This window comes from Streptomyces sp. JHA26 (assembly GCF_002005565.1).
Taxonomy (GTDB): Bacteria; Actinomycetota; Actinomycetes; order Streptomycetales; family Streptomycetaceae; genus Streptomyces.
Map to the genome: position 1 here is coordinate 1 of NZ_BDJC01000049.1, position 53397 is coordinate 53397.

The following is a 53397-nucleotide window of genomic DNA, read 5'->3' on the forward strand; positions in this document are numbered from 1 at the left end:
ATTTCAGGGTCTTTTTGTGAGGCATGAGAGCGGGGCCTTTCGGCCCCGCTCCGGTCACAGGCGGCCCGCGGCCTTCAGTTCCAGATAGGCGTCGGCCAGGGCGGGTGCCAGTTCGTCCGGCGTCGCGTCGACGACCGTCACGCCGTGCCGGCGGAGCTGGTCCGAGGTGCGACGGCGCTCCGCCTCGGCCTGCGCGGCGGCAGCAGCCTCGTACACGGCCTCGGGGTTACCACGGGCCTTCGCCATCCGGGAGATGTACGGGTCCGCCACCGACGCCACGAGGACCGTGTGGCGCTGAGTCAGTCGAGGCAGGACGGGGAGCAGCCCCTCTTCGACCGGTGCCGCGTCGAGTGTCGTGAACAGCACGATCAGGGAGCGCCGAGGGGACGAGCGGAGTGCGGCCGCGGTCAGGCCCCGCGCATCGGTCTCCACAAGCTCCGGCTCCAGGGTCGCCATCGCGTTCACCAGGGAAGGCAGTACGTCGCCTGCCGTCCTGCCCTGGACCAGGGCGCGTACCCGGCGGTCGTAGGCGAGGAGGTCGACGCGGTCGCCGGCGCGGGAGGCCAGGGCGGCCAGGAGCAGCGCGGCGTCCATGGAGGCGTCGAGGCGGGGGGCGTCACCCACGCGGCCGGCGGACGTGCGGCCCGTGTCGAGGACGAGCAGGACGTGCCGGTCGCGTTCGGGGCGCCAGGTGCGTACGGCGACAGCCGACTGGCGGGCTGTGGCGCGCCAGTCGATGGAACGGGTGTCGTCGCCGGGGACGTACTCGCGGAGACTGTCGAACTCCGTGCCCTCGCCACGGGTGAGCAGGCTGGTGCGGCCGTCGAGCTCACGCAGGCGCGACAGCTTGGACGGGAGGTGCTTGCGGCTGGTGAACGGTGGCAGGACGCGTACCGTCCAGGGGACCTGGTGGGTGCCCTGGCGGGAGAGGAGGCCCAAGGGGCCGTAGGAGCGGATCGTGACGCGGTCCGTCCGGCGGTCGCCGCGGCGGGTGGGCCGTAGGCGCGTGGTCACACGTCGGCGTTCACCCGGGGGAACCGTCAGGCGGTGGCGGGAGGCCGCCGTCTCCGTACCGGGTTGCCAACTGCTGGGCGGCCAGGCGTCGCGGAGGTGGGCGCGGAGCGGACGGCCGGACGGGTTGGCGACGGTCAGGGTGACGTCGGCGCTCTCGCCCAGGCGTGCGGAGGTGTCGCCGGAGCGGGCCAGGCGCAGGCGTCGTACCGGGGCGGCCAGGGCGAAGTCGCAGGCGCAGGCCAGTGCCAGCGGGGCGTTGACCGCGAGGATGCCCGTCCAGCCGGGGTCCCAGATGCCGACGGGGACGGAGCCGAGGGCCGCGAGGAGGGCGGCGCGTCCGGTGAGTGCCATCAGCGGGGGACGGGGACGTGGGCGAGGATCGCGTTGATGACGGAGTCGGCGGTCACGCCTTCCATCTCGGCCTCCGGGCGGAGCTGGACGCGGTGGCGGAGGGTGGGAAGGGCGAGGGCCTTCACGTCGTCGGGGGTGACGTAGTCGCGGCCCGTGAGCCAGGCCCATGCCCGGGACGTCGACAGCAGGGCCGTGGCCCCGCGGGGGGACACGCCGAGGGTGAGGGAGGGCGACTCGCGGGTGGCGCGGCAGATGTCGACGACGTAGGCCGTGATCTCCGGGTGGACCGTCGTCTTGGCGACCTCGACGCGGGCCGCTTCCAGGTCGGCGGCGTTCGCGACGGGGCGTACGCCGGCGGCGTGCAGGTCGCGCGGGTCGAAGCCGGCGGCGTGGCGGGTGAGGACGTCGATCTCGTCCTGGCGGGAGGGGAGCGGGACGGTCAGCTTGAGGAGGAAGCGGTCCAGCTGCGCCTCCGGCAGGGGGTAGGTGCCCTCGTACTCGACCGGGTTCTGGGTCGCGGCGACCAGGAACGGCTCGGGGAGCGGGCGGGGGGTGCCGTCGACGGTGACCTGGCGTTCCTCCATGGCCTCGAGGAGGGACGACTGGGTCTTCGGGGGCGTGCGGTTGATCTCGTCGGCGAGGAGCAGGTTGGTGAAGGCCGGGCCGGGCTGGAAGGAGAACTCGGCGGTGCGGGCGTCGTAGACCAGGGAGCCGGTGACGTCGCTGGGCATCAGGTCGGGGGTGAACTGGACGCGCTTGGTGTCGAGCTCCAGGGAGGCGGCCAGGGCGCGGACCAGGAGGGTCTTGGCGACGCCGGGGACGCCTTCGAGGAGGACGTGGCCGCGGCACAGGAGGGCGACGACGAGACCGGTCACGGCGGCGTCCTGGCCGACCACGGCCTTGGCGATCTCGGCGCGCAGGGCCTCGAGGGCGGTGCGGGCGGTGCCCGGGGCCCCGGTCTGCCCGGCGTTGTCAGTGGTCGGGTCCATCATGGACGGCGTACCTCTCTTTCGAGGGCGTCGAGGTGGTCGGCGAGGGCTGTGAGCGCCGCGTCGTCGCCGGGCGGCGGGCCGTAGAGGAGGGCGTGCAGGGACTGTCCGTCGCCGCGGAGGCGGGCGGACAGTGCGGGGAGCAGGGCCTCGGGCGCGTGCGCCTGGGCGACGGGGACGCCTACGAGGGGGGCGAGGCGGGTGCGGGTGGCGGAGCGAAGAGCGGTGGCGGCGCGGTCGCGGGCGTTGGCCTTGCGGTAGAGGCGGGCGTGGCCTTCGGTGGTTTCGGAGGCGCGGATCGCCACGGGGAGTTGTTCGGGTACCAGGGGGCCGAATCGGCGTGCCCGCCACAGGGCGGCGAGGACGGCGGCGACGAGGAGTTGCAGGGTGCCCCACAGCCAGCCGGAGGGGAGCAGCTCGAAGAAGCCGCGCTCCTCGTCCGGGGCGGGGGCGTCGGAGAGCGAGGGGAGGTACCAGACCAGATGGGGGCGGGAACCGAGGAGTTGGAGGGCGAGCGAGGCGTTGCCGTGCTCGTCGAGGCGGTTGTTGCGGAGGATGTCGTCCGCGCCGAGGACGATCGTGTCGCCCGGGGTCGCTTCGCCGGACGCTGCCGGTGTCTCGGGGAGGCGGAGCAGGGTGGCCAGGCGGTGGCTGGGGTAGCAGACGTCCGCCCGCGGGTGGGTGCTGGTGTAGCGGATGCCGCCCGTGTCGGCGGTGCCCGCGCGGCGGGCGGCGGGCAGGTCGCAGTCGGGGGACAGCGTCGAGTCGAAGCTGAGGACGGGGTCGGCGGTGACGCCGGGGGCGAGCCGTTCGACGGAGGAACCGCCGGGGGCCACGAGGACCGTGCGTCCGCCGGAGCCGGCGGTCGCGGAGCGCAGCGCGGTCTGCTGGTGTTCGGTCAGCAGGTCGGGGACGGCCACCAGCAGGGTGGTGTCCGGGCCGGTCGCGGCGCGGGCGTCGTCCAGGGTGGTGACCACCCGGGTGGACACGCCCCGGTCGGCGAGGAGTTCGGCGACGGCCCGGCTGCCGTAGGGGTCGGCGGAGCGCGGGTCGAGTTCGCCGTGCCGGGCGTCGGAGCGGACGACGGCGATCGCGACGGCGCCGGTGAGGAGCAGCACGAGCGCGAGCGTGAGGCCTCGCGCGCGGGTCCACAGCCGGCGGGCGGTGGGCGAGGCCGAGGTGGTGGGGAGCGTGGCCTCGTCGGTCATCCGGCGGCTCCCGGGCGGGTGTGCGGGCCGTTCGCGTCGCCGGGGGCGCTGCCGGCCGGGTGCGGTGTGCTGCGTTCCAGGTCGCGGTCGAGGTCGGCCAGGCGCCGGTACGACTGTTCGGTGCCGGGCCGGCCGCCGTAGGTGACGTCGTCGAAGTCCCGGGCCGCGGTGTGCAGCCGGTCGCCGTGGGCGGGCAGGGCGCGGCCGGCCTCGGTGGCCGCCTCGTCGGCGGTGCGGCCGGGGCGGATGTCGAGGAGGGCGCGTTCCTCCAGGGCGCGGACGACGGCCCGCATGCGTTCCTGGACGGCCCGGTTCCAGTGACCCTGGGCGGCGTGCGCCTCGGCGGCGGCGCGGTGGTCGGCGGCGCTGCGGGGGCGGTCGTCGAACAGGGCGGGAGCGGAGGCGGGCGTGCGGCGCGGGGTGCCCAGGCGCCACCAGAGGGCGCCCAGTACCGCCAGGACGGCCAGGATGACGACGATCAGGCCGAGTGTCCCTCCGGGCGTCGCGGTGGAGGCCCTGCCGAACAGCTCGTCGATCCAGTCCCAGAGGGCGTTCAGGGCCCGCTGGAACCAACTGGGGTCGTTCTCGTGGTACATGCGCTTGGACAGCTCGCGGCGCGCCGCCTCCCGTGCGGGGTCGCGTGGAGTCGTCACCGGCGGTTCGTCACTGGAGCGTGCCAGGGACAGCGCGGAGGTGTCGCCGGCGCGCAGCAACGTCCGTACGGCGGTGCGTGGCAGCACCTCTGTGAGAACTCCCCCCGTCGGTCTCACCGCATCAGCTTCCCGGGACGGGGCCGGGGCTGCCGGGGTCCTGGATGCCGGCGGCGCGGGCCAGTTCGAGATCGAGGGCCTCGCGGCGGATGCGCTGGTCGATGTAGAGGAGCACCGTGACGCCCGCCGTGATCGGGAAAGTGATCATGGAGCCGATCACCGAGCCGATGCCGCTGACGACGAGGAAGGTCCAGCCGAGGCCGCCGCCGCCCTCGAGGAATCCGCTGACCCCGTCGCCGCTGAGGGCGGCGGCGAGGAAGGTGAAGGGGATGACGATGATCGACGCGACGATGTTCGCGATGACCGTCGCGAGCAGCTGGATGCCGAAGATCCGCCACCAGGAGCCGCGCACCAGCCTGGTCGAGCGGCTCAGCGCCTTCTTGATGCCCTGCTTCTCCAGCATCAGTGCGGGGGAGGCCAGGGAGAAGCGGACCATGAGCCAGACGGCGACGAGGCCGCCCGCCATGAAGCCCAGGGCGGCCAGGGCCACGCCTGCTCCGCCGTCCGCCGTGGCGGTGACGAGGAGACCGGGCAGCATGCCGGTCAGGAGGAGGCCGGCGACCGTCAGCAGCAGCAGGACGATCAGGCCGAACAGTTTGATCACCTGAGGGCGGGCGTCCCGCCAGGCCTCGCGGGTGGTCACCGGCCTGCCGAGGACGGCGCGGCTGGTGACGGTGGTCAGCAGGGCCGTGGCGACGACGGTGCCGATCAGGGAGACCAGGAAGATGACGCCCGAGTGGATCGTGGTGGCGGTGAGCGCGTCGGCGAGTTCGCTCAGGGTGGCGTCGGGGTCGTTGAGGACGTCGGAGCCGGTGTCGTCCAGGACGAGGCCCTGGAGGAGTACGACGACGACCTCGGTGAAGATCGCGACGGTCAGCGAGATGCCGAGGACCGTGCGCCAGTGGGTGCGCATGGTGGAGACCGCGCCGTCGAGGATCTCGCCGACGCCGAGCGGACGGAGCGGGATCACGCCGGGCTTGGCCGCGGGCGGGGGGCCGCCCCAGCCTGCTCCCCAGCCGTAGCCGGGGCTGCCGTAGCCACCGCCCTGGCCGCCGTGTCCGCCCGGGGGCGGGGCGCCCCAGCCGGAGCGGGGCGGTGGGGGAGGCGGGGTCTGGCCGGGGCCGGCGGGTGCGGACCACCGGCCGGGGGGCGGCTGCTCCTTGGACCACTTCGTGCCGGGGCTCGCCGGTTCCGTGTTCGGCCGGTCCGTGGGCTCGCCGGTTCCCGGACGGTCGGCGGGGCCGGACGCGCCGGGCTCCTGCCCGTCGGACGGGGCGGATCCGGGCGAGGTCCAGCCCGGAGTGTCGTTCATCGTCGCTCCTTCACGGTGCCCTTCCGCGGTCGTGGCGGCAGGTTGGCAGCCATGGTGCCATGGGGTGGCCGGCTGCGGACCGGGCGAGGTGGGGGGCAGTGCACCTTCTATGGTCCACCGGAATGGGGGCAGACTGACCGCATGGCTGATCTGTACGCGCAAAGCGGCGAGGACAAGCGGCCGGCCGGGATACCTGCCCTCCGCTGGGAGGAACCCCCCGAGGGCCCGGTGCTGGTCCTGCTGGACCAGACGAGGCTGCCGGCCGAGGAGGTCGAGCTGGTCTGCACGGACCCGTCCGCGTTGGTGGAGGCGATCCGCTCGCTCGCCGTGCGCGGGGCACCGTTGCTGGGCATCGCGGGTGCCTACGGGGTCGCGCTCGCCGCCGTCCGGGGCTTCGAGGTGGAGGAGGCCGCCGCCGCGCTGGCGGGGGCACGCCCCACCGCGGTGAACCTCGCGGTGGGCGTGCGCCGGGCGAAGGCCGCCCACCAGGAGGCGCTCGCCAGGACCGGCGACGCCCGGCAGGCCGCCTCGGCGGCGCTGGCCGCGGCGCGGGCGCTCCACGAGGAGGACGCCGAGGCCAGTGCCCGGATGGCGGGGCACGGGCTGGCGTTGCTGGACGAGCTGCTGCCCGCCGGCGGGCACCGCGTCCTCACGCACTGCAACACCGGGGCGCTGGTGTCGGGCGGTGAGGGGACGGCGTTCGCGGTGGCGCTCGCCGCGCACCGGGCGGGGCGGTTGAGGCGCCTGTGGGTGGACGAGACGCGTCCGCTGTTGCAGGGCGCGCGCCTGACGGCCTACGAGGCGGCGCGCAACGGCATTCCGTACACCCTGCTCACCGACAGCGCGGCCGGTTCGCTGTTCGCGGCGGGTGAGGTGGACGCGGTGCTGATCGGGGCGGACCGGATCGCGGCCGACGGCTCGGTGGCGAACAAGGTGGGCAGCTATCCGCTCGCGGTGCTGGCGCGGTACCACCATGTGCCGTTCGTCGTGGTGGCGCCGGTGACGACGGTGGACGCGGGGACGCGGAACGGGGCGTCCATCGAGGTCGAGCAGCGCCCCGGCCACGAGGTGACCGAGGTGACGGTTCCCCAGGTCCCGGTGACGGGAGCGGGAGGCGGGATCCCGGTGGCCCCCCTGGGGACGCAGGCGTACAACCCGGCGTTCGACGTGACGCCGCCCGAGCTGGTGACGGCGATCGTCACCGAGCGGGGCGTGGTCTCGCCCGTGACGGCCGAGGCCCTCGCCGAGGTGGTTGCCGGGTCGCGGATGCCGTCCACCGGGTGACGGGGGCTCTACGGAGCGTTCGCGGGGCGGGTGAGCGGTGCCTGCGGTGCGTAGTGCGTCGCGGACGCGCGGTGAGACCGGGCCCGGTCCGGGGCGGTGGCGGTGGAGCGGGGCAGACAGTGACGGCCCCGTACGACTATCGTCACAGGCCAGTGACCTCGCTCACCAGCGCCTCTGTCGTCGTTACGAGAATGGGATGATGTCGTTTATGAAGGGACGAGTCCTTGTCGTCGACGACGACACCGCACTGGCCGAGATGCTCGGCATTGTGCTGCGTGGTGAGGGTTTTGAGCCGTCGTTCGTAGCCGACGGCGACAAGGCGCTGGCCGCCTTCCGTGAGGCCAAGCCCGATCTGGTGCTGCTCGACCTGATGCTGCCCGGTCGGGACGGCATCGAGGTCTGCCGTCTGATCAGGGCGGAGTCCGGCGTGCCGATCGTGATGCTGACGGCCAAGAGCGACACCGTCGACGTGGTGGTGGGGCTGGAGTCGGGCGCCGACGACTACATCGTGAAGCCGTTCAAGCCGAAGGAGCTGGTGGCCCGGATCCGGGCGCGGCTGCGGAGGTCGGAGGAGCCGGCGCCGGAGCAGCTCGCCATCGGCGACCTGGTGATCGACGTGGCGGGGCACTCCGTGAAGCGGGACGGGCAGTCGATCGCGCTGACGCCGCTGGAGTTCGACCTGCTGGTCGCGCTGGCCCGCAAGCCGTGGCAGGTGTTCACCCGTGAGGTGCTCCTCGAGCAGGTCTGGGGTTACCGGCACGCGGCGGACACCCGGCTGGTCAACGTGCATGTGCAGCGGCTGCGCTCCAAGGTCGAGAAGGACCCGGAGAAGCCGGAGATCGTGGTGACCGTCCGTGGTGTCGGTTACAAGGCCGGACCGAGCTGACGTGAGCGGGGACAGTGCCGCTTCGGCGCCCGGCCGGTCCGGGGACCGCGCCGGGCGGCCTGTCGGCCACGGGCCCGGGCGTTCGCGCTGGGCGCGTCTGCTCGAGGGCGGGCTGCTGCACGGCGGGGTCCAGGGCAGCCCGGTGCTCCGTCTGTTCATGCGCTGGGTACGCCGTCCGCTGCTGCCCGTGATGCGGCTGTGGCGGCGCAACATCCAGCTCAGGGTCGTCGCCACCACGTTGCTGATGTCGCTCGGCGTGGTGCTGCTGCTCGGCTTCGTCGTGATCGGGCAGGTCCGCAACGGTCTGCTGGACGCCAAGGTGAAGGCGTCGCAGAGCCAGGCCACCGGCGGCTTCGCGGTGGCGAAGCAGAAGGCCGAGGAGGCGGCGAGCACGACGGGCGACGAGGGCACCCCCGTGGGCGGTCGTCCGCCGCAGAACGTCATCCAGTGGATGAGCGACCTCGTGAAGTCGCTCTCCAGCGGCGGCCAGGGCGCCTTCGACGTGGTCACGCTCCCCATGGGCGGGGACAGCGGCAGCGGGCGCGGCCCGCGCGCCTCCGGCCTGGTCAACTGGTCGGCCAGTGTGCCCGAGGGACTGCGGGAGCGGATCGACGGCGACCCGGCGGCGGCGCAGAGCTACACGCGGATCGTCTACGACTCCGACGAGCCCTCGCAGCCGGGTCTGGTCATCGGCAAGCAGGTCAACGACCCGAACGGTGAGCCGTACCAGCTGTACTACCTCTTCCCGCTGACGCAGGAGGAGAAGTCGCTCAGCCTGGTCAAGGGCACGCTGGCGACGGCCGGGCTGTTCGTCGTCGTCCTCCTGGGAGCCATCGCCTGGCTGGTGGTGCGTCAGGTCGTCACGCCCGTGCGGATGGCGGCGAGCATCGCCGAGCGGCTGTCCGCCGGGCGGCTGCAGGAGCGGATGAAGGTCACCGGCGAGGACGACATCGCGCGCCTCGGCGAGGCCTTCAACAAGATGGCGCAGAACCTCCAGCTGAAGATCAGCCAGCTCGAGGACCTGTCGCGGATGCAGCGGCGGTTCGTCTCCGACGTGTCGCACGAGCTGCGGACGCCGCTGACGACCGTGCGGATGGCGGCCGACGTCATCCACGACGCGCGCGTGGACTTCGATCCGGTGACCGCGCGGTCGGCGGAGCTGCTCGCGGACCAGCTGGACCGGTTCGAGACGCTGCTGGCGGACCTTTTGGAGATCAGCCGCTTCGACGCGGGCGCGGCGGCGCTGGAGGCGGAGCCGATCGACCTGCGGGAGGTCGTGCGGCGGGTCGTCAGCGGGGCCGAGCCGCTCGCCGAGCGCAAGGGTTCGCGGATACGCGTCGTCGGCGACCAGCAGCCCGTGGTCGCCGAGGCGGACGCCCGGCGCGTGGAGCGGGTGCTGCGCAATCTCGTCGTCAACGCCGTGGAGCACGGTGAGGGCCGGGACGTCGTCGTACGGCTCGCCGCGGCCGGCGGTGCGGTCGCCGTCGCGGTGCGCGACTACGGCGTCGGGCTCAAGCCCGGTGAGGCCGCCCGGGTCTTCAGCCGTTTCTGGCGGGCCGACCCGGCACGCGCGCGTACCACCGGTGGTACGGGGCTGGGGCTGTCGATCGCGCTGGAGGACGCGCGGCTGCACGGCGGCTGGCTGCAGGCCTGGGGCGAGCCGGGCGGTGGTTCGCAGTTCCGGTTGACGCTGCCCAGGACCGCGGACGAGCCGCTGCGGGGGTCGCCGATACCGCTGGAGCCGGCGGACTCGCGGCGCAGTCGCGGGCTGGACGACGCCGGTGCCCACGCAGCGGACCGGGCGCGCGGCGCGGACAAGGCGGTCACCGTCCCGGCGCAGGCCGCGCTGGGCCAGGGGGCCTCGGCGTCCGTCCGGGGCCCGATACCGCCGCGGCCGACCGCCACCGCCACCGCGGATCCGACGGCACTGCCCGGCAGCGGGGCGCGCGTGGTGCCGCGGCCCGTCCCGGGCGCCCGTGAACAGGACGGCACGCCCGGGCCGCAGGCGGCGGGCCGCCCGGACGCCGGGCCGCAGGAGCCGAGCAGGCGAGGGGAGGCATCTCGTGGGCGCTGACCGCGAGGGGAGCGGCCGGCGGACGCCGATGCGCGCGGTGACGTATACGGTCTGCGGCGTCGTACTGCTGGGGGGGTGTGCCTCCATGCCCGACCACGGGGACCTGCGGGGCGTGGAGTCCACGCCCCGGCAGGACCCGCAGGTGCGGGTGTTCGCGATGCCGCCGGCGGAGGACGCGTCGCCGTCGGAGATCGTGCAGGGCTTCCTGGAGGCGCTGACCAGCAACGACCCGCACTACGAGACGGCCCGCAAGTATCTGACGGGCGACGCGGCGAAGAGTTGGCGGCCGGAGCGGTCCACGACGGTGCTCGCGGGCGGGGCCGGCACCGAGGCCGACCACTCGGCGAGCCGTGCGGACGCCGACGAGTTCTCGTACTCGGTCACGCTGACCGGCACCAGGGTCGCCACGGTGGACGCGCAGCAGTCGTACTCGCCGGCGGCCGGCCAGTACCGCGAGTCGGTGCACCTGTCCCGCGACCCGAAGAGCCGGCAGTGGCGCATCGACCGCCTGCCGCAGGGCGTCGTCATGGGCAAGTCCGACTTCCAGCGCACCTACATGTCCGTCAACAAGTACTACTTCGCCTCGAACACCGTCCCGAGCACCGCGGTCGGTGCGAGCGGGCGGCCGGCGGCCGTCGCCGATCCCGTCTACGTGCGCCGCCTCGTGGACCCGCTGACCCAGGCCGTGCGCTCGCTGATCAGCGGGCCGACGAGCCTGCTGGGACCCGTGGTCAGGTCGAGCTTCCCGACCGGCACGGCGCTGGCGGACGACGTCGACTCGCTGACACCCGACGACCGCAACACGCTGAAGGTGCCGCTGAACGACAAGGCCGCCGAGGCCGGTGCGGACCGGTGCGACGAGATGGCGGCCCAGCTCCTGTTCACCCTCCAGGGCCTCACCCCCGCCGTGGACGAGGTGGAGCTGACCTCGGGGGACAAGCGGCTGTGCTCGCTCGGGGAGGACCGGGCCGAGACGGTCGCGACGCGCGGTTCGGCCCAGCAGCCGGACTACCTGTACTTCGTGGACGCCAAGCACCGTCTGGTGCGGATCGCCGCGGGCAGCACCGCGACCCACCCCGAAACCGTGCCCGGGGCACTGGGCGAGGGCACGAAGGCCCTGCGGTCGGTGGCGGTCTCGCGGGACGAGCGCAGCGCGGCCGGCATCGGCTTCGACTACAAGTCGCTGTACGTCGCCTCGCTGGTGCCGGGCAGTTCGCTCGAGGACCCCCTGCTGGTCAGCGAGGGCAAGACGGAGGCGGACCGGCTGACGCCGCCCAGCTGGGACGCGCAGGGCGACCTGTGGGTCGCCGACCGGGACCCGGAGAATCCCCGGCTGCTGCTGTTCGAGAAGGGCACGGGCGAACCGGTGCAGGTGCGGATCCCCGGGCTGGACGGGCGTGTGCAGGCCGTGCGGGTGGCGGCCGACGGGGTGCGGATCGCGCTCGTCGTGGAGAAGGACGGCGAACGGTCGCTGCTCATCGGGCGGATCGAACGCGACGGGCGGGCCGGTGAGCAGTCCGCGGTCACCGTCGTCGGACTGCGCTCCGCCACGCCCGAGCTGGAGGAGGTCACGGCCATGTCCTGGGCCGGTGACAGCCGGCTCGTGGTGGTCGGGCGCGAGCGCGGGGGCGTCCAGCAGATCGGGTACGTCCAGGTCGACGGCTCCACGCCGGAGGCGTCGGTGCCGGCGGCGCTGACCGGGGTGAAGGAGATCGCCGCGACCGAGGACGAACGGCTGCCGCTGGTGGCGTACTCGGAGGACCTGATCGTCCGGCTGCCGTCCGGCATGCAGTGGCAGAAGGTGACGGAAGGGACGGCGCCGGTCTACCCGGGCTGAGGGGGCGGGCCGGTGCCGACGCGCGTTCACCCGGGCGGGTGACGCCGGTCGTCTCCGGCGCGGAGTTGTCCCCAGGGGGCGCCCGGGAGTTCTCCACAGGCCTGGCCGAACGGTGCGGGCGTCGGCACAGTGGTGGCCGTGCGCGGATGGTGGCGGGACCTCGGCGACCTGGTGCTGCCGGCCGAGTGCGGAGGCTGTGGCAGGGCCCGCACGGTGCTGTGCCCACGGTGCCGTACGGCGCTGGGCGGGGGAGCGCCGTGCCGGGTCCGTCCCGATCCGGAGCCGCCCGGGCTGCCGGTGGTGCACGCGGCGGCGCGGTACGCGGACGAGGTGCGGGCCGTGCTGCTGGCCCACAAGGAACGTGGAGCGCTGGCCCTCGCCGGGCCGCTGGGCACGGCTCTGGCGGGGGCGGTGCGGGCCGGGCTCCGGGAGGCGTGCGCGGGCGGCGGGGTGCGCTCCGCGGGTGTGCGGGAGCCGGTGCTGCTCGTACCCGTGCCGTCCGCGCGCCGGGCGGTGCGGGCGCGTGGTCACGACCCGGCGCGGCGGATCGCCCTCGCGGCCGCGGGTGAGCTGCGGCGGACCGGGACGCCCGCCCGGGTGTGCGCCGTGCTGCGGCAGCGGCACGCCGTGGCGGACCAGGCGGGGCTGGGCGCCCGGCAGCGGCGGGAGAATCTCGCCGGCGCGCTGGCGGTGGTCCCCGGCGGGGCCCGGCTGCTGGGCGGCCGTGGGCCGGTCGTTCTCGTCGACGACCTGATGACCACGGGGGCGTCCCTCGCGGAGGCCGCGCGTGCCGTGCGGGAGGCGGGGGCGGTCCCGGATGAGCGCGGGGCGGGGGCGGACACGTACAGGACGGCGAGAACGGCTGTGTATTCGTCGGCGGCATGGGAAGGCAGAGAGGAACGGAGAAACGGGCCCCGAAAGGCGGGTCCGGACGGAGGCGGTGGCGTGGGCCGGGACGTGATCCGTGCGGCCGTGGTCGCGGCCTCACCAGATGCTTTCGAAATAAACCGGAACTGATCGAATACTTGCCTCGTTGTAGGTAATGAGAGAGTCAATTCACCGGAACGGAGGTACGGCGCGGTAGAGGGTGACGACATCCGTCCGGGCGAGATATGTTCGGTTGTGAGGCAAAGCCGCAGGCCACACCTCTTCGATCCGAATGCCGTACTGCGGGTTCAGCCGTCATCACCCGCGTCGGTGGAGTGGATATCTCGCCCGCGGGGGAGGAGGTGGAAGTCACCGAGTCCGAGGTTCCGGGAAAACCGGAACCTGGTGCAAAAGGGAGATGCTCCGCCGCCGAAGCGGAGCGATCCGGGAACGGAGTTCTGCGTGGACATCGTCGTCAAGGGCCGCAAGACCGAGGTGCCCGAGCGGTTCCGGAAGCACGTGGCCGAGAAGCTGAAGCTGGAGAAGATCCAGAAGCTCGATGGCAAGGTGATCAGCCTCGACGTCGAGGTGTCCAAGGAGCCCAACCCCCGACAGGCCGACCGCTGTGACCGAGTGGAGATCACGCTCCGCTCCCGCGGCCCGGTGATCAGGGCGGAAGCAGCGGCGAGCGATCCGTACGCGGCGCTCGACCTGGCGGCGGAGAAGCTCGGTGCCCGGCTGCGCAAGCAGCACGACAAGCGCTTCTCGCGGCGCGGGGCGCGCAGGATCTCGGCCGCCGAGGTCGCCGACCACGTCCCCGGTGCCGCGACACTCAACGGGAATGGTGACATCGTCCCGGAGGAGACGCAGGACGGTGTCCCCACCAAGAAGATCGGCTCGCTCGAGGTCCAGGGCGAGGGCCCGCTCGTCGTCCGCGAGAAGACCCACGTGGCCGCGCCGATGACCCTCGACCAGGCGCTCTACGAGATGGAGCTGGTCGGGCACGACTTCTATCTGTTCGTCGACTCCGAGACCAAGGAGCCCAGCGTCGTCTACCGGCGGCACGCCTACGACTACGGCGTGATCCACCTCACGACGGACACGATGGTCACCCAGGCGCACGCTCCCGAGGCGGGCGATGCGCTCGGTGGCTGACCACGCCGGGTGACAGCCGGACCGGTGCCCCTGGAGCGCGCGTGCGCCCCCAGGGGCACCGGCGTGCGACGGTGCGCGAGGTGTGCGACCCCCGCGTCGTCCGCTCTGTCACCTCCGTGTCGGCGCGGCATGGAATCATGGCGGCAACCACCCAACCGGTGGGTCGTTGCCTTGCGTTGGCGATGGCTCAGGACCACAGGCCACAGCCTTCAGGGGGAGGAACGATGGCGGACAGTTTCGGACCGATGCGGGACGAGGGCGCCGACGATGGCGTCGTCGGCATGGGCCCGGACGCGGGCTCGTCACGCGAGGAGCCGATCAGGGTCCTGGTCGTGGACGACCACGCCCTGTTCCGCCGCGGCCTGGAGATCGTGCTCGCGGCCGAGGAGGACATCCAGGTCGTCGGGGAGGCCGGGGACGGCGCGGAGGCCGTGGAGAAGGCCGCCGACCTGCTGCCGGACATCATCCTGATGGACGTGCGGATGCCCAGGCGCGGCGGGATCGAGGCGTGCACCTCCATCAAGGAGGTGGCCCCCAGCGCCAAGATCATCATGTTGACGATCAGCGACGAGGAGGCCGACCTCTACGACGCGATCAAGGCGGGTGCGACGGGATATCTCCTCAAGGAGATCTCGACGGACGAGGTGGCGACCGCCATCCGCGCGGTGGCCGACGGACAGTCGCAGATCAGCCCGTCCATGGCGTCGAAACTCCTCACCGAGTTCAAGTCGATGATCCAGCGGACCGACGAGCGCCGGCTCGTGCCCGCACCGCGCCTCACGGACCGCGAGCTGGAGGTGCTCAAGCTCGTCGCCACGGGAATGAACAACCGGGACATCGCCAAGGAGCTGTTCATCTCCGAGAACACCGTGAAGAACCACGTGCGCAACATCCTGGAGAAACTGCAGCTGCATTCCCGGATGGAAGCCGTGGTGTACGCGATGCGGGAGAAGATCCTCGAGATCCGCTGAGCCGCCGGGCCCCCGGTCAGGCGAGCAGCTGGGCCAGTTCCCTGGTGAGCGGCTCGCGCAGGTCCGGTGCGTCGACTCGTTCCACGCGTACGTCCGTGCACTCCACCCAGCTCGCCGCCTCGACCAGGGCCCGGGCCACCGCCGGGGCCGCCTCGGGACCGTCCAGGGTGACCTGCCGGGCGACCAGCGTGCGGCCCTCACGCGCCGGGTCCACCCGGCCGACCAGCCGTCCGCCGGCCAGGACCGGCATCGCGAAGTAACCGTGCACCCGCTTCTGCTTGGGCACGTAGGCCTCCAGGCGGTGGGTGAAGCCGAAGATCCGCTCCGTGCGCGCGCGTTCCCAGATCAGGGAGTCGAAGGGCGAGAGCAGCGTCGTGCGGTGACGGCCGCGCGGGACGGTCTCCAGGGCCGCCGGGTCCGCCCAGGCCGGTCGGCCCCAGCCCTGCACCGCGACCGGCACCAGGCCGGAGTCGGCGATCACGGCGTCGACCTGCTCGGCCTTGAGCCGGTGGTAGTCCGCGATGTCCGCGCGGGTGCCGACGCCCAGGGACCGGCCGGCCAGGCGGACCAGGCGGCGCAGGCACTCGGTGTCGTCCAGGTCGTCGTGGAGCAGCGCGGCCGGGACCGCGCGCTCGGCCAGGTCGTACACGCGCTTCCAGCCGCGGCGCTCCACGCACACCACCTCGCCGTACATGAGCGCGCGCTCGACGGCGACCTTCGTGCCCGACCAGTCCCACCACTCGCTGGTCCTCTTCGCGCCGCCCAGGTCCGTCGCCGTGAGCGGGCCCTCGGTGCGGAGCTGCTTGACGACGCGGTCGTAGTCGCCGTCGGGCAGGGGGTGGTTCCAGTGCGGGCGGTTGCGGTAGGCGCGGCGGCGGAAGGCGAAGTGGGGCCACTCCTCGATGGGGAGGATGCAGGCGGCGTGGGACCAGTACTCGAAGGCGTGGGTGTCCGTCCAGTAGGCCTTCTCGACCGTCCTGCGGCCCACCGCGCCCAGGCGGGCGTACGGGATGAGCTCGTGGGAGCGGGCGAGGACGGAGATCGTGTCGAGCTGCACCGCGCCCAGGTGCCGGAGCACGCCGCGGACGCCGGCGCGGCGGTCGGGGGCGCCGAGGAGACCCTGTGCGCGGAGGGCGAGGCGGCGGGCCTCGTCTGCGGACAGTTCCGTGACGGGGGGCGGGAGGGTCGTCATGCGTCCGCACGATAGGGGGTGGGTCTGACAGCGGGGTGGCTACCGGGGAGCCGGCAGGTAGGGGGCGGTCGAGGGCAGGGAGAGGTCCGAGGGGAGGAGGGAGGCTATCCAGCAGTCGCGGCGGGTGCCGTTGTTGTCGATCGCGGAGCGCAGCGTGCCCTCCATGGTGAAGCCGGCGCGCCGGGCCACCGCGAGGGAGGCCGTGTTGCCGACCTCGGCGCGCCACTCCAGGCGGTCGATCGCCCGCTCGGTGAAGGCCCAGCGGGCCACGGCGGCGGCGGCCTCGGTGGTGTAGCCGCGCCCGCGGTGCTCCTTGGTGCCCCAGAAGCCGATCTCGCCGACGCCCGGGGAGCGCATGGTGACGCCGAGCATGCCCGCCAGGTCGCCGGAGGGCAGGAAGAGGCCGAAGGTGAACATGGAGTCGTTCGCCCAGCCGTCGGGGACCATCTGCTCCGTGAAGCCCCGCGCGTGTTCCGGGAGGTAGGGCGAGGGGATCGTCGTCCAGCGCTGGATGTCGGGATCCTGGCAGGCGGCGTACACGGCCTCGGTGTCCCGGGGGCCGACGGTGCGCAGGACGAGGCGGTCGGTGGTGAGCGTCAGGGGTTCCATCGGCCGATTCTGCGGGACGACCCGCGACGGTTGCCATCTTTTTGCCGGGCGTGGACGAGCGGGCGCTTTCCGTACCTCGGGTGGGTGGGCGCGGCACCATCCGCAGGCCTCGCACGTTGAACCCGGTGACGGCGATCGGAAGCAGGACGAAGGAGCACGCGGTCCCCGCTGCGGCAGACCTCCCGGGGCGGCGGGGTCCTCGCATACGATGGCCGTTGCTCAGTCAGTACGTGGAAACCGACCGTCCCAGGCCCGACCGGCAAGGAGACCAACCCCCGTGTCCGTCCTCTCGAAGATCATGCGTGCAGGCGAAGGCAAGATCCTGCGCAAGCTGCACCGCATCGCGGACCAGGTCAACTCCATCGAAGAGGACTTCGTCGACCTCTCCGACGCCGAGCTGCGGGCCCTCACCGATGAGTACAAGCAGCGCTACGCCGACGGTGAGAGCCTGGACGACCTGCTGCCGGAAGCCTTCGCCACCGTCCGCGAGGCCGCGAAGCGCGTCCTCGGCCAGCGCCACTACGACGTGCAGATCATGGGCGGCGCCGCCCTGCACCTGGGGTACGTGGCGGAGATGAAGACCGGCGAGGGCAAGACCCTGGTCGGCACGCTGCCCGCCTACCTGAACGCCCTCTCCGGCGAGGGCGTCCACATCGTCACGGTCAACGACTACCTGGCCGAGCGCGACTCCGAGATGATGGGCCGCGTCCACAAGTTCCTCGGGCTCGAGGTCGGCTGCATCCTCGCCAGCCAGACGCCGGCCCAGCGGCGCGAGATGTACGCCTGCGACATCACCTACGGCACGAACAACGAGTTCGGCTTCGACTACCTGCGCGACAACATGGCGTGGTCCAAGGACGAGCTCGTCCAGCGCGGTCACAACTTCGCGATCGTCGACGAGGTCGACTCCATCCTCGTCGACGAGGCCCGTACGCCGCTGATCATCTCCGGTCCGGCCGACCAGGCCACCAAGTGGTACGCGGACTTCGCCAAGCTGGTCACGCGCCTGAAGAAGGGTGAGCCGGGCAACCCGCTCAAGGGCATCGAGGAGACCGGCGACTACGAGGTCGACGAGAAGAAGCGCACGGTCGCCATCCACGAGTCCGGTGTCAGCAAGGTCGAGGACTGGCTGGGCATCGACAACCTCTACGAGTCGGTGAACACCCCGCTCGTGGGATACCTGAACAACGCCATCAAGGCCAAGGAACTCTTCAAGAAGGACAAGGACTACGTCGTCCTCGACGGCGAGGTCATGATCGTCGACGAGCACACCGGACGCATCCTCGCCGGCCGCCGCTACAACGAGGGCATGCACCAGGCGATCGAGGCGAAGGAAGGGGTGGACATCAAGGACGAGAACCAGACGCTCGCCACGATCACCCTGCAGAACTTCTTCCGCCTCTACAAGCGCCACGACCACGACGGCAAGGAGCTCCCCGGCCTGTCCGGCATGACCGGTACGGCGATGACGGAGGCCGCCGAGTTCCACCAGATCTACAAGCTCGGCGTGGTGCCCATCCCGACCAACCGGCCGATGATCCGCAAGGACCAGTCGGACCTGATCTACCGCACCGAGGTCGCCAAGTTCGAGGCGGTCGTCGACGACATCGCCGAGAAGCACGAGAAGGGTCAGCCGATCCTCGTCGGCACCACCTCGGTCGAGAAGTCCGAGTACCTCTCGCAGCAGCTCAGCAAGCGCGGCATCCAGCACGAGGTGCTCAACGCCAAGCACCACGAGCGCGAGGCGTCGATCGTCGCCCAGGCGGGCCGCAAGGGCGCCGTCACGGTGGCGACGAACATGGCCGGTCGCGGTACGGACATCAAGCTCGGCGGCAACCCCGAGGACCTCGCCGAGGCGGAGCTGCGCCAGCGGGGCCTCGACCCCGAGGAGCACATCGAGGAGTGGGCCGCGGCCCTGCCCGCCGCCCTGGAGCGGGCCGAGCAGGCGGTCAAGGCCGAGAAGGAAGAGGTCGAGAAGCTCGGCGGCCTCTACGTGCTGGGCACCGAGCGGCACGAGTCGCGGCGCATCGACAACCAGCTGCGCGGCCGCAGCGGCCGCCAGGGCGACCCGGGCGAGTCCCGGTTCTACCTCTCCCTGGGCGACGACCTGATGCGCCTGTTCAAGGCCCAGATGGTCGAGCGCGTCATGGCGATGGCCAACGTCCCGGACGACGTGCCGATCGAGAACAAGATGGTCACCCGCGCGATCGCGTCGGCCCAGTCGCAGGTCGAGACGCAGAACTTCGAGACCCGTAAGAACGTCCTGAAGTACGACGAGGTGCTCAACCGGCAGCGCGAGGTCATCTACGGCGAGCGGCGCCGCGTCCTGGAGGGCGAGGACCTGCAGGAGCAGATCCATCACTTCATGGACGACACGATCGACGCCTACGTCCAGGCCGAGACCGCCGAGGGCTTCCCCGAGGACTGGGACCTCGACCGCCTGTGGGGCGCCTTCAAGCAGCTCTACCCGGTGAAGGTCACCGTCGAGGAGCTGGAGGAGGCGGCCGGCGACCGGGCCGGACTGACCGCCGAGTTCATCGCCGAGTCCATCAAGGACGACATCCGGGAGCAGTACGAGGCGCGGGAGGCGCAGCTCGGCTCCGAGATCATGCGCGAGCTGGAGCGCCGGGTCGTGCTCTCGGTCCTGGACCGCAAGTGGCGCGAGCACCTCTACGAGATGGACTACCTCCAGGAGGGCATCGGCCTGCGCGCGATGGCGCAGAAGGACCCGCTGGTCGAGTACCAGCGCGAGGGCTTCGACATGTTCCAGGCCATGATGGAGGGCATCAAGGAGGAGTCCGTCGGCTACCTGTTCAACCTGGAGGTCCAGGTCGAGCAGCAGGTCGAGGAGGTCCCCGTCGAGGCCGCCGCTCCCTCGCTGGAGAAGGCCCCGCAGGACGCCGTGCCGGCCCAGGCCGGTGCGCGCCCGGAGATCCGCGCCAAGGGACTCGACGCACCGCAGCGCCGGGACCTCCACTTCTCCGCTCCGACCGTGGACGGCGAGGGCGGTGTCATCGAGGGCGACTTCACCACCGACGAGGAGCCCGTGCGGACCCCGTCCGACGGCCTCACGCGCGCGGAGCGCCGCAAGCAGGCCAAGGGCGGGCGGCGCCGCAAGAAGTGACGCCACGGCGCCGGGAGGCGCCGTGGCGGTGGGAAGGGCCGGGCACCCCTGGGGGAGCCCGGCCCTTCGGCCTGTCCGGTGCCCGTGCCCCGCGGTCAGTCGTCGTCCGTCTGCGGCCCGCGGCGACCGCCCAGCTCCACGGCGGTGCAGCGCCAGCGCAGGTCCTGGCCCTGCTCCAGACGGAAGGCCATGGCGCGCAGCTGGTCGCCCGCGCCGATGCGGGCGAAGACCTCCAGCGCGCCCGGCCGCGCCTCGTAGTAGCCGATGTCGCGGACGACGGGGAGGGTGCCGCGGGTGCGCAGCGGGCCGCGTTCGGCGAGCCGGGCCAGTTCGTCGTAGGCGCGGCCGACGGTGTGCCGGAGCATCGAGTGCACCGGACGCCGGCCGCTGAGCACGTCGAGGAGGAGCTCCGCGAAGTGGTCGGTGGGACGGAGCTGCGGGACGGGCCGGCGGGGGGCCCGGGCGGGGACGACCGGGACGAAGGATGCGCCGGAGGCCGTCGGGGCGGCCGTGGAGGACGGGGCCCCGGCGGGTGCGGCGATCCGGCGGGCGGCGGCCGAGGTGCGGTCCGGGGCGGGTGCGGTGGCGGCCGCGCGTGCGCTCGCCCTGGCCGTCCCGCCCGGGTGGGCTGTCACCGGGCGGTTGTCGGCCGGCCGCGTGCGGGCGCGCGCGGACCGGCCCGGAGAGCCCGGAGGCCGTCCGCCGGGCGCCGCGGTCCGCACGCCGCTTCCGCCGGGCCTACGGGGCGGTGCGCCGCCCGGTGCGCGGGGCGTGGCGCCGCGGGGAGCACCGGAGACCGTGCCGGTGCCGGTGCGCGCGCCGGGTGCGGAGTCCCCGGGGGTGAGCGAGGTGCCCTCGGCGGCGGCCGGGACACGGACGGGCACGCCGGCCGCGAGGGCGGGTACGGCGGGTACAGCAGGTACGGCGGGTGCGTGGAAGGCCGGGCGGATCCTGGTCATGACCTTGCGCAGGGGCGGCGCGGTCGGTGTGGGCTGCATGGGGTTCCCCGTTCGGTGACCCGGTGGTACCGGGCGGTAACTTCATGGTCGGGGATCTTGTACGGGGTGGCGGACGACGGCCGCAAGGAGGGGGAGGGCCGGGTCGGGGCGGCCGGGAGGTTCACCTATCCGAGTGGCCGGGGCCATGGGAACGGCCGGAACGGGGCGGGCGTACCGGGTGAGTTCCGGGGACGGAGGTGGACGCGTGCGGCACGCCCGGCGGGCGCCCGAAAGGGGACGCCGCACGTATCCTGAAGGTCCTCCGGCGGACTTCCGGCCGGTTCCCGGCCACCGGTTCCTGGTTTCCCGGTTCCCGACCACGAAAGCGGCCCGTCATGCGCGTCTATGTCCCCCTGACCCTCTCCGGTCTCGCCGAGGCGTACGGGACGGGGCACCTGGGGGCCGGTCCGCTCGTCGCCTACGCCGTCACGCCGGCGTTCCGCGAGTGGGTCCTCTCGGACGACGTCGAGGAGCTGGAGTACGCCGCCCTGAGCCGGGCCGCGCTGGCCTCGCTGCGGCTGCTGGCGACGGACGCCGGGGCCGCGCGGCGCCGGGTCGTGGTCGCGGCCGACGTGTCCGACGGCGCGGTGTCGCCCGGCCCGGACCGGGGAGCCGACCGGGCGACGCCGGGCGAGGTGCGGGTCGACGGGACCGTGCCGCTGGCCAGGGCGGCCGCGGTGCACGTGGACTCCGCCGACGCGGAGACGGACGTGGCCGCCGCGGCCGAGGCCCTCGCGGCGGCGGACGGCGGGGACGACGACGCCCGGTTCGTCGTGGACGGGGCCGAGGACCACGAGCTCCTCTGGTACGCGACGCAGGAGATCCCGAACCTGGTCGGGGCCGGCGACTGACCGGCGGCGGCCTTCGCCGGCCGTCTTGACCGTCGGTGGCGGCGGGTACGGTTTCGGACATGGGGACGCAGACAGGGGCGCACATCGTCTGGGACTGGAACGGCACGCTGTTCCACGACAACAACGCCATCATCGGGGCGACGAACGCGGCGTTCGCCGAGTTCGGGCTGGAGCCGATCACGCTCGAGCAGTACCGGACGCTGTACTGCGTGCCGGTGCCGAAGTTCTACGAGCGGCTGATGGGGCGGCTGCCCACGGACGCCGAGTGGGAGGTCATGGACGCGGCCTTCCACCGGTACTACACCGAGCACCGGGTGCGGTGCGGGCTCACCGAGGGGGCGGCGGAGCTGCTCGCCGGGTGGCGGGCGGCGGGGCGCAGCCAGTCGATCCTCAGCATGTACGGGCACGAGGAGCTCGTTCCGCTGGTCAGGGGACTCGGGATCGAGGCGCACTTCCTCCGCGTCGACGGGCGGACCGGGCCCTCCGGGGGCAGCAAGGCCGAGCACATGGTCCGGCACCTGGCGGCGCTGGGCCCGGTGGTGGACCCCGCTCGCACGGTGGTGATCGGGGACGCCGCGGACGACGCGCTGGCCGCACGGCACGTGGGGGCGCTGGCGGTGCTGTACACCGGCGGGTCGCACGGCCGGGCCAGCCTGGAGGGGGCAGGGGCGCCGGTGGTGGACACGCTGGGGGAGGCCGTGGCCGAGGCGGAGCGGCTGGCGGCGGCGGCCTGAGGCACCCCCGGCGGCGTGACCGGCCGCGGCCGTGCGGGACCACGGCCCGCGGCCGAAACGCGGCCGTACCAGCCGTCACGGCCGACAGGGCTGTGCAGAATGTCCAAGTTCTCGGCGTTGTTTTGTACACATGCGGCTCGTGACGGATGCCCTGCCGGGGGCGATAGCCTTGTGGCGTGATCAGCGCGATAGCTCGCGGGGGCACCGGCGCCCCTGCCCTGCGCCCGGCGAGCACGGACCACATCCGTGACCGGGCGGCGGTCGCTGGTCTTCGCGGGCGGGACGGGGCGTCGAAGGCCCCCGGTACGACACCGCGCACTCCCCGGACGGTGACCGCGAGAGCGACATCACACCCGGCGGGCGCGTCGACATCGGCCGATATGCCCCCGCTCCCCTCACCTTGCGGCATAGCGTCGGAACAGACCGGACACCCCGCGTCCCGACGCCGCACCGGAAGGCCGGGGACCGTACTTCCTTCTACGTCACGCAACGGCGCGCGACAGGAGTCAGAGGACAATGCAGACCAAGCTGGACGAAGCCAAGGCCGAGCTGCTCGAGAGGGCCGCCCGGGTAGCTGAGAACAGCCCGGTCGGGGGGCACCTACCGACTGGGACGACGGACGAGGGCACCCCGGACACCCCGGGGATCCAGGGCACCCCGGACCACGCGTCCGTGTTCGCGTTCCTTCGGCGCTACTACCGGCACACCGCTCCGGAGGACCTGACCGACCGCGACCCGGTCGACGTCTTCGGAGCCGCCGTCTCGCACTACCGGCTGGCCGAGAACCGCCCGCAGGGCACCGCGAACGTGCGGGTCCACACCCCGACGGTGGAGGAGAACGGCTGGACGTGCAGCCACTCCGTCGTGGAGGTGGTCACGGACGACATGCCCTTCCTCGTCGACTCCGTCACCAACGAGCTGACCCGCCAGGGCCGCGGCATCCACGTCGTCGTCCACCCGCAGTTCGTGGTCCGCCGCGACGTCACCGGCAAGCTCGTCGAGGTCCTCCCCGGCCCGCCCACCGGCGGCCTGCCGCACGACGCGCACGTCGAGTCCTGGATCCACGTGGAGATCGACCGCGAGACCGACCGCGGCGACCTGAAGCAGATCACCGCCGACCTGCTGCGCGTCCTCAACGACGTCCGCGAGACCGTCGAGGACTGGGGCAAGATGCGCGACGCGGCCGTCCGCCTCGCGGAGGGGCTGCCGGACGAGACCACCCCCGGCGACCTGCCCCCGCAGGAGGTGGAGGAGGCCCGCGAGCTGCTGCGCTGGCTGGCGGACGACCACTTCACCTTCCTGGGCTACCGCGAGTACCAGCTGCGCGGCGACGACTCCCTCGCGGCCGTGGCCGGCACCGGCCTCGGCATCCTGCGCTCCGACCCGCACCACGCGACCGACGAGAGCCACCCCGTCAGCCCGTCCTTCGAGCGGCTGCCCGCCGACGCCCGCGCCAAGGCGCGCGAGCACCGGCTGCTCGTGCTGACCAAGGCCAACAGCCGGTCCACCGTGCACCGGCCGTCCTACCTGGACTACATCGGCGTCAAGAAGTTCGACGAGCAGGGCAACGTCGTCGGCGAGCGGCGCTTCCTCGGCCTGTTCTCCTCCGCCGCCTACACCGAGTCCGTCCGCCGCGTCCCGGTCATCCGGCGCAAGGTGGAGGAGGTGCTGGAGCGGGCCGGCTTCTCGCCCAACAGCCACGACGGCCGGGACCTGCTCCAGATCCTGGAGACGTACCCGCGTGACGAGATGTTCCAGATGCCGGTCGAGGAGCTGGAGCCGATCGTCACCTCCGTGCTCTACCTCCAGGAGCGCCGCCGGCTGCGGCTCTACCTGCGCCAGGACGAGTACGGCCGCTACTACTCGGCCCTCGTCTACCTCCCCCGCGACCGCTACACCACCGGGGTCCGGCTGCGGATCATCGACATCCTCAAGGAGGAGCTCGGCGGCACCAGCGTCGACTTCACGGCCTGGAACACCGAGTCGATCCTGTCCCGGCTGCACTTCGTGGTCCGCGTGCCGCAGGGCACCGAGCTGCCGGAACTGTCCGACGCCGACAAGGAGCGCATCGAGGCCCGGCTCGTCGAGGCCGCCCGCTCCTGGTCCGACGGCTTCGCCGAGGCGCTGACCGCCGAGTTCGGCGAGGAGCGCTCCGCCGAGCTCATGCGCCGCTACGGGGCGGCCTTCCCCGAGGGCTACAAGGCCGACCACGGCCCGCGCTCCGCCGTCGCCGACCTCGGTCACCTGGAGCGGCTCGACCAGGACCAGAAGTTCGCGCTGAGCCTGTACGAGCCGGTGGGCGCCGCGCCCGAGGAACGCCGGTTCAAGATCTTCCAGAAGGGCGGCACGGTCTCCCTCTCGCACGTGCTGCCGGTGCTCAGCCGGCTCGGCGTCGAGGTCACCGACGAGCGCCCCTACGAACTGCGCTGCGCGGACCGCACGACGGCCTGGATCTACGACTTCGGCCTGCGCATGCCGAAGGCCGCCGCCGGCGAGTACCTCGGCGACGACGCCCGCGAGCGGTTCCAGGACGCCTTCGCCGCCACCTGGACCGGCCAGGCGGAGAACGACGGCTTCAACGCCCTCGTGCTCAGCGCCGGGCTGACCTGGCGGCAGGCCATGGTGCTGCGCGCCTACGCCAAGTACCTGCGGCAGGCGGGCTCCACCTTCAGCCAGGACTACATGGAGGACACCCTCCGCAACAACGTCCACACCACCCGCCTCCTCGTCTCCCTGTTCGAGGCGCGGATGTCCCCGGAGCGGCAGCGCGCCGGACACGAGATCGTGGACGCCCTGCTCGAGGAGCTCGACGCGGCCCTCGACCAGGTGGCGTCGCTCGATGAGGACCGGATCCTGCGGTCCTTCCTCACCGTCATCAAGGCGACGCTGCGGACGAACTTCTTCCAGAGGGCGAGCGACGGCAAGCCGCACGACTACGTCTCCATGAAGTTCGACCCGCAGGCCATTCCCGACCTGCCCGCGCCGCGCCCGGCGTTCGAGATCTGGGTGTACTCGCCGCGGGTCGAGGGCGTGCACCTGCGCTTCGGCAAGGTCGCGCGCGGCGGTCTGCGCTGGTCCGACCGCCGGGAGGACTTCCGCACCGAGATCCTCGGTCTGGTCAAGGCGCAGATGGTGAAGAACACCGTCATCGTGCCGGTCGGCGCCAAGGGCGGCTTCGTCGCCAAGCAGCTGCCCGACCCGAACGTGGACCGCGACGCCTGGATGGCCGAGGGCATCGCCAGCTACCGCACCTTCATCTCGGCGCTGCTCGACATCACCGACAACATGGTGGCCGGCGAGGTCGTGCACCCCGCGGACGTCGTCCGGCACGACGAGGACGACACCTACCTCGTCGTCGCGGCCGACAAGGGCACGGCGAAGTTCTCGGACATCGCCAACGAGGTCGCCGAGTCCTACAACTTCTGGCTCGGCGACGCCTTCGCCTCCGGCGGCTCGGCCGGCTACGACCACAAGGGCATGGGCATCACCGCCCGCGGCGCCTGGGAGTCCGTCAAGCGGCACTTCCGGGAGCTGGGCGTGGACACCCAGACCCAGGACTTCACGGTCGTCGGCATCGGCGACATGTCCGGTGACGTGTTCGGCAACGGCATGCTGCTCAGCGAGCACATCCGCCTGGTCGCCGCCTTCGACCACCGGCACATCTTCGTCGACCCGTCGCCGGACGCGGCCGTCTCGTACGCCGAGCGCCGCCGCCTGTTCGACCTGCCGCGCTCCTCGTGGGAGGACTACGACACCAAGCTGCTCTCGGCCGGCGGCGGGATCTTCCCGCGCACGGCCAAGTCGATCCCGGTCAACGCCCACATCCGCGAGGCCCTCGGCATCGAGGCCGGCATCACCAAGATGACCCCGGCCGAGCTGATGAAGGCGATCCTCAAGGCGCCGGTGGACCTGCTGTGGAACGGCGGCATCGGCACGTACGTCAAGGCGTCCACCGAGTCCAACGGCGACGTCGGCGACAAGGCCAACGACGCCATCCGCGTCGACGGCGGCGACCTGCGGGTCCAGGTCGTCGGCGAGGGCGGCAACCTGGGCCTGACCCAGCTGGGCCGGATCGAGTTCGCCCGTACCGGCGGCAAGATCAACACGGACGCCATCGACAACAGCGCGGGCGTGGACACCTCCGACCACGAGGTGAACATCAAGATCCTGCTCAACGGTCTCGTCAAGGACGGCGACATGACCGTCAAGCAGCGCAACAAGCTGCTCGCCGAGATGACCGACGAGGTCGGCGCGCTGGTCCTGCGCAACAACTACGCGCAGAACACGGCGATCGCCAACGCGCTCGCCCAGTCCAACGACATGCTCAACGCCCAGCAGCGCTTCATGCGCCACCTGGTGCGCGAGGGCAGCCTGGACCGGGCCCTGGAGTTCCTGCCCACCGACCGTCAGATCCGCGAACGCCTGAGCGCCGGACAGGGCCTGACCGGCCCGGAGACCGCCGTCCTGCTGGCGTACACGAAGATCACGGTCGCCGAGGAGCTGCTGCACACCTCGCTGCCCGACGACCCGTACCTGAAGGGCCTGCTGCACGCCTACTTCCCGACGGCGCTGCGCGAGCAGTTCCCCGACGAGATCGACAACCACCCGCTGCGCCGCGAGATCACCACCACGGTGCTGGTCAACGACACGGTCAACACGGGCGGTACGACGTATCTGCACCGGATGCGCGAGGAGACCGGCGCGTCGCTCGAGGAGATCGTGCGGGCGCAGACCGCGGCCCGGGCCATCTTCCGCGCCTCCCCGGTGTGGGACGCGGTGGAGGCCCTGGACACCAAGGTCGACGCCGCCGTCCAGACCCGGATCCGGCTGCACTCGCGCCGGCTGGTCGAGCGCGGCACCCGCTGGCTGCTCAACAACCGGCCGCAGCCGCTGCAGCTCGCCGAGACGGTGGACTTCTTCGCCGAGCGCGTCGAGCAGGTCTGGGCGCAGCTGCCCAAGCTGCTGCGGGGCGCGGACGCGGAGTGGTACCAGCACATCTACGACGAGCTGACCGCCGCCGGCGTCCCGGACGAGCCGGCCACCCGGGTGGCCGGGTTCTCCTCGGCCTTCCCGACGCTGGACATCGTCTCGGTGGCCGACCGCATGGGCAAGGAGCCGCTGGACGTCGCCGAGGTGTACTACGACGTCGCCGACCGGCTGGGCATCACCCAGCTGATGGACCGGATCAGCGACCTGCCCCGCGCCGACCGCTGGCAGTCCATGGCCCGTGCGGCGATCCGCGAGGACCTGTACGCGGCACACGCGGCGCTGACCGCGGACGTGCTGGCGGCCGGCAACGGCACGTCGACGCCCGAGCAGCGGTTCGAGCTGTGGGAGCGGAAGAACGCGGCGATCCTCGGCCGGGCGCGCACCACGCTGGAGGAGATCAAGGGCTCGGACGCCTTCGACCTCTCCAACCTGTCGGTGGCGATGCGGACGATGCGGACGCTGCTGCGGACGCACTCGTGACGTCGTAGGCGTAGGCGCGTCGGACGCCCCCGGGTCGGTGGACCCGGGGGCGTCCTCATGTCCCGGTCTGCGGCGGTATGCCGGATAAGGTGGCCGGGTGACTGGGTGCTCCGGGACGACGCGTGCCGCGCTGCCGCGAGCGAGGGCCGTCCCGGCGGCCGTCTCCTGGACGGCCACCGCGCTCGTCCTCCTCCTGCTCCTCCTCGTGATCCGCCGGCTGCCCTGGATCGGCGACCTCGGCATGCACGCGGCCACCGTCGAACGCCTGCGGCACAGCCTCCTCCACCCCGGTAACCCGCTGGTCGACGCGGACACGCCGAGCCCGTACTACTCGCCGTGGACGGTGGTGCTCGGCTGCGTCGCACGGGTGAGCGGGCTGTCGGTCTTCGTGGTGCTGCGGCTCGGCGCGCTGGTGGCGCTGGGGCTGCTGGTGACGGGCGTGTGGCGGTACGTCCGCACGCTGAGCGCGCGTCCGGCCGCGCCCGCGCTCGCGCTGCTGTGCCTGATGTTCCTGTGGGGGACCACCCTGTTCACCTGGAGCGGCTTCCTCGGCCTCGACTCCCTCGCGCTGACGGTGGCGTACCCGAGCGTCCTCTCCCTCGCCCTCGCCTTCCACTTCTGGGCCCGGCTGGCACGGGCGGTGCGCGGCGCGGGTGACGGCGGGCCGGCCGGGTGGGGGGTCTGGGCGGCGCTCGGCGTGCTGTGGGCGGTCGTCCTGCTCTGCCACCAGTTCTCCGGGGTCGTCGCCTCGCTGGGTGCCCTCGCCACGGTGGCGGCGGCGCGGTGCGGACGGCGGGTGTGGGTGCGACTGGGGGCCGGGCTCGCGGTGGGGGTGGCGGTGCTGTGGGTCTGGCCGTACTACGACTTCTTCGCGCTGCTCGGGGCCGGGGACGGGCTGGAGGCGGTGCACCGGCCGCTGTACCGGGACCTGGCCGGGCGGTACTGGCTGGTGCTGCTCGGGGTGGTCGCGCTGGGAGCGCGGTGGCGGCGCGACCGGCGGGACGCGCTGGTGCTGTTCTTCGCGCTGGGGACGGTGGTGTTCGCGGCGGGCGGGGCGAGCGGGCACTGGTCGTGGGGGCGGGTGCTGCCCGCCGCGCTGATCCCGGCGCAGGTGGCGGCGGGGCTGGAGGCGGTGGAGGCGGGGCGGCGGGCGGTACGGGTGGGGTGGGCGTGCGTGCTCGGGGCGGCGCTCGCGGTGGGGGCGTGGACGCAGGCGGGGACGCTCGGGTACGTGACCGGGCCGGGGGCGCTGCCGGAGGCGGTGGCGGGGAAGTACCGGGAGCCGTGGGCCGGGTACCACTGGATCACGCCGTGGGTGGGGTACGGGGACGTGGTGATGGCGCGGAGGTCCCCGTCCCGGCAGATCCCGGCGTACGGGGCGTACACCGTGGCTCCCGGGTATCCCGACTTCTTCCTGGGGGACGAGGGGGAGCGGGTGGCGGCGGTGCGGAGGTACTTCGCGCCGGGGACGGGGGAGGGCGCGCGGCGGGGGATCGTGCGGGAGTACGGGGTGCGGTGGGTGGTGGACCGGGGGAACGGGTTGAGGGGGACCGCGGGGCTGCGGGTCGTGGAGCGGGGGCCCGAGGGACAGGTGCTGTACGCGGTGGCGGCGGGGTGAGGGGGTGCGGGGGAGGCACGACTGCCCGCAGGCCGAGCGGCGTGGCCGGGCGGGTCAGTGGAGGACGGCGGTGGCGAGTTTCCGGGCCTGTCGCAGGCGGGGGCCCGCCAGGTGGCGGGCGGCCGGGGCGAGCACGACGGCCGTCGGGCCCACCGGCTGCCAGCGGACCTGGAGGCGGCCCGGGTCGTGGCCCTCGGGTTCCACGGTCACCCGGTGGGGGACCAGGCCGGCGCGGTAGGGGACGCGGGCGGTGAGGGACGGGAAGGACGGCGGGGCCAGGAGGATGCCCGTGTGGGTCTGGCCCTGGTGACGCAGCCGGAGCACGGGGTGGCGCACGCCCTCGAAGCCGTGCAGGGGGAGCCGCGCGGACGCCAGGTCCAGGCGGACCCGCCCCTCGAAGACGCCGGGGCGGACGGGGGAGAGCCGGAAGGCGACGGTGAGACGCCGGCGGCCGGGGGAGAGGTGGAGGGTGGCGCGCTGGGGGCCGACCGGCAGGCGCAGCGCCGGGTCGTAGGTGCGGACCGTCAGGTCGACTGAGGCTCCCGGGCCCCGTTCGATCCCCGTGATCTCGTGGCGGAGCAGGGCGGTGAAGAACGGGCGGGTGTCCAGCTCCAGGTCCGTCAGGTCCAGTTCGCGCCGGGCCCGCCCGGTGTCCGGGACGTGCTCGCCCCAATAGGTGCGGCCGTCGGCCGGGTCCGGTGTGATCCGGCGCGGTGCCACGGCCTGGCCGAGACCGCGGGCGGCGTGCCGCAGGTCGGACAGGCGGCGGTCGCGGACGAGCTGGAGCACGACCCGCTCGGCGCGCGGCAGCCGGGCGTACGCGCCCGGGGAGAGCGTGTCGAGGTACGGGACCACGATGTCGGCGAAGGACGACAGCCACCCCTCGTCCCGGTACGGCAGGTCGCCGGCGTACATCCGGAAGTCGTGCTTGAGGAACTTGAAGTCCTTGTCCTCGCGCAGCGCCTCGTGCCCGCTCTCGCTCAGGAAGGCGTCGATGAGCCGCTGGACGTGCACCCGGTCGCGGACGTTGTCCAGCCGGTGGCGCTGGTTGGAGATGGAGGCGGTGCGCGCGTCGGCGTACGGCTCCACGTACCAGAGGTAGACCGGGTCCGGGACGATGGTGAACCTCCTCGCCAGGCAGTAGGCCTGCGCCGAGAAGAGCTGGTCCTCGTAGTGGATGCCCTCGGGGAAGCGCAGGCCGTGCCGGTCCAGGAAGGCGCGGGCGTACATCTTGCTGGTGGCGAGGTGTTCGAAGAACAGCCGTGGGTCGGCCTCGATGCCGTCGAGCGTGCGGCGCTCGGCGACGAGGCGCGGCATCCACGTCGTGCGGTGGCCGTTGTCCACGCGCACCCGCTGCACGGCGCCCATCGCGAAGTCGAGGTCGCGTGCGCGGTGGGCGGCGAGCAGGACCTCGACGGCGCGCTCGGGCAGCTCGTCGTCGCTGTCCAGGAACATCAGGTACGGCGCCCGCGCGACGTCCAGGGCGCGGTTGCGCGGGGCGCTGCAGCCGCCGCTGTTCTCGCCCAGGCGGAGGTACACGATGCGGGGGTCGCGCGCCGCCAGTTCCCGGGCCACGTCCGGAGTCGCGTCGGTGGAGTGGTCGTCGCTGATGACGATCTCGATGGCGGAGTGGGTCTGGCGGCGCAGCGACTCCACGGCCCGCGGCAGGCGCGCGGCGTCGTTGTAGACGATGACCGTGACGCTGACGTCGGGTGTCCCGGCGCTCATGCGACCTCCTCGGGGCGGGGGGCCGGGGTCCGTTCGGGGAGCGGTACCACCGGTGGCAGCGTCCGCTCGTCCTCCCCGAGGAAGACCCGGCGTACGACGCGTTCGGCGGCGCGGCCGTCGTCGTACTCGCAGAAGCGGCGCCGGAAGGCGGCCCGTGCCTTCGCCGCGCGCTCGTCGCGCCAGGCGTCGGTGGCGAGGATCTCGGTGAGTTCCGCCTGGCTGCGGGCGACCGGGCCGGGCGCCTCGGCCATCAGGTCGAAGTAGACGCCGCGGGTGGTGCGGTACGTCTCCCAGTCGTCGGCGTGGATGACGGTCGGGCGGTCGAGGTTGGCGTAGTCGAACATGATCGACGAGTAGTCCGTGACGAGGACGTCGGCGGCCAGGCACAGGTCCTCGACCGGGTCGTAGGACGAGACGTCGATGATCCGGCCGGTGCGGCGCAGGCCGGTCAGCGGCGAGGTGAAGCCCTCGTAGAAGTAGTGGCCGCGCACCAGGAGAATCGTTTCCTCGCCCAGGTGGTCGGCGAGCGTGGCGAGATCGAGGCGCGGGGTCCAGCCGGCCTCGTAGTCGCGGTGCGTGGGCGCGTACAGGACCGCCCTGCGGCCCGGGGCCAGGCCGAGGCGCTCACGGACGGCGCGCACCTCGTCGGCGCCCGCGCGGTAGTAGACGTCGTTGCGCGGATAGCCGTGGTCCAGGGAGACGTGGCGGGACGGGTACGCCCGCTGCCACATGCGCGTGGAGTGGCTGTTCGCGCTGACGCTGTAGTCCCACTTGTCGACGCGGTCCAGCAGGGCCCGGAAGTCGAGGCCCCGGGAGGCGGCGGGGTAGGGCATCTGGTCCAGGCCCATGTGCTTGAGCGGGGTGCCGTGGTGGGTCTGGAGGTGGACGCTGTCCGGGCGTTTGACGACGGCGTCCGGGAAGTTGACGTTGTTGACGAGGTACTTGGCGCGCCCCAGCACCTCCCAGTAGCGGCGGGTGCCGGGCAGGACGTGATCGGTGCCGGGCGGCAGCAGGGCCGCGTTCGCGGCGGTGACGACCCACACCGGGTGGATGTCCGGGGCCCGTTCGGCGAGCTCGGCGGCGATGGCGGCCGGGTTGCAGGACACGCCGCGGTTCCAGTAGGCGGAGAAGACGGCCAGCCGGGGGTCGACCGGGTCGGCCAGGGCCCTGCGGTACTGCAGGGTGCGCAGCCCGGTGCCGGCCCGGCGTCTGCCCGTGCGCACCGCGGAGCGCACGCCGCGGCGCACGCGGTTGGTCTTCTGCAGGGCGCGGTACTTGCGGTAGGCGCCGTCCTCCAGCAGCGACCGGCGGACGCCCTCGAGGCCGGCCGGGGACCGGTGGCCCTCGGGGCGCCGGCGCCGGGCGGCCAGGGACGCCCGGCGGAAGAACTCCCGCGCGACGTCCTCCGGCATCCGGTCGCGGACGAAGGCGCGCAGGCAGTCGCGGACCATGAGGTCGTACAGGACGCCCTGGACGGCCGGGCGGCCGGTGGCGAGGTCGAGGAGGGCCTCGTGGCGGTCGACGAGGGCGTACCGCTCCTTCGCCGGGACGGGCGGGAGGCTCTCGGGACGCAGCCGGCGGTCCTCGAAGGCGGGGTGGGGCAGGCAGGCGACGCGGTCGGCGAGCAGCAGGGCGGCGTTCGCGGCGAACGGCTCGGCGTCGGTGGTGAGCAGGTGCTCGTGCTCCCGCCAGAAACCGGCGCGCACGGCGCGGTTGCCGAGCAGCGGGGTCAGTCCCAGCAGTCCGGCGCACTCGTCGAGGGCGAGGGCGCCGCCGCCCGCGCGGGCGAGCCGCGGGCCGTCCGGGGAGGGCAGGCCGGAGGTCCGCCAGGTGCTGCGGGTGTGGTCGAACAGCAGCACGTCCACCGGGTCGGCGAGGCCGGCGGCGTGCTCGGCGACGATGCGCGGGGCACCGGCCGGCAGTCCGTCCTTGGCGTGGACGAAGTGCAGCCAGCGGCCCGTCGCCCGCGCCGCCCCGGCGGCACGGGCCGCGGCGTCCCCGGCCCCCTCCGGCAGGGGCACCACGGTGAACGCGGGGGCGTGCCGCTCGGCGGTCTCGCGGGCCCAGTCGCCGACGGCGGCGACGATCACCTCGACGCCGGTCAGGGGGTGGGCGTCCAGGGAGTCCAGGAGCGCGGGCAGGTGGTCCTGGACGTTGGGGCCGTGGACGATGACGCTGAGTCCGGGGGTCTCGGGCATCGCGGGACTCCTTCGCCTGGCGTCTCCCCGCTCCTGTCCGGTCATAGTGCCACTGAACGGACGAAAGGGCCGGTCGTGGAGGGGCCGTACGGGGGAGAAGGCGTCTACGGAAACGCCGCGGGTGCCGCCCCGGACCCGGCCGCCGGCCTCGGCGCGGGCTTCGGCGCCGGTTTCGGGGCGGGCTTCGGCGCCGGCCTGGCCGGGCCGCCTCCGGTGAACTTCTCGTACTCCCTCAGCACCTCGTCCGTCGGCCCGTCCAGGCGCAGCTCGCCCCGCTCCAGCCACAGCACCCGGTCGCAGGTGTCGCGGATGGACTTGTTGCTGTGGCTGACCAGGAACACCGTGCCGGCGTGCTGCCGCAGCTCCCGGATGCGTTCCTCGGACCGCTTCTGGAACGAGCGGTCACCGGTGGCCAGCGCCTCGTCGACGAGGAGGACGTCGTGGTCCTTGGCGGCGGCGATGGAGAAGCGCAGCCGGGCCGCCATGCCGGAGGAGTACGTGCGCATCGGCAGGGTGATGAAGTCGCCCTTCTCGTTGATCCCGGAGAAGTCGACGATCTCCTGGTACCGCTCCTTGATCTGCGTCCGGGACATGCCCATCGCCAGGCCGCCGAGGTGGACGTTGCGTTCCCCGGTCAGGTCGTTCATCAGGGCCGCGTTGACGCCCAGCAGGGAGGGCTGGCCGTCGGTGAAGATGCGGCCCCGCTCCACCGGGAGGAGGCCCGCGACCGCCTTGAGCAGGGTCGACTTGCCGGAACCGTTGGTGCCGATGAGCCCGATCGCCTCGCCGCGGTACGCCACGAAGGACACGTTCCTGACCGCGTGCACCCGGCGCACGCCCGCCGCCTTCTCGGCCTTCCCGCGGCGCAGGATGCGGTTGAGGGCGGCGGTCGCGGAGCCGCGTCCGGCGCCGGTGCCGTTGACCCGGTAGACGATGTCGACGCCGTCGACGACGACGGTCGGGACGCGCTCGTCCGCCTGCCGGGCGGTGCGGGGGGTGTGGGGGGTGTCAGCCACGACCGTAGGTCTCCTCGGCCTTCCAGAAGTAGAGGAAGCCGCCGATCCCGGCGGCCAGCGCCCAGCCCGCGGCCAGCGCCCACACGTGGTCCGGCAGCATGTCCCCGCCGAAGCTGTCGATCAGGGCGTACCGCATCAGGTCGATGTAGACGGCCGCGGGGTTGACCTGGAGCACGGTGCCGACCCAGGAGGGCAGGCCGCTGTCCGGGCCGGTCATGTGGTGGATGCTGAACATGACGCCCGAGCCGTACATCCAGGTGCGCAGCAGGAACGGCATCAGCTGGGCCATGTCGGGGATCTTGGACCCGAGCCGGGCCATGACCAGCGACATGCCCGCGTTGAACACGAACTGGAGCACCAGCGCGGGGACGGCCAGCACCCAGGACACGGCGGGCGGCACGCCGAAGGCGAGCAGGATCAGGACGAGGGCGGCCATCGAGAACAGCAACTGCTGCAGCTGCTGGAGGCAGAACGACACCGGCAGCGCGGCCCGCGGGAAGTGCAGGGCGCGCACGAGACCGAGGTTGCCCGAGACGGCCCGGGTGCCCGCCATGATCGAGCTCTGCGTGAACGTCCACACGAACACGCCGGTGACCAGGAACGGGACGTAGTCGTCCACGCCCCGCTTGGTGTCCATCAGCACGCCGAAGATGAAGTAGTACACCGCCGCGTTCAGCAGCGGCGTCATCACCTGCCAGACCTGGCCCAGCTTCGCCTGGCTGTACTGGGCCGTCAGCTTGGCCGTGGCGAAGGCGCCGATGAAGTGCCGGCGCGCCCACAACTGGCGTACGTACGCGGGAAGGGACGGCCGGGCGCCGCTGACCGAGAGGCCGTGGCGGGCGGCGAGGGCCGCGAGGTCGTGGCCGGCGGCGTCACCGGCCGGAACGGTGACGGCCGGTGTCGGGGGCGGTGTGTCGAGGACCTGGCTCACATCCGTGGCTTTCGCTCGGGGAGGGGAAGCGGCGCCCCGCGTTCATCCGCGTGGCGGCGCACGTTCAACTACGTCGGGACGGGACCGTATCGTCGTGACGTGAGCGTAGGGCGCGGTGACGTCGGAACGCAACCGTCCCGTCGTGACGCCCCTATGCTTGGCTCGCATGACGACCGACGCCGCTGCCGAGGAACCCCAGCCGCGCCCGCGCCGCCGCGCTCCCGCCGGGGCGGCGGTGCTCCGCGAGGACGTGACGGAGGCCATCCGGGCGGCCGTCTTCGAGGAACTCGCGGCGGTCGGCTACGCGCGGATGTCCATCGAGGGGATCGCGCGCCGCGCGGGGGTCGGCAAGACGGCCGTATACCGGCGCTGGCGCTCCAAGCTGCACCTGGTGCTCGACGTCGTCTCCGCGCTCGCCGTGCAGGGCCTGCCCGCGCCGGACACCGGCTCCCTGGAGGGCGACCTGCGGCTGCTCTACGAGGTGACGTCGCGCGCCCTGCGCCACCCGGTGGCCTCGCAGGTCATCCCGGACCTCCAGGCGGAGGCGGCGCGCAATCCGGACATCGCCGAGGCCCTGCGGAAGACCGTGCGCGAGGGCCAGGACGGGGTCGCCAGCAGGATCCTCGCGGCGGCGGCCGCACGCGGGGAGCTGGACCCCGGCGTCGACACCGACCTGGCCCTCGACCTGATCTCGGGCCCGCTGTACTGGCGCGCGGTGGTCGTCCGCAGCCCGAAGCTGCCGAAGGGCTACCTGCAGGCGCTGGCCCGGGCCACCGCGGAGGGCCTGAAGGCGCTCTGAGCCGGGGGACGTGTCAGGGGCCCCTGCCGGAAGGGGGGCGGCGGCCGGTCCCGTTCCCCTGTGACGCGCCCGGCGGGGCGGCACACTGGTGCGATGATCCCCGCAGATCCCAAGGCCACCCTCCGCTTCTACCTCCAGTCCGCCCGCGACGCGTTGCTCTGGAAACTCGAGGGGCTGTCGGAGTACGACGTACGGCGCCCGGCGACGCCGACCGGTACCAACCTCCTCGGACTGGTGAAGCACGCCGCCACCGTGGAGCTGGGCTACCTCGGCGAGGTCTTCGGGCGGCCGCCCGAGGAGCCGCTGCCGTGGATGGCGGACGGCGCCGACGCCGACGCCGACATGTGGGCCACCGCCGACGAGTCACGCGCGTACATCGTCGGGGTGTACCGCCGGGCGTGGGCCCACGCGGACGCGACGATCGACGCGCTGGCGCTGGACACGGTCGGCAAGGTGCCCTGGTGGTCGGAGGGCAGGGACGAGGTGACGTTGCACCACGCCGTGATCCGCGTGATCGCGGACGCCCAGCGGCACGCCGGTCACGCCGACATCGTCCGGGAGCTGACGGACGGCGCCGTGGGGATGCGCGAGGACAACGTCGGTGTGCCGACGGGTGACGCCGCGGAGTGGGAGGCGTACCGGGAGCGGCTCGAGCACGCGGCCCGGGAGGCCGGGCGCCGGGCGACCTCGGGGCAGAGCCGATGAGACGGGCGTGGACGGACCCGGCGTGGGTGCGCGAGCAGGTCTCGTCGTCCCGCTGACCCACCCGGCGCCGGCGCCCCGCGTCTCGGGCCCCGCGCCTCGCGTCCCGGGCGTCAGTCCCGGGCCGCCTCCGGGTGCAGCCGCACCCAGCCCGCCCAGGCCGACGTGATCATGTCCTCGACGTCGTGCTTGGCCTTCCAGCCCAGCTCGACGGCCGCCCGGTCGGCCGAGGCGATCACGCGGGCGGGGTCGCCGGGGCGGCGGGGGCCGACCGTGGGGGGCTGGTCGTGGCCGGTGAGGGCGTTGATGCGGTCGATCATCTCCCGGACGGAGACGCCCTCGCCCCGGCCGATGTTGAGGGTGAGGGAGCGGCCCGGGGAGGACCGCAGGGCGCGGGCCGCCGCCACGTGGGCCTCGGCCAGGTCGACCACATGGATGTAGTCGCGCACGCAGGTGCCGTCCGGCGTGGCGTAGTCGTCGCCGAAGATCCGGGGCGCCGCGGACTCCGTCAGCTTCTCGAAGACCATCGGGACGAGGTTGGAGACGCCGGTGTCGGCCAGCTCGGGGCTCGCCGCGCCCGCCACGTTGAAGTAGCGCAGCGACGCCGTGGCGAGGCCCGTCGCCCGCCCGGTCGCCCTCACCAGCCACTCGCCGGCCAGCTTGGTCTCGCCGTACGGCGACAGGGGCGCGCACGGCGTCTCCTCGGTCACCAGGTCGACGTCGGGCATGCCGTACACGGCGGCGGAGGAGGAGAAGACGAAGGAGGGGACGCCGGCCGAGGTGACCGCGTCCAGCAGGACGCGCAGGCCCTCGACGTTCTCGCGGTAGTAGTGCAGCGGCCGGTCCACCGACTCGCCGACCTGCTTCTTCGCCGCGAGGTGCACGACGCCGGTGACGGCGTGGTCGGCGAGGGCGCGTGCGACCCGCTCGCCGTCCAGGACCGAGCCCACCACCAGGGGCACACCGTCGGGCACGCGCTCCGCGGTCCCGGAGGACAGGTCGTCGTACACCACCGTCCCCTCGCCCGCCTCGGTCATCGCCCGGACGACGTGCGATCCGATGTATCCGGCGCCGCCGGTGATCAGCCAGGTCATTGCGGCCGTCCCCTCGTCAGTGGTCCTCGCTCGACCTCGGTCTCCCGAAGGCTTCAACGGTCATGATCCGTCGTTCGGTTCCCGTCCGGGCGCTCCACCCGGCCGTCCCGGCCTCAGGAAGGGGCGGCGGCGGACTCGGGGACGTAGGCGTCCAGGGCGCTGGTGAGCCGGTCGAGACGGGTGCGCAGGTCCTGGATCTCCGCGAGGTCCAGGCCGGTCGCCGCCGCGATCCGGCGCGGCACCCCGGCGGCCCGCTCGCGCAGCGCCAGGCCCTCCCCGGTCAGGGACACGTCCACCGACCGCTCGTCGCGCGCGCTGCGCTCCCGCCGGACCAGACCGGCCGCCTCCAGCCGCTTGAGCAGGGGCGACAGCGTGCCGGAGTCGAGCCGCAGGTGCTCGCCGAGCTTCTTGACCGGCAGCTCCCCGTGCTCCCACAGCACCAGCATCACCAGGTACTGCGGGTAGGTGAGCCCCAGCTCCCTGAGGGCCACGCGGTAGACCCCGCCGAAGGCGCGTGAGGCCGCGTTCAGGGAGAAGCAGATCTGCTGGTCCAGCCGGAGCCAGTCCGTCGCGGGCGTGGTCATGTCTCCCAGGGTAGCCGACGTTCCGTGCCCACGATTTAGTTGTGCGCAATTGAATTGCGTGCTCTACTGGTGGTCGTCAGCAGTCGCCACGACGCTTCTCCGCAGAGAGGGACGGTTCTCCCATGGACGCGCTCTACACCGCCGCCGCCACCGCCACCCACGGCCGTGACGGCCGCGCCGTCAGCTCCGACGGCACGCTGGACCTCGCCCTCGGCGTCCCCGTCGAGATGGGCGGCGACGGACGGGGCACCAACCCGGAGCAGCTGTTCGCCGCCGGGTACGCCGCCTGCTTCGGCAGCGCCCTCGGACTCGTCGGCCGGCAGGCCAAGGTCGACGTCGCCGACGCCGCGGTGACCGCCGAGGTCGGCATCGGCAAGCAGGGCCAGGGCTTCGCGCTCGCCGTCACCCTCCGCGTCGAGCTGCCCGAGGGCGTGGACGAGGAGACCGGCCGCAAGCTGGTCGAGCAGGCCCACCAGGTCTGCCCCTACTCCAACGCCACCCGCGGCAACATCGAGGTCGAGCTCGTCGTCGAGTAGGCACCGGCGCCCGGGTCATCCCCCGACCCGCGCCAGCACCTCCCCCGTCCGCTCGCTCCACGCCACCACCACCGCCTCCTCGGGCACCGGGTGCCAGCGCGTCAGCAGCAGCCAGCGGACGTGGTAGCGGCGCACGACGGCGGCGCGCACGGCGCGGGTCGAGCCGGGGGCGAGGTAGGCCTTCACGTCGGCCACGCGCCGTCTGCGCTCCCGCTCGTCCAGCGACGGGTCCGGCCAGGCCGGCGCCGCGAGGTTCGGCCCGTACCCGGCGAGGGCGTGGACGGCGTGGTAGCCGTCGGTGATCACCACCTCGCCGGGTCCGATGTGCCGGGCGGCCCAGTCGTACGCCGGCCAGTCGGGCGGCTGCGCGAAGCCGACCGGGTCCAGCGGGCGCGGCACCACCGCCCCGGCCTGGACCGTGAGGAAGCCCAGCAGGGCCCCCGCGGCCACCGCCGTGCCCAGCAGCCGCCGCCACCATCCCCACGGCCGCGGGGCCGCCAGCTCGATCGCCGCCGCGAACTGCAGCGGCACCAGCGTGAGCCCGAGGATCCTGCCGTAGGTGTAGTGGCCGCTGAACCAGCCGTACGCCACCACCGCGCAGTCCAGCGCGAACATCAGCACCAGCGGGTCCCGCGCCGAGCGGCGCCCGCGCAGCCACAGGGCCGGCAGCCCGAGCAGCGCCAGCCAGAACTCCCCGGGCAGGTCCAGGTACAGGACGCGGTGCATCCCGTCCACGCTGTCGTCGCCGGCCAGCGCGAACACGTCGAAGTACGGCCAGCAGGCCGCCGACAGCAGCGCCACCGCCCCCGTCAGCGCCCACCGACCGAGGACCGCCGCGCCCCGGCCGCGCTGCCACCCCGCCACCAGCGCCGCGCCGCCCAGCGCGGTGGCCACCGACGTGATCGGGTGGACCAGCAGCACCAGCCCGTACAGCACGCCCAGCCCCGCGTACCCGCCGAAGCCGTGCAGTCCGCTGGGGCCCACGTACCGCACCCGGTGCGCGTCCCGCGCCCGTGCCCCGGTCAGCGCCCAGGCCCAGAAGGTGAGGCCGATCGCGCACGCCGACGGGTAGCCGAGGTTGCCGGTCATCGACATCAGCCCCAGGTAACCGCTCCACCAGGCCCGCTCGGTGCCCCACAGCAGCGTCATCGCGCCCAGCGCCAGCACGGGCGCCCACGGCCGCGGGGTCAGCACCCGCACGAAACGGTTCAGGCCGGTCAGCAGCACCACCAGGTTCAGCGGCCCGGCGAGCCGCACCACCTCCCAGCCGCCCAGCCCCGTGAACCGGGCGAACAGGCCCTCGGCCACCGCGTACGGCGAGTAGTAGGCGCTGCCCGCGCCCGGCAGGTCGGCCATCGGGTGGCGCGGACGCAGCGGGTCGGCCTTCAGGCGTTCCACCACCGCCGCGTGCTGCCCGGCGTCGCAGCACAGCGGCACCTGCCAGTACGCCAGCGTCATCACCAGGAAGAACAGCAGGCCGGCGGCCTGGAACGGGGTGGGACGCCAGAAGCGGCCGCCGCGCAGGGCCGTCGCACCGCGCACGGCCTGCCGGGCGAGGACGCCGGCGCTCACTGGACGACGGGAAAGGGGGACATCCGGGGCATTGGGCGTATGTTCCCGCCGACGTCAACGGCTTGACGTCACTTCACCCCAACGGGTGAGGGTCGGGTGCGGACGGGCGGGGGCCGGGGTCAGTCGACGACGCGCGCCCGGTGGGCCTGTCCCTGCGCGGGCAGTGCCACCCGGCTCGACAGCACCGGCTCCAGCAGCAGCGGAACGCCCACCACCGGCAGCAGCCAGGCCAGCACGATCAACCGCTCGCCCCAGATGTCGATGTCCGGGTGCGCGGCCTGGGTGAGGATCCCGGTGAACGCCGCCGCGACCACGAACACACCGACCGCGCGCCCCCGCCGCAGCGCGCCCCACGCCCCGGCGCCCAGGGCCGCGGCGAACAGCGGCTCCCACGCCTGCCGGCGCAGCCACTCCCCCCAGAAGTTGCCCTGCAACTGCCAGAACTCCGGCCACGGATCCCCGCGGTCCGGCCGCGCGAAGTGATCGGTGAGCAGGTCCTGGAGGCTGTCGGCCTCCGACGGGTAGTGCAGCAGCCGGGCCAGCGCCATCGTCAGGACCGCCCCGACCAGGCCCACCGCCGCGAGCGCCCGCACACCCCGGCCCGGGGGCCGGCCCCGCCGGTGCCGCCGCAGCGCGACCGCGGCGCCGGCCGCCGCCAGGCACACCCCGAGGAACAGCGCCTGGGAGTGCTTGACGGCGAACAGCGCGAGCAGCGACCCGGTGACCAGGACGAGTCCCGCCCGCTCGCGCCCCGCCCGCAGCACCAGCGCACAGCCCCACACCGCCGCCAGCGTCAGCGCCATCAGCAGCCCCTCGGTCATCGGGCGCATGGCGGTGGTGCCGCTCGGCAGCACGTAGTACAGGGCCTGCCCGGTCAGCGCGAGCGGCACCGGCACGGACAGCGTGCGCAGGACCAGGAAGGCGAGGACGCCGCCCGCGCACGCGACGACCACGCTCGCCGCCCACAGCCCCCACGTCACCCCGAACACGGTGACGAACGGCACCAGGAACACCGGGTAGCCGGGGCGCACCTCGAAGATCCGCATGAAGCGCTCCGGCATGAACGGCACGATGCGGCCGGTCTGCCCGGCCGCCAGCCGAGGCTCCACCCGCGCCCACTCCCGCTCCCGGCACTCCGCCGCGACCCGGTCGGACGGGTCGGGACGGTGGAAGCGGACCACGTCCACGCTCTGGTCGCGCCGGGCCGTCGAGGCCCGGCCCGCGCACACGTAGTCGATGGTGGCCGACGCCGCCCCGCGCTTGCTCTCGCCGGACAGGCTCAGCGCGTACGCCAGGTAGTTCCTGGTGTCGGGCGTGTCCCGGCCGGTGACGTTCGCGAGCTGCAGCAGGGCGAACACCGCGGCCAGGACCAGCACCCAGGCGCGCGGCCTCACGAGGACGGCAGCAGGTCGTGGTCGGCCGTGGACACGGCACGGGGCCCCGGGATGGCGACCGCCGGATCCGCCGCCGGCATCGCCTCGCCCAGCATCAGCGTCCGGACGACCCGCTCGGCGGCCCGCCCGTCGTCGTACTCGCCGAACCGCGCCCGGAACGCGGACCGTAGCCGCGCCGCCTCCTCGTCCCGCCACGCCCCGGACTCCAGCAGCCACACCAGCTCCCGGTAGGAGCGCGACACGTGGCCCGGCGCGTCGGCGGTGATGTCGAAGTAGGCGCCGCGGCTCGCCGTGTAGGCGCCCCAGTCGTCGGCGTGGACGACGATCGGCCGGTCCAGGAGCGCGTAGTCGAACATCAGGGCGGAGTAGTCGGTGATCAGCAGGTCGGAGGCGAGCATCACGTCCTCGACGTGCGGTTCGTCCGTCGCGTCGACGACCACGCCCCGCCGGTGCAGCTCGGACAGGCCCATGCCGCGGGCGGGGCCGGTGGCGAGCGAGGGGTGCAGCCGGACCACCAGGGTGTGGTCCTCGCCGAGGTCGGCGGCGAGCCGGGCCAGGTCGATCCGGTCGACGTGCCCGCCCCGCCGGTAGTCGCGGCGGGTCGGCGCGTACAGCACCACCGTGTGGTCCTCGGGCACACCGAGCCGCTCGCGCACCCGGCGCCCGTGCTCGCGACCGGCGCCGACGAGGACGTCGTTGCGCGGGCTGCCGGTCCGCACGGACGTGAAGTGGCACGGGTACGCCCGCTCCCACACCAGCTCCGAGTGCCGGTTGGCGACCAGGCTGTAGTCCCAGCGGTCGGCGCGGCGCAGCATCTGCGGCACGTCCAGGCCGAGCCGGGCACCCGGCTTGCCCAGCAGGTCGGCGCCCATGTACTTGAGCGGGGTGCCCTGGTGGGTGTGGATGTGGACGCTGCCGGGGCGCTTGGCCAGGGCGCCGGGCCAGTTGACGTTGTTGACGAAGTACGTGGCCCGCTCGGTCACCCGGCGGTAGGCCGTGCTGCCCAGGATCACGTGCTCCGTGTCCGGCGGCAGCAGTGCCGCGTCCTCCTCGTCGCGCACCACCCACACCCCGCGCAGGTGCGGCGCGATCTCGCGGGCCTTGCGGTAGATCGCCGCGGGGTCGCCGAGCACGCCCCGGTGGGAGAACGCCGAGTACACGGCGAGGTCCGGGTCCAGGGGACGGCGGCCGTTCACCGCGGAGCGGACCCGGCCCAGGTGCCCGGCGGCCGCGCCGCCCGCCTGCCGCGTCCGCCGCACCAGCTCCCGGCCCGCCCGCCCGGACCGCCGCCCCAGCCGGTACGCCGTCCAGCCCCGCTCCAGCACCCGCAGCTGCGCCGGGGTCGTCACGCCCTCGGGCCGGTGGGCGCGGAACACCTCGGCGGTGCGGCGGAAGAACTCGGCCTTGTCGGCCGGGGGCAGCCGGTCCGGCTTGGACAGGATGTCCAGGCAGTGCTCGCCCATCTTGGCGTGCAGGAACGGCCGCCAGCGGGCCAGCTCGGGCCGGGCGTCGACGAACGCGAAGACCCGCTCGTACTGCTCGTGGACGTCGAAGTGCTTGCGGCTGGTGGTGGACAGGATGTTGCCGCTGCGCCGCTGCCGGTAGTTCAGGCAGATGCGGTCCAGCGTGGCGATCCGCCCGGCGCTGAACATCACCGGGAACGTCCAGGGCGTGTCCTCGTAGTAGCCCGGCGGGAAGGCGAAGCCCTCGCGCTCGGTGAAGTCGCGCCGGTAGACCTTGTTCCACACCACCATCAGCAGGTCGAGGATCTCCGGGCGCTCGGCGGCCGTGAAGGTGCCGTCGCCGGCCTCGGCGAGGATCCGGGCGAGGACGTTGCGGCGGGTGCCGCCCCACCAGTAGGTGCGGGCGTAGTCGAAGACCAGGACGTCCGGGTCGTCCGTCTCCGCGAGCCGGTCGGCCATCGCGCGCAGGGCGCCCGGGGTGAGGGTGTCGTCGCTGTCCAGGAAGAACAGGTAGTCGCCGGTGGCGTGCGGCATCCCGGCGTTGCGGGCCCGGCCGAGGCCGACGTTCTCCTCCAGGTGCAGCACGCGCACCCGGTCGTCGCGGGCCGCGTACTCGTCGAGGATCGCGCCGCAGCCGTCCGGCGAGCAGTCGTTCACGGCGATCACCTCGAGGTCCCGGTAGGACTGCTCCAGGACCGAGTCGAGGCACTCGCGCAGGAAGCCCTGCACCTGGTAGCAGGGGATGATGACGCTGAAGCGGGGCACTGCGGGGTCAGCTCCTTACGAGGGTGGCGGCGGCGGGGGCCGGGACGCGCTCGGCGAGCGGGGTCACGGGCGCGATCGCCTCCGGCGGCTCGCCGAGCAGCACCCGGCGCACCACGCGCTCGGCGGCCCGGCCGTCGTCGAACTCGCAGAACCGCTCCCGGAACGCCGCCCGCAGCGCGGCCGACCGGGCGTCCGCGTACGAGCCGTCGCGGAAGACGCGGGCCAGTTCCCCGGGCGTGTGCACCACCGGGCCGGGCGGCGCCGCGGTCAGGTCGAAGTAGACGCCGCGGGTCTCCCGGTACACGTCCCAGTCGTCGGCGTACACGACGATCGGCCGGTCGAGGTTGGCGTAGTCGAACATGATCGACGAGTAGTCGGTGACCAGCGCGTCGGCGGCCAGGCACACGTCCTCGGAGGAGCGGTGCCCAGTGACGTCGATGACCCGGCCGGTGCGCTCGCGCTTCCCGCCGCGGTCGTAGAAGTAGTGGGCGCGCAGCAGCACCACCACGTCCTCGCCGGCCGCCTCGCAGAACGCCTCCAGGTCCAGGCCGCCCGCGCCGAACCCGCTCTCGTGGTCGCGGTGGGTGGGCGCGTACAGGACGGCCGTCCTCCCCTCGGGCACGCCCAGTTCGCGCCGGATGCGGGCGACGTCGTCGGCGGTCGCCGTGTAGTAGACGTCGTTGCGCGGATAGCCGTACTCCAGGTGCTCGTAGGAGCCGGGGAAGGCGCGCTCCCACGTCCGGGTGGAGTGGCGGTTGGAGGACAGGTTGTAGTCCCAGCGGTCCACGCGGCCCAGCAGCTTGGTGAAGCTGCCGGTGGCCGCCGCCACCACCGGGTACGTCGACTGGTCCACGCCCATCGTCTTCAGCGGGGTGCCGTGCTGCGTCTGCAGGTGCACGCTGCCGGGGCGCTTGACGACGCCCTCGGCGAAGTTGGCGTTGTTCACCAGGTACGTCGCCCGGGCCAGCACCTCCCAGTAGCGCCGGCTGCCGATGACGGCGTGCTCGACGTCCTTCGGCACGGTGTGCTCCTGGCCGGGCTCGACCAGGAACACCCCGCGCAGGTGCGGGGCGAGTTCGCGGGCCTTGGCGTGGATCGCGGCCGGGTTGCAGGCGTAGCCGCGGCCCCAGTACGCGCAGTACACGACGAGGTTCGGGTCCAGCGGGGCGCGCAGCCGGCGCCGGTAGCGCAGGCGGGTGCGCAGCCCCTGCGGGCGGGGCAGCCGGGCGAGGAGCCCGGCCGCCGCGCGGTTGGCGGCCCGCAGGGAGCGGAACGCCGCGTACGACCCGGACGCCAGCAGCCGGTGCTGCACGCCGAGCCGGCCGCCCGGCGCGCGGAAACCGGCGGGACGGTGGCGCCGGTACAGGCGGCTCGCCCGGCGGAAAAAGGCGCGGCGCCCCCGGGTCAGCCGCCTCGGGTGGGCGGCCGTCTTCAGGACCAGGGCGAAGAGCTGCTCGAACAACGGCCCGCGCCGCTCGGCCGGCAGCCCCCGTCCGGCGGCGTACGCGAGCGCCAGCTCGGCCTGGTCCAGCAGCTCGGTGTGGTGCTCGCCGGGCCGGTTCAGCCGACTGCCCTGGCGCCGCACCAGGTGCCGCACGACGACGGAGCGCAGCACCGCCACGCGGTCGGCGTCCGCCGCGGCCCGGGTGGTGAAGCCGATGTCCGTGTAGTGCCCGGCGGGGAACTCCAGCCGCCGTTCGGCGAGGAAGGCGCGGCGGTAGACGGCGCTCCACGCGGGCAGCTGCACGCCGGTCAGGTGCGGGGCGCGGCCGGGGGCGAAGGCCCCGTCCGGCGCCTTCGCCAGCAGCGGGGCGGCCGGGTTGACCGGTTCGCCCTCCCACCAGGGGACGCGCTCGTGCTCGAAGTACAGCACGTCGGCGCCGCCGGTCTCCGCCAGCCGCGCGTCCAGTGCCGCCAGCGCGCCCGGCACCAGGACGTCGTCGCCGTCGAGGAACAGCAGGTAGGCGCCGGTCGCCGCCCGCGCCCCGGTGTTGCGCGCCCCGGCCGTGCCCCCCGACGGCGGCGAGTGCACGGGCGCCACCCGGGAGTCCCGCGCGGCGCGGTCGGCGGCGATGCCCGCGGCGGCGCAGTCCGGGGCGTCGCAGACGGGGATCAGCTCGAAGTCGCCGAAGGACTGGGCGAGGACCGAGTCCAGCGCCTGGGACAGCCGCCCTGCGACCCCATGGGACGGGACGATGATGCTGAAGCGGGGCATTCTGCTCTTTCTCTCGTTGTCCTGGTCCGACGGGAGAGCCCCGTCGCTCGGACCGCCTGGCGTCCCGGCCGTCCGGTCGGCCGCCAGGTGGGCGGCCGGGACGGAGTGGGCCGCGACGAGCTGCGGGGCATGCGAACTCCCGGTGGACGAACGGCGGTCAGAGGCTGTCGGTGACGGTGCGGGGCCCGGCGGGTTGCGGCACGGTGGCGAGCGGGGGCCCGGAGCGGACCGCCGACGGGAGTCCCCCCGCCCGCGCGAGGCCGAGAGCGGGGGAGGGCGGGGCCGGGCGCCGTTCGGCGGGCGGCACGACCGGCGGGAGCTCCGTCTCCCCGAGCACGACGCGGCGGACGACGCGCTCGGCGACGCGGCCGTCGTCGTACGGGCAGAACCGCTCCCGGAAAGCGGCCCTGAGCCGGTCGGACCGCGGGCCGCACCACTGGCCGCCGGCGAGGACGCCGATCAGTTCGTCCTCGTCGCACGCCACCGCGCCCGGCGGGAAGGAGCGCAGGTCGACGTAGGTGCCGCAGGCCGCCTCGAAGACCTCCGGTTCGTCGGCGTGGACCACGATCGGCCGGTCCAGACCCGCGTAGTCGAACACCAGGTCCGAGTAGTCGGTGATCAGCGCGTCGGAGGCGAGGCAGAGCTTCTCCACGCTCGGGTGACCGGTGACGTCGACGATCCGGTCGTGCCGGACGGTGGTGAGCGGGCCGCCGTGCCGGGGGTGGGCGAGGGCCAGCACCATGAAGCGGGGGCCGAGGCGGGTGACGACGCGCTCCAGGTCGAGGCCCGCGCGCTGGGTGCGGCGGTAGTCGCGGTACGCGGGCGCGTACAGGAGGGCGACGGTGCCCTCGGGGACGCCGAGCGTCTCGCGCAGCCGGGCCACGTCCGCCGCCGTCGCCCGCTGGAACACGTCGGTGCGCGGGCGGCCGTACTCCAGCGTGGTGTAGCGGCCCGGGTGCACGCGCTCCCAGGTCAGGGTGGAGTGGCGGTTCGCGGAGATCACGTGGTCCCAGGTGTCCGCGGTCTCCAGGAGCCGGCCGAGGTCGGTGCCGAGGGCGGCGGCCGGGTGCTCCCGCAGGTCCAGGCCCAGGTGCTGGAGGGGCGTCCCGGCCTGCGTCTGGATCACCACCTGGCCCCGGCGCTTGACGAGGCCCGCGTCGAGACCGGTGTGGTGCACCAGGTACCGGGAGCGGGCCAGCGCCGTCCAGTACGCGGCCGTGTCCGGGGTCAGCCGGCGGGTGCCGGCCGGGACCGTGTGGTGGTGCGCGGGCGCGGCCGCCCACGCGGTGCCCACGTGCGGCGCGAAGGTGCGGAACGCCTCCTCCAGCGCCCCCGGGTCGCCGCCGTACCCCCGGCCGTCGTCGGCGGCGAAGACGGCGCGGTCGGCCCGCAGGGGGAGGCGGCGCTGGATCCGGTAGTGCAGCCGCAGGGCGGCGGTGCGTGCCGTCCCCAGCAGCTTGGCGGAGCCCTTCAGCGTCCGGCGGCGCAGGGCCGACACCAGCCGCAGGGCCTCGTAGGTGCGGCGCAGGCCCAGGCGGAGCAGGGTGTGGCGCAGCCGGACGGCCGGCGGGACGGGGGTGCCGGGGACGCGGTAGCGGCGGCAGTGGACGCGGGCCCGGCGCACGAACTCGGCGCGCAGGGACCGCGGGAGGCGGTCGGGGCGGGTGAACACCGTCACCAGGTGGTCGGCCATGCGGCGGAACAGCACCGGCCGCCAGCGGGCCAGCTCCGGATCGGACTCGACGTACGCGAAGAGCCGGTCGTACTGGGCGAAGACGTCGAGGTGGCGTTCGCTCGGGGTGCGCAGGATGCTGCCCCGGCGGCCCTGCCGGTAGTGCACGCAGACCCGGTCCAGGGTGGCGAGGGACTCCGCGGCCATCAGCACCGGGTACGACCACGGGGTGTCCTCGTAGTGCCCGGACGGGAAGGCGAAGCCCCGGCGCTCGGCGAACTCCCGCCGTACGGCCTTGTTCCAGGCCACCATCAGCAGCTTCAGCAGCCCCGGCCGGTCGGCGAGCCGGAACGGTGCCGGGCCCTGCTCGGTGAGGTGCGCCGCGGCCTGGTTGCGGACCGTCTCGCCGGTCGCGTACGCGCGGGCGTAGTCGTAGACCAGGACGTCGGGTTCGCCGGTCTCCTTGATCCGGTCGGCGATGCTCCGCAGTGCGTGCGGGGCGAGGGTGTCGTCGCCGTCGAGGAAGACCAGGTAGTCGCCGGTCGCCCGCTCCATGCCGGCGTTGCGGGCCGGGCCCAGGCCCTCGTTGCGGGGCAGGTGCACGGCCCGCACCCGCGGATCGCGCTCGGCGAACTCGTCGGCGATCTCGCCGCAGGCGTCCGGCGAGCAGTCGTCGACCACGATCAGCTCGAGATCCGGGTACGACTGGGACAGCACCGAGTCCAGGCACTCGTGCAGATACGCCTGAACCTGATACGCGGGGACGATGACACTGAACCGGGGCACGGGGACATCCATGGGTCGGCGCGGGCGTACGGCCCGGCAACGGCCCGGGGAACGACTTGGTTACGGTCCCTGCGTCATCCGGGGGACCACGCGCACGTGGAGGAGGGGGCGGGCCGGTGACCGGCCCGCCCCCTCAAGGGTGAGACTCCCGCGGTTACTTGACGGCACCCGCCATCACGCCGGAGACGAACTGCCGCTGGAACGCGAAGAAGACGGCCAGCGGGATCACCATGGAGATGAACGCGCCCGGTGCCAGCACGTCGATGTTGTTGCCGAACTGCCGTACCTGCGTCTGCAGGGCGACCGTGATCGGCTGGCTCCCGGAGTCCGAGAAGATCAGCGCGACCAGCATGTCGTTCCACACCCACAGGAACTGGAAGATGCCCAGGCTCGCGATCGCGGGCCCGCCGAGCGGCATCACGACCCGGGCGAACAGCCGCAGTTCGCCCGCGCCGTCGAGCCGGGCCGCCTCCAGCAGTTCCCTCGGGATCTCCGCGAAGAAGTTCCGCAGCAGGAACACCGCGAAGGGCAGGCCGAAGCCGACGTGGAACAGGACGACGCCGACGATCGAACCGAACAGGCCGATCTTGCCGAAGAGTTCGGCGATCGGGATGAGCGCCACCTGCACCGGGACGACCAGCAGCCCCACCACGGTCAGGAACCACCAGTCGCGGCCCGGGAAGTCCATCCACGCGAACGCGTAGCCCGCGAGCGAGCCGATCACGACGACCAGCACGGTCGCCGGGACCGTGATGAGCAGGGTGTTGACGAGGGAGGAGGTGATGTCGCCGTTCTCCAGCAGTTCCTCGTAGCTCTGGAAGGTGAGCCGGGACGGCTCGGTGAACACCTTCCACCAGCCGCTCGCCGCCATGTCCTTCGGCGTGCGCAGGGAGGACAGCAGCAGGCCGATCGTCGGGACCAGCCAGAACAGGCCGACCACGATCAGGAACACCCGGACCAGACCGCCGCTGACGCCCTCGGCGAGCCGCGACCCCAGCGACGGCTTCGCCTTCACGACGGTCCCGGACGGCTCCGCCGCCTTGGTGAGAGAACCCGCGTCCGCGGTCATCGCCGCACCTCCCGCCGCAGCCGCCGTACGTTACTGCGTCCTCCCGGGGGGCGACCCCCGGACCCCCAGCCGTCACACGGCGGACGCCCTGTCATCGCCGCACCTCCCGCCGCAGCCGCCGTATGTTGAACCACATCACCGGGATGACCAGCAGCAGCAGGAACACCGCGATGGCGCTCGCGATGCCCGGCTGGTCCGAGGCGAAGCCCTTGCGGTACAGCTCCAGGGCGAGCACGTTCGCGTCGTCCTGGGAGGAACCGGGGGCGATGATGAACACCAGGTCGAACACCTTCAGCACGTTGATCATCAGGGTGACGACCACGACCGCGAGGACCGGCGCGAGCAGCGGCACCGTGACCCGCCGGAAGACCTGCCACTCGTTGGCGCCGTCCACCCGGGCCGCTTCGAGGAGTTCGCGGGGCACGCCGGCGAGTCCCGCCGCGATCAGCACCATCGCGAAGCCCGCCCACATCCACACGTACGACCCGATGATGGCCGGGGTGACGAGCGAGGGGCCGAGCCAGTCCAGGCCGTTGTAGGCCTCCTTGAAGTTGTCGGCGGGCAGCCTGAGCAGCGCCCCGTCGGCCTCCGCGGGCAGCGTGAACGTGCCGTCGTCGGCGGCCTTCGTCGACGCGACGACCTCGCCGTCCTTGACGGCCTCGATCCTCATGCCGGCGTAGCCCAGCTCGGTGGCGTCGACGCCGCCCAGCTTCCCGACGCCCTTGCCGCGGGTGAAGTCCTGCCAGGCGGTGCCGGTGACCTTCCCGTCCTCGGGCCGGGCGGCCGCGGCCTTCTTCGCGTCGTCCGGCATCCGGTCGGGGGCCACGCCGACCAGCGGGAGCGTGACGACCTGCCCCACGCTGACCGGCTCCTTGGTGACGAACGCGCCCCCGCCGGCCGCCTTCAGCGGCGACTCGCGGCCGGGGTGCGCCTTCGGGAACGCCGACGACTCGGCGAAGGTGTCGTGCACCCCGACCCACACCGCGTTCGCGACGCCCTTGTCCGGGTCCTGGTCGTACACCAGGCGGAAGATGATCCCGGCGGCCAGCATCGAGATCGCCATCGGCATGAAGACGACCAGCTTGAACGCCGTTCCCCAGCGCACCCGTTCGGTCAGCACCGCGAAGATCAGGCCGAGCGCGGTGGCGACCGTCGGAGCGAACACCACCCAGATGACGTTGTTCTTCAGGGCGGTGCGGATGCCGTCGTCGGTGAACAGGGCCTGGTAGTTGTCGAATCCGGCGAAGGAGTCGCCGGACTGGTCGTAGAAGCTGCGGACCAGCGAGTACCCGATCGGGTAGACCACGAGCGCGCCGAGCAGCACCAGGGCGGGCAGCAGGAACAGGGCCGCCACGGTCCTGCGGGTGCCGGTCACGCTCCTGCGCGACTTGGGGGCGGCGGGGGCCGGTGAGGTCCCCGCCGCCGTTGCCGACGCCATCCGTCAGCCCCCGTAGGCGGCGGCCGCGTCCGCCTCCAGCTTCGCCGCGGCGCCCGCGACGTCCTTCGGGTTCTTCAGGAAGTCCTGCAGCGCCTTCCACTCGCCCTTGCCCGGGGTGCCGCCGAAGGCCTGCGGGGCCTGGTCCGACATGTCGAAGCGGAAGTCGTCGCCGGCCGCGATCAGCGCCTCGGCGATCTTCTTCTGCACCTCGTTCGGGTACACCGACGCGTCGAGGCTCTTGTTCGGCGAGAGGAAACCGCCCAGCTTCGCCTGGATCGCCGCCGCGTCCGGGGAGGCCAGGAAGGTGGCCAGCGCCTGCGCGGCCTTCGAGTCCTTCAGGATCACGGCCGCGTCGCCACCGGAGACGACCGGCGCGGTGCCGCCGACGGACGGGAAGGGGAACACCTTGGCGTCCGTGCCCACCTTGGCGTCCGTCTCACCGATGTTGACCTGCGCGAAGTCGCCCTCGTAGACCATGCCCGCCTTGGGCTGGTCGCCGCCGGTGAAGGTCTGCGTCACCGAGGCCGGGAACTCCGTCTGCAGCGCGCCGGACGCGCCGCCCGCGACGTAGTCCTTCTTGCCCCAGATCTCGGCGAGGGTGGTCAGGGCCTTCTCCACGGACGGGTCCGTCCACTTGATCTCGTGCTTGGCCAGCTGGTCGTACTTCTCCGGGCCGGCCTGCGAGAGGTAGACGTTCTCGAACCAGTCGGTGAGGGTCCAGCCGTCCGCGCCGCCGACGGAGAACGGCGTGACGCCGGAGTCGTAGACCGTCTGCGCGGTGGTGAGCAGTTCGTCCCAGGTCTTGGGCTCGGCGGCGCCCGCGTTCTCGAAGACCTGCGCGTTGTACCAGATCAGGGACTTGTTGGCGGCCTTGTAGTAGACGCCGTACTGCTTGCCGCCGACCTTGCCGATGTCCTGCCAGCCCTGCGAGTAGTTCTTCGCCAGCTCCTTGGTGGCCTCCGCGCCCAGCGGCTTGGCCCAGCCCTTGTCGACCGCCTGCTTGATGGCGCCGGGCTGCGGGAGCATCGCCACGTCCGGCGGGGCGCCGCCCGCGATCTTCGAGCCGAGGAAGTTGATGATCGGGTCCTGGGCCGGCACGAAGGTCACCTTGGCACCGGTGCGCTTCTCGAACTCGGCGAGGACCTTCTTGAAGTTCTCCTGCTCGGTACCGGTCCAGACGGCGGCGACCTCCAGGCTCTCGCCGTCCAGCTGGGGAAGGACCAGGGTGGCGGGCTTCGTCGTGCCGTCGCCCCGGCCGCCCTCGTCGCCGCCCCCGTTGTCGTCGTCGCCACCGCACGCGGTGAGCGAGAGCGCGAGGGCTCCCGCGGCCAGGGTGGCGGCCACCCTGGTGGTCCTCCTGGCGGTTCCGCGTGTCCGGATGGTGCTGCTCGTGCGCATCACTGCCCCGTTCTTCGTTCCTCGTCGAACGCCTGGCGCTGTCCCGTGCGCTCTGGTGTACGCCAGGGGGGTGAGGGCGGCAAGAGCGCACCCGTGCCCAACCCGAAGATCGTGACCGCGTCGTGACTCACCGCCCCAACCTGCGGGCTCGTCCCGCGCCGCCGACGCCGGGCGGCCCGCGCCGCGCCGCCCGCTCCGGGCGCCGGCGTCGGGCGTCAGAGGAGCGACGGCACCTCCGCGGCGGCGACTTCCCGCGCCGCCCGCTCCAACGCACTGGCCAGCAAGGCCAGATCCGTGGGCCCGTTCCCCAACTCCCGCACGGGCCGCCGGGCGGGCGGGTCGCCCATCCGGTGCCACTCCAACGCCACGACGGTGGGCCGCAGGGTCGCCGTACGAGGGATCCGCCCCGTCACCCGGCCCGCCTGGAACGCCACGCTCCGTCCGTCCGCCCCGGCCAACCGGCCCCGTCCCGGCAGCGGTTCGTCCGGCCCCGCCGCCGGCGCGTCGAGCACGACGCGCAGCGCCGCCCGGCGGGCCGGCTCCGTCTGGGCCGTGCGGCCCCCCGGCCCGGCGGCCGCCACCAGGTGCACCCCGAGCCGGTCGCCCTCCCGCGCCACCGCCTCCAGCGCCCGCATCACCGACCCCGCCGCGGGCCGTCCCGGCGACCCGAGCGGAGGGGTGACGAGCGCGTCCAGGTCGTCCACGACGACCACCAGCCGGGGCA

Annotated in this window: 37 protein-coding genes and 1 pseudogene; 15 read left to right on the forward strand and 23 right to left on the reverse strand. The window is 73.3% G+C overall.

All coding sequences use genetic code 11. From position 1 onward, the window contains the following. Window positions 1–54 precede the first annotated feature (54 nt). From JHAT_RS25395 to JHAT_RS25415, 5 genes are read right to left on the reverse strand one after another with little or no spacing between them, the layout of a single operon-like run. Window positions 55–1365: a DUF58 domain-containing protein gene (locus tag JHAT_RS25395; protein ID WP_077800582.1), complete on the reverse strand. Its 1311-nt coding sequence runs from the start codon at window positions 1363–1365 to the stop codon at window positions 55–57. Beyond that, on the reverse strand, window positions 1365–2357 hold the full coding sequence (locus JHAT_RS25400) for an AAA family ATPase (protein WP_375603590.1): 993 nt from the start codon (window positions 2355–2357) through the stop codon (window positions 1365–1367). The genes JHAT_RS25395 and JHAT_RS25400 overlap by 1 nt, the downstream gene beginning before the upstream one ends. Continuing rightward, complete coding sequence (locus JHAT_RS25405) at window positions 2354–3562, reverse strand: DUF4350 domain-containing protein (RefSeq protein WP_171991045.1); 1209 nt, start codon at window positions 3560–3562, stop codon at window positions 2354–2356. Before JHAT_RS25405 ends, JHAT_RS25400 begins: the two co-directional genes overlap by 4 nt. Beyond that, entirely contained in the window at window positions 3559–4299 is a 741-nt protein-coding gene (locus JHAT_RS25410; protein WP_253195603.1) for a DUF4129 domain-containing protein, read from the reverse strand. Before JHAT_RS25410 ends, JHAT_RS25405 begins: the two co-directional genes overlap by 4 nt. Before the next feature lie 37 nt (window positions 4300–4336). Then, window positions 4337–5644 (reverse strand): glycerophosphoryl diester phosphodiesterase membrane domain-containing protein, encoded by a 1308-nt coding sequence (locus JHAT_RS25415; RefSeq protein ID WP_077800584.1) that lies wholly within the window; start codon window positions 5642–5644, stop codon window positions 4337–4339. Between the two features lie 141 nt (window positions 5645–5785). On the opposite strand from JHAT_RS25415, the gene mtnA reads away from it, so the two are divergent. The 7 genes from mtnA to JHAT_RS25450 all read left to right on the forward strand — a co-directional run bounded on the left by mtnA (window position 5786) and on the right by JHAT_RS25450 (window position 14718). Then, window positions 5786–6928 carry an S-methyl-5-thioribose-1-phosphate isomerase gene (gene mtnA, locus JHAT_RS25420; RefSeq protein WP_077800585.1) on the forward strand — a complete coding sequence of 381 codons (1143 nt, stop codon included), beginning with the start codon at window positions 5786–5788 and terminating at the stop codon, window positions 6926–6928. A 196-nt stretch (window positions 6929–7124) separates the two neighbouring features. Then, window positions 7125–7814 carry a two-component system response regulator MtrA gene (gene mtrA, locus JHAT_RS25425; protein ID WP_009188938.1) on the forward strand — a complete coding sequence of 230 codons (690 nt, stop codon included), beginning with the start codon at window positions 7125–7127 and terminating at the stop codon, window positions 7812–7814. 1 nt (window position 7815) lies between these two features. Then, window positions 7816–9888, forward strand: a complete 2073-nt coding sequence (gene mtrB, locus JHAT_RS25430) for an MtrAB system histidine kinase MtrB (protein WP_077800586.1) — start codon at window positions 7816–7818, stop codon at window positions 9886–9888. Next, window positions 9878–11725 carry an LpqB family beta-propeller domain-containing protein gene (locus JHAT_RS25435; RefSeq protein ID WP_077800587.1) on the forward strand — a complete coding sequence of 616 codons (1848 nt, stop codon included), beginning with the start codon at window positions 9878–9880 and terminating at the stop codon, window positions 11723–11725. Before mtrB ends, JHAT_RS25435 begins: the two co-directional genes overlap by 11 nt. Window positions 11726–11863: 138 nt before the next feature. Further along, window positions 11864–12742: a ComF family protein gene (locus JHAT_RS25440; RefSeq protein WP_171991047.1), complete on the forward strand. Its 879-nt coding sequence runs from the start codon at window positions 11864–11866 to the stop codon at window positions 12740–12742. Window positions 12743–13054: 312 nt separating this feature from the next. Further along, on the forward strand, window positions 13055–13747 hold the full coding sequence (gene hpf, locus JHAT_RS25445; RefSeq protein ID WP_077800589.1) for a ribosome hibernation-promoting factor, HPF/YfiA family: 693 nt from the start codon (window positions 13055–13057) through the stop codon (window positions 13745–13747). Between the two features lie 224 nt (window positions 13748–13971). Next, on the forward strand, window positions 13972–14718 hold the full coding sequence (locus tag JHAT_RS25450; RefSeq protein WP_077800590.1) for a response regulator transcription factor: 747 nt from the start codon (window positions 13972–13974) through the stop codon (window positions 14716–14718). A gap of 16 nt (window positions 14719–14734) precedes the next feature. Here the strand turns inward: JHAT_RS25450 and JHAT_RS25455 are convergent, their stop codons facing one another. Both JHAT_RS25455 and JHAT_RS25460 read right to left on the reverse strand, forming a co-directional pair. Next, window positions 14735–15910, reverse strand: coding sequence for a winged helix-turn-helix domain-containing protein (locus JHAT_RS25455; RefSeq protein ID WP_077800591.1), 1176 nt, complete (start codon window positions 15908–15910; stop codon window positions 14735–14737). A 39-nt stretch (window positions 15911–15949) separates the two neighbouring features. Continuing rightward, complete coding sequence (locus tag JHAT_RS25460) at window positions 15950–16519, reverse strand: GNAT family N-acetyltransferase (RefSeq protein WP_077800592.1); 570 nt, start codon at window positions 16517–16519, stop codon at window positions 15950–15952. Window positions 16520–16796: 277 nt separating this feature from the next. On the opposite strand from JHAT_RS25460, the gene secA reads away from it, so the two are divergent. Next, on the forward strand, window positions 16797–19643 hold the full coding sequence (gene secA / locus JHAT_RS25465) for a preprotein translocase subunit SecA (RefSeq protein ID WP_077800593.1): 2847 nt from the start codon (window positions 16797–16799) through the stop codon (window positions 19641–19643). Between the two features lie 95 nt (window positions 19644–19738). Here the strand turns inward: secA and JHAT_RS34750 are convergent, their stop codons facing one another. Next, a complete protein-coding gene (locus tag JHAT_RS34750) occupies window positions 19739–20641 on the reverse strand; it encodes an Rv3235 family protein (protein ID WP_307718358.1) in 903 nt (300 codons plus the stop codon). A gap of 335 nt (window positions 20642–20976) precedes the next feature. On the opposite strand from JHAT_RS34750, the gene JHAT_RS25475 reads away from it, so the two are divergent. The 4 genes from JHAT_RS25475 to JHAT_RS25490 all read left to right on the forward strand — a co-directional run bounded on the left by JHAT_RS25475 (window position 20977) and on the right by JHAT_RS25490 (window position 29313). Continuing rightward, the gene (locus tag JHAT_RS25475) at window positions 20977–21492 is read left to right on the forward strand and encodes a DUF6912 family protein (RefSeq protein ID WP_077800594.1); all 516 of its coding nucleotides are present in this window, start codon (window positions 20977–20979) and stop codon (window positions 21490–21492) included. 59 nt (window positions 21493–21551) lie between these two features. After that, on the forward strand, window positions 21552–22226 hold the full coding sequence (locus tag JHAT_RS25480; RefSeq protein WP_077800595.1) for an HAD family hydrolase: 675 nt from the start codon (window positions 21552–21554) through the stop codon (window positions 22224–22226). Between the two features lie 516 nt (window positions 22227–22742). Continuing rightward, window positions 22743–27695, forward strand: coding sequence for an NAD-glutamate dehydrogenase (locus tag JHAT_RS25485; protein ID WP_077800596.1), 4953 nt, complete (start codon window positions 22743–22745; stop codon window positions 27693–27695). A 97-nt stretch (window positions 27696–27792) separates the two neighbouring features. Beyond that, window positions 27793–29313 carry a hypothetical protein gene (locus JHAT_RS25490; protein ID WP_375603591.1) on the forward strand — a complete coding sequence of 507 codons (1521 nt, stop codon included), beginning with the start codon at window positions 27793–27795 and terminating at the stop codon, window positions 29311–29313. A gap of 54 nt (window positions 29314–29367) precedes the next feature. On the opposite strand, the gene JHAT_RS25495 is transcribed toward JHAT_RS25490, so the two are convergent. The 4 genes from JHAT_RS25495 to JHAT_RS25510 all read right to left on the reverse strand — a co-directional run bounded on the left by JHAT_RS25495 (window position 29368) and on the right by JHAT_RS25510 (window position 35186). Beyond that, the gene (locus JHAT_RS25495) at window positions 29368–31041 is read right to left on the reverse strand and encodes a glycosyltransferase family 2 protein (protein ID WP_077800597.1); all 1674 of its coding nucleotides are present in this window, start codon (window positions 31039–31041) and stop codon (window positions 29368–29370) included. Further along, window positions 31038–33239: a CDP-glycerol glycerophosphotransferase family protein gene (locus JHAT_RS25500; RefSeq protein ID WP_171991048.1), complete on the reverse strand. Its 2202-nt coding sequence runs from the start codon at window positions 33237–33239 to the stop codon at window positions 31038–31040. The genes JHAT_RS25495 and JHAT_RS25500 overlap by 4 nt, the downstream gene beginning before the upstream one ends. Before the next feature lie 104 nt (window positions 33240–33343). Continuing rightward, window positions 33344–34255 carry an ABC transporter ATP-binding protein gene (locus JHAT_RS25505; protein WP_077800599.1) on the reverse strand — a complete coding sequence of 304 codons (912 nt, stop codon included), beginning with the start codon at window positions 34253–34255 and terminating at the stop codon, window positions 33344–33346. Further along, a complete protein-coding gene (locus JHAT_RS25510) occupies window positions 34248–35186 on the reverse strand; it encodes an ABC transporter permease (RefSeq protein ID WP_077800600.1) in 939 nt (312 codons plus the stop codon). Before JHAT_RS25510 ends, JHAT_RS25505 begins: the two co-directional genes overlap by 8 nt. Window positions 35187–35352: 166 nt before the next feature. On the opposite strand from JHAT_RS25510, the gene JHAT_RS25515 reads away from it, so the two are divergent. Together JHAT_RS25515 and JHAT_RS25520 are read left to right on the forward strand one after the other, a co-directional pair. Continuing rightward, window positions 35353–35985 (forward strand): TetR/AcrR family transcriptional regulator, encoded by a 633-nt coding sequence (locus JHAT_RS25515; protein WP_077800601.1) that lies wholly within the window; start codon window positions 35353–35355, stop codon window positions 35983–35985. A gap of 93 nt (window positions 35986–36078) precedes the next feature. Continuing rightward, a complete protein-coding gene (locus JHAT_RS25520; RefSeq protein WP_077800602.1) occupies window positions 36079–36690 on the forward strand; it encodes a DinB family protein in 612 nt (203 codons plus the stop codon). A 110-nt stretch (window positions 36691–36800) separates the two neighbouring features. Here the strand turns inward: JHAT_RS25520 and galE are convergent, their stop codons facing one another. Beyond that, window positions 36801–37781, reverse strand: a complete 981-nt coding sequence (gene galE / locus JHAT_RS25525; protein ID WP_077800603.1) for a UDP-glucose 4-epimerase GalE — start codon at window positions 37779–37781, stop codon at window positions 36801–36803. A 113-nt stretch (window positions 37782–37894) separates the two neighbouring features. After that, window positions 37895–38365: a MarR family winged helix-turn-helix transcriptional regulator gene (locus tag JHAT_RS25530; RefSeq protein ID WP_077800604.1), complete on the reverse strand. Its 471-nt coding sequence runs from the start codon at window positions 38363–38365 to the stop codon at window positions 37895–37897. 122 nt (window positions 38366–38487) lie between these two features. On the opposite strand from JHAT_RS25530, the gene JHAT_RS25535 reads away from it, so the two are divergent. Continuing rightward, window positions 38488–38901: an organic hydroperoxide resistance protein gene (locus tag JHAT_RS25535; RefSeq protein WP_077800605.1), complete on the forward strand. Its 414-nt coding sequence runs from the start codon at window positions 38488–38490 to the stop codon at window positions 38899–38901. A 15-nt stretch (window positions 38902–38916) separates the two neighbouring features. On the opposite strand, the gene JHAT_RS25540 is transcribed toward JHAT_RS25535, so the two are convergent. The 9 genes and pseudogenes from JHAT_RS25540 to JHAT_RS25585 all read right to left on the reverse strand — a co-directional run. After that, entirely contained in the window at window positions 38917–40473 is a 1557-nt protein-coding gene (locus JHAT_RS25540; RefSeq protein WP_077800606.1) for a hypothetical protein, read from the reverse strand. A 119-nt stretch (window positions 40474–40592) separates the two neighbouring features. Further along, window positions 40593–41867 carry a hypothetical protein gene (locus JHAT_RS25545; protein WP_077800607.1) on the reverse strand — a complete coding sequence of 425 codons (1275 nt, stop codon included), beginning with the start codon at window positions 41865–41867 and terminating at the stop codon, window positions 40593–40595. Then, window positions 41864–44095, reverse strand: coding sequence for a bifunctional glycosyltransferase/CDP-glycerol:glycerophosphate glycerophosphotransferase (locus JHAT_RS25550; RefSeq protein ID WP_077800608.1), 2232 nt, complete (start codon window positions 44093–44095; stop codon window positions 41864–41866). Before JHAT_RS25550 ends, JHAT_RS25545 begins: the two co-directional genes overlap by 4 nt. Window positions 44096–44102: 7 nt before the next feature. Continuing rightward, window positions 44103–46310, reverse strand: a complete 2208-nt coding sequence (locus tag JHAT_RS25555) for a bifunctional glycosyltransferase family 2 protein/CDP-glycerol:glycerophosphate glycerophosphotransferase (protein WP_077800609.1) — start codon at window positions 46308–46310, stop codon at window positions 44103–44105. A 157-nt stretch (window positions 46311–46467) separates the two neighbouring features. Next, window positions 46468–48768 (reverse strand): bifunctional glycosyltransferase family 2 protein/CDP-glycerol:glycerophosphate glycerophosphotransferase, encoded by a 2301-nt coding sequence (locus JHAT_RS25565; protein ID WP_171991049.1) that lies wholly within the window; start codon window positions 48766–48768, stop codon window positions 46468–46470. 154 nt (window positions 48769–48922) lie between these two features. Next, on the reverse strand, window positions 48923–49837 hold the full coding sequence (locus JHAT_RS25570) for a carbohydrate ABC transporter permease (RefSeq protein ID WP_077800612.1): 915 nt from the start codon (window positions 49835–49837) through the stop codon (window positions 48923–48925). Between the two features lie 91 nt (window positions 49838–49928). After that, the gene (locus JHAT_RS25575) at window positions 49929–51275 is read right to left on the reverse strand and encodes a carbohydrate ABC transporter permease (RefSeq protein WP_253195602.1); all 1347 of its coding nucleotides are present in this window, start codon (window positions 51273–51275) and stop codon (window positions 49929–49931) included. A gap of 3 nt (window positions 51276–51278) precedes the next feature. Next, complete coding sequence (locus JHAT_RS25580) at window positions 51279–52673, reverse strand: ABC transporter substrate-binding protein (protein WP_077800614.1); 1395 nt, start codon at window positions 52671–52673, stop codon at window positions 51279–51281. Between the two features lie 215 nt (window positions 52674–52888). After that, window positions 52889–53397, reverse strand: a pseudogene (locus JHAT_RS25585) (cell division protein FtsK); the annotation flags it as partial.

Coding starts and splice junctions, on each gene's coding strand:
- JHAT_RS25395 (WP_077800582.1), bottom strand. CDS start 1,365: ATGGCACTCACCGGACGCGCCGCCCTCCTCGCGGCCCTCGGCTCCGTC.
- JHAT_RS25400 (WP_375603590.1), bottom strand. CDS start 2,357: ATGATGGACCCGACCACTGACAACGCCGGGCAGACCGGGGCCCCGGGC.
- JHAT_RS25405 (WP_171991045.1), bottom strand. CDS start 3,562: ATGACCGACGAGGCCACGCTCCCCACCACCTCGGCCTCGCCCACCGCC.
- JHAT_RS25415 (WP_077800584.1), bottom strand. CDS start 5,644: ATGAACGACACTCCGGGCTGGACCTCGCCCGGATCCGCCCCGTCCGAC.
- mtnA (WP_077800585.1), top strand. CDS start 5,786: ATGGCTGATCTGTACGCGCAAAGCGGCGAGGACAAGCGGCCGGCCGGG.
- mtrA (WP_009188938.1), top strand. CDS start 7,125: ATGATGTCGTTTATGAAGGGACGAGTCCTTGTCGTCGACGACGACACC.
- JHAT_RS25450 (WP_077800590.1), top strand. CDS start 13,972: ATGGCGGACAGTTTCGGACCGATGCGGGACGAGGGCGCCGACGATGGC.
- JHAT_RS25455 (WP_077800591.1), bottom strand. CDS start 15,910: ATGACGACCCTCCCGCCCCCCGTCACGGAACTGTCCGCAGACGAGGCC.
- JHAT_RS25460 (WP_077800592.1), bottom strand. CDS start 16,519: ATGGAACCCCTGACGCTCACCACCGACCGCCTCGTCCTGCGCACCGTC.
- JHAT_RS34750 (WP_307718358.1), bottom strand. CDS start 20,641: ATGCAGCCCACACCGACCGCGCCGCCCCTGCGCAAGGTCATGACCAGG.
- JHAT_RS25475 (WP_077800594.1), top strand. CDS start 20,977: ATGCGCGTCTATGTCCCCCTGACCCTCTCCGGTCTCGCCGAGGCGTAC.
- JHAT_RS25480 (WP_077800595.1), top strand. CDS start 21,552: ATGGGGACGCAGACAGGGGCGCACATCGTCTGGGACTGGAACGGCACG.
- JHAT_RS25485 (WP_077800596.1), top strand. CDS start 22,743: ATGCAGACCAAGCTGGACGAAGCCAAGGCCGAGCTGCTCGAGAGGGCC.
- JHAT_RS25495 (WP_077800597.1), bottom strand. CDS start 31,041: ATGAGCGCCGGGACACCCGACGTCAGCGTCACGGTCATCGTCTACAAC.
- JHAT_RS25500 (WP_171991048.1), bottom strand. CDS start 33,239: ATGCCCGAGACCCCCGGACTCAGCGTCATCGTCCACGGCCCCAACGTC.
- JHAT_RS25515 (WP_077800601.1), top strand. CDS start 35,353: ATGACGACCGACGCCGCTGCCGAGGAACCCCAGCCGCGCCCGCGCCGC.
- JHAT_RS25520 (WP_077800602.1), top strand. CDS start 36,079: ATGATCCCCGCAGATCCCAAGGCCACCCTCCGCTTCTACCTCCAGTCC.
- galE (WP_077800603.1), bottom strand. CDS start 37,781: ATGACCTGGCTGATCACCGGCGGCGCCGGATACATCGGATCGCACGTC.
- JHAT_RS25530 (WP_077800604.1), bottom strand. CDS start 38,365: ATGACCACGCCCGCGACGGACTGGCTCCGGCTGGACCAGCAGATCTGC.
- JHAT_RS25535 (WP_077800605.1), top strand. CDS start 38,488: ATGGACGCGCTCTACACCGCCGCCGCCACCGCCACCCACGGCCGTGAC.
- JHAT_RS25555 (WP_077800609.1), bottom strand. CDS start 46,310: ATGCCCCGCTTCAGCATCATCGTCCCGTCCCATGGGGTCGCAGGGCGG.
- JHAT_RS25570 (WP_077800612.1), bottom strand. CDS start 49,837: ATGACCGCGGACGCGGGTTCTCTCACCAAGGCGGCGGAGCCGTCCGGG.
- JHAT_RS25575 (WP_253195602.1), bottom strand. CDS start 51,275: ATGGCGTCGGCAACGGCGGCGGGGACCTCACCGGCCCCCGCCGCCCCC.
- JHAT_RS25580 (WP_077800614.1), bottom strand. CDS start 52,673: ATGCGCACGAGCAGCACCATCCGGACACGCGGAACCGCCAGGAGGACC.